47 protein-coding genes are annotated in these 45,738 nt (G+C 60.9%); 23 read left to right on the forward strand and 24 right to left on the reverse strand.

Translation table 11 applies throughout. The features are described from left to right. Nucleotides 1-131: integrase core domain-containing protein (locus tag GWQ31_RS20525; protein WP_265463189.1), on the forward strand; the 131-nt coding region annotated here is incomplete at its 5' end. 13 nt (nucleotides 132-144) lie between these two features. Here GWQ31_RS20525 and recA read toward each other — a convergent pair. Together recA and pncC are read right to left on the reverse strand one after the other, a co-directional pair. Beyond that, a complete protein-coding gene (recA, locus tag GWQ31_RS20530; protein WP_265420651.1) occupies nucleotides 145-1,206 on the reverse strand; it encodes a recombinase RecA in 1,062 nt (353 codons plus the stop codon). 80 nt (nucleotides 1,207-1,286) lie between these two features. Further along, on the reverse strand, nucleotides 1,287-1,778 hold the full coding sequence (gene pncC / locus GWQ31_RS20535; protein ID WP_058395350.1) for a nicotinamide-nucleotide amidase: 492 nt from the start codon (nucleotides 1,776-1,778) through the stop codon (nucleotides 1,287-1,289). Between the two features lie 582 nt (nucleotides 1,779-2,360). Here pncC and GWQ31_RS20540 point away from each other — a divergent pair. From GWQ31_RS20540 to ybaK, 3 genes are all read left to right on the forward strand, one after another. Next, nucleotides 2,361-3,851, forward strand: coding sequence for a SulP family inorganic anion transporter (locus tag GWQ31_RS20540; protein WP_275910159.1), 1,491 nt, complete (start codon nucleotides 2,361-2,363; stop codon nucleotides 3,849-3,851). Between the two features lie 19 nt (nucleotides 3,852-3,870). Beyond that, entirely contained in the window at nucleotides 3,871-4,722 is an 852-nt protein-coding gene (locus GWQ31_RS20545) for a universal stress protein (protein WP_275910160.1), read from the forward strand. A gap of 226 nt (nucleotides 4,723-4,948) precedes the next feature. After that, nucleotides 4,949-5,422: a Cys-tRNA(Pro) deacylase gene (ybaK, locus tag GWQ31_RS20550; protein WP_059168794.1), complete on the forward strand. Its 474-nt coding sequence runs from the start codon at nucleotides 4,949-4,951 to the stop codon at nucleotides 5,420-5,422. A gap of 40 nt (nucleotides 5,423-5,462) precedes the next feature. Here the strand turns inward: ybaK and GWQ31_RS20555 are convergent, their stop codons facing one another. The 3 genes from GWQ31_RS20555 to GWQ31_RS20565 form a co-directional block, all read right to left on the reverse strand. Further along, complete coding sequence (locus tag GWQ31_RS20555; RefSeq protein WP_265461981.1) at nucleotides 5,463-6,203, reverse strand: GNAT family protein; 741 nt, start codon at nucleotides 6,201-6,203, stop codon at nucleotides 5,463-5,465. Beyond that, nucleotides 6,193-6,630, reverse strand: a complete 438-nt coding sequence (locus GWQ31_RS20560) for a rhodanese-like domain-containing protein (protein ID WP_265461982.1) — start codon at nucleotides 6,628-6,630, stop codon at nucleotides 6,193-6,195. Before GWQ31_RS20560 ends, GWQ31_RS20555 begins: the two co-directional genes overlap by 11 nt. Before the next feature lie 85 nt (nucleotides 6,631-6,715). Continuing rightward, complete coding sequence (locus tag GWQ31_RS20565; protein WP_265420656.1) at nucleotides 6,716-7,204, reverse strand: OsmC family protein; 489 nt, start codon at nucleotides 7,202-7,204, stop codon at nucleotides 6,716-6,718. Between the two features lie 131 nt (nucleotides 7,205-7,335). Between GWQ31_RS20565 and GWQ31_RS20570 the strand changes: the two genes are divergently transcribed. Both GWQ31_RS20570 and GWQ31_RS20575 read left to right on the forward strand, forming a co-directional pair. Further along, a complete protein-coding gene (locus tag GWQ31_RS20570; protein ID WP_275910161.1) occupies nucleotides 7,336-8,763 on the forward strand; it encodes a PLP-dependent aminotransferase family protein in 1,428 nt (475 codons plus the stop codon). A gap of 109 nt (nucleotides 8,764-8,872) precedes the next feature. After that, nucleotides 8,873-9,751: a hypothetical protein gene (locus tag GWQ31_RS20575; protein ID WP_275910162.1), complete on the forward strand. Its 879-nt coding sequence runs from the start codon at nucleotides 8,873-8,875 to the stop codon at nucleotides 9,749-9,751. A gap of 8 nt (nucleotides 9,752-9,759) precedes the next feature. On the opposite strand, the gene GWQ31_RS20580 is transcribed toward GWQ31_RS20575, so the two are convergent. After that, nucleotides 9,760-10,635 (reverse strand): LysR family transcriptional regulator, encoded by an 876-nt coding sequence (locus tag GWQ31_RS20580; RefSeq protein ID WP_275910178.1) that lies wholly within the window; start codon nucleotides 10,633-10,635, stop codon nucleotides 9,760-9,762. Between the two features lie 126 nt (nucleotides 10,636-10,761). On the opposite strand from GWQ31_RS20580, the gene GWQ31_RS20585 reads away from it, so the two are divergent. From GWQ31_RS20585 to GWQ31_RS20600, 4 genes are all read left to right on the forward strand, one after another. Further along, complete coding sequence (locus tag GWQ31_RS20585) at nucleotides 10,762-11,163, forward strand: CidA/LrgA family protein (RefSeq protein WP_275910163.1); 402 nt, start codon at nucleotides 10,762-10,764, stop codon at nucleotides 11,161-11,163. Next, the gene (locus GWQ31_RS20590; protein ID WP_265431280.1) at nucleotides 11,156-11,845 is read left to right on the forward strand and encodes an LrgB family protein; all 690 of its coding nucleotides are present in this window, start codon (nucleotides 11,156-11,158) and stop codon (nucleotides 11,843-11,845) included. The genes GWQ31_RS20585 and GWQ31_RS20590 overlap by 8 nt, the downstream gene beginning before the upstream one ends. Nucleotides 11,846-11,903: 58 nt before the next feature. Beyond that, entirely contained in the window at nucleotides 11,904-12,818 is a 915-nt protein-coding gene (locus tag GWQ31_RS20595) for a hypothetical protein (RefSeq protein WP_275910164.1), read from the forward strand. A gap of 77 nt (nucleotides 12,819-12,895) precedes the next feature. Continuing rightward, a complete protein-coding gene (locus GWQ31_RS20600) occupies nucleotides 12,896-13,780 on the forward strand; it encodes a hypothetical protein (RefSeq protein WP_275910165.1) in 885 nt (294 codons plus the stop codon). 164 nt (nucleotides 13,781-13,944) lie between these two features. Here GWQ31_RS20600 and GWQ31_RS20605 read toward each other — a convergent pair whose 3' ends face one another. Beyond that, nucleotides 13,945-16,398, reverse strand: coding sequence for a bifunctional aspartate kinase/homoserine dehydrogenase II (locus GWQ31_RS20605; protein ID WP_265461987.1), 2,454 nt, complete (start codon nucleotides 16,396-16,398; stop codon nucleotides 13,945-13,947). Then, a complete protein-coding gene (metB, locus tag GWQ31_RS20610) occupies nucleotides 16,398-17,570 on the reverse strand; it encodes a cystathionine gamma-synthase (protein ID WP_265461988.1) in 1,173 nt (390 codons plus the stop codon). The genes GWQ31_RS20605 and metB overlap by 1 nt, the downstream gene beginning before the upstream one ends. A gap of 295 nt (nucleotides 17,571-17,865) precedes the next feature. On the opposite strand from metB, the gene metJ reads away from it, so the two are divergent. The 3 genes from metJ to GWQ31_RS20625 all read left to right on the forward strand — a co-directional run bounded on the left by metJ (nucleotide 17,866) and on the right by GWQ31_RS20625 (nucleotide 19,410). Then, nucleotides 17,866-18,189 (forward strand): met regulon transcriptional regulator MetJ, encoded by a 324-nt coding sequence (gene metJ, locus GWQ31_RS20615; protein WP_005315809.1) that lies wholly within the window; start codon nucleotides 17,866-17,868, stop codon nucleotides 18,187-18,189. A gap of 39 nt (nucleotides 18,190-18,228) precedes the next feature. Beyond that, nucleotides 18,229-18,987 carry an AraC family transcriptional regulator gene (locus GWQ31_RS20620; RefSeq protein ID WP_275910179.1) on the forward strand — a complete coding sequence of 253 codons (759 nt, stop codon included), beginning with the start codon at nucleotides 18,229-18,231 and terminating at the stop codon, nucleotides 18,985-18,987. Nucleotides 18,988-19,071: 84 nt separating this feature from the next. Next, entirely contained in the window at nucleotides 19,072-19,410 is a 339-nt protein-coding gene (locus tag GWQ31_RS20625) for a tRNA-binding protein (RefSeq protein ID WP_005315814.1), read from the forward strand. A gap of 72 nt (nucleotides 19,411-19,482) precedes the next feature. Here the strand turns inward: GWQ31_RS20625 and GWQ31_RS20630 are convergent, their stop codons facing one another. From GWQ31_RS20630 to nudE, 3 genes are all read right to left on the reverse strand, one after another. Then, complete coding sequence (locus GWQ31_RS20630) at nucleotides 19,483-20,754, reverse strand: aromatic amino acid transport family protein (protein ID WP_219597889.1); 1,272 nt, start codon at nucleotides 20,752-20,754, stop codon at nucleotides 19,483-19,485. Between the two features lie 412 nt (nucleotides 20,755-21,166). Next, nucleotides 21,167-21,979 (reverse strand): 3'(2'),5'-bisphosphate nucleotidase CysQ, encoded by an 813-nt coding sequence (gene cysQ, locus GWQ31_RS20635; RefSeq protein ID WP_275910166.1) that lies wholly within the window; start codon nucleotides 21,977-21,979, stop codon nucleotides 21,167-21,169. Nucleotides 21,980-22,020: 41 nt separating this feature from the next. Beyond that, nucleotides 22,021-22,629 (reverse strand): ADP compounds hydrolase NudE, encoded by a 609-nt coding sequence (gene nudE / locus GWQ31_RS20640; protein WP_058394900.1) that lies wholly within the window; start codon nucleotides 22,627-22,629, stop codon nucleotides 22,021-22,023. A 148-nt stretch (nucleotides 22,630-22,777) separates the two neighbouring features. Between nudE and yrfG the strand changes: the two genes are divergently transcribed. Then, nucleotides 22,778-23,446, forward strand: a complete 669-nt coding sequence (yrfG, locus tag GWQ31_RS20645) for a GMP/IMP nucleotidase (RefSeq protein WP_275910167.1) — start codon at nucleotides 22,778-22,780, stop codon at nucleotides 23,444-23,446. Between the two features lie 355 nt (nucleotides 23,447-23,801). Here yrfG and tyrS read toward each other — a convergent pair whose 3' ends face one another. Next, nucleotides 23,802-25,070, reverse strand: a complete 1,269-nt coding sequence (gene tyrS, locus GWQ31_RS20650; RefSeq protein WP_275910168.1) for a tyrosine--tRNA ligase — start codon at nucleotides 25,068-25,070, stop codon at nucleotides 23,802-23,804. A 146-nt stretch (nucleotides 25,071-25,216) separates the two neighbouring features. On the opposite strand from tyrS, the gene GWQ31_RS20655 reads away from it, so the two are divergent. After that, nucleotides 25,217-26,038: a LuxR family transcriptional regulator gene (locus GWQ31_RS20655; protein ID WP_275910169.1), complete on the forward strand. Its 822-nt coding sequence runs from the start codon at nucleotides 25,217-25,219 to the stop codon at nucleotides 26,036-26,038. A gap of 62 nt (nucleotides 26,039-26,100) precedes the next feature. On the opposite strand, the gene exeN is transcribed toward GWQ31_RS20655, so the two are convergent. From exeN to exeC, 12 genes are all read right to left on the reverse strand, one after another. After that, nucleotides 26,101-26,859 (reverse strand): GspN family type II secretion system protein ExeN, encoded by a 759-nt coding sequence (exeN, locus tag GWQ31_RS20660; protein WP_275910170.1) that lies wholly within the window; start codon nucleotides 26,857-26,859, stop codon nucleotides 26,101-26,103. Nucleotides 26,860-26,956: 97 nt separating this feature from the next. Beyond that, complete coding sequence (gene exeM / locus GWQ31_RS20665) at nucleotides 26,957-27,448, reverse strand: GspM family type II secretion system protein ExeM (protein ID WP_275910171.1); 492 nt, start codon at nucleotides 27,446-27,448, stop codon at nucleotides 26,957-26,959. Next, on the reverse strand, nucleotides 27,445-28,629 hold the full coding sequence (exeL, locus tag GWQ31_RS20670; protein WP_265420669.1) for a GspL family type II secretion system protein ExeL: 1,185 nt from the start codon (nucleotides 28,627-28,629) through the stop codon (nucleotides 27,445-27,447). Before exeL ends, exeM begins: the two co-directional genes overlap by 4 nt. A 120-nt stretch (nucleotides 28,630-28,749) precedes the next feature. Further along, nucleotides 28,750-29,775 (reverse strand): GspK family T2SS minor pseudopilin variant ExeK, encoded by a 1,026-nt coding sequence (gene exeK, locus GWQ31_RS20675; RefSeq protein ID WP_275910172.1) that lies wholly within the window; start codon nucleotides 29,773-29,775, stop codon nucleotides 28,750-28,752. Continuing rightward, the gene (gene exeJ / locus GWQ31_RS20680; protein WP_125608847.1) at nucleotides 29,765-30,424 is read right to left on the reverse strand and encodes a GspJ family T2SS minor pseudopilin variant ExeJ; all 660 of its coding nucleotides are present in this window, start codon (nucleotides 30,422-30,424) and stop codon (nucleotides 29,765-29,767) included. Before exeJ ends, exeK begins: the two co-directional genes overlap by 11 nt. A gap of 62 nt (nucleotides 30,425-30,486) precedes the next feature. Next, nucleotides 30,487-30,846 (reverse strand): GspI family T2SS minor pseudopilin variant ExeI, encoded by a 360-nt coding sequence (gene exeI, locus GWQ31_RS20685; RefSeq protein WP_021139454.1) that lies wholly within the window; start codon nucleotides 30,844-30,846, stop codon nucleotides 30,487-30,489. Continuing rightward, on the reverse strand, nucleotides 30,843-31,406 hold the full coding sequence (gene exeH / locus GWQ31_RS20690) for a GspH family T2SS minor pseudopilin variant ExeH (protein WP_059113750.1): 564 nt from the start codon (nucleotides 31,404-31,406) through the stop codon (nucleotides 30,843-30,845). The genes exeI and exeH overlap by 4 nt, the downstream gene beginning before the upstream one ends. Before the next feature lie 44 nt (nucleotides 31,407-31,450). Continuing rightward, nucleotides 31,451-31,882, reverse strand: coding sequence for a GspG family T2SS major pseudopilin variant ExeG (gene exeG, locus GWQ31_RS20695; RefSeq protein WP_005315859.1), 432 nt, complete (start codon nucleotides 31,880-31,882; stop codon nucleotides 31,451-31,453). Nucleotides 31,883-32,110: 228 nt separating this feature from the next. Next, nucleotides 32,111-33,331, reverse strand: a complete 1,221-nt coding sequence (gene exeF / locus GWQ31_RS20700; RefSeq protein WP_005315860.1) for a GspF family T2SS innner membrane protein variant ExeF — start codon at nucleotides 33,329-33,331, stop codon at nucleotides 32,111-32,113. Nucleotides 33,332-33,402: 71 nt separating this feature from the next. After that, nucleotides 33,403-34,908 carry a GspE family T2SS ATPase variant ExeE gene (gene exeE, locus GWQ31_RS20705; RefSeq protein WP_087757111.1) on the reverse strand — a complete coding sequence of 502 codons (1,506 nt, stop codon included), beginning with the start codon at nucleotides 34,906-34,908 and terminating at the stop codon, nucleotides 33,403-33,405. Then, complete coding sequence (gene exeD / locus GWQ31_RS20710; RefSeq protein ID WP_275910173.1) at nucleotides 34,908-36,944, reverse strand: GspD family T2SS secretin variant ExeD; 2,037 nt, start codon at nucleotides 36,942-36,944, stop codon at nucleotides 34,908-34,910. Before exeD ends, exeE begins: the two co-directional genes overlap by 1 nt. Before the next feature lie 21 nt (nucleotides 36,945-36,965). Next, nucleotides 36,966-37,814 carry a GspC family type II secretion system variant ExeC gene (gene exeC, locus GWQ31_RS20715; RefSeq protein WP_272487577.1) on the reverse strand — a complete coding sequence of 283 codons (849 nt, stop codon included), beginning with the start codon at nucleotides 37,812-37,814 and terminating at the stop codon, nucleotides 36,966-36,968. 214 nt (nucleotides 37,815-38,028) lie between these two features. Between exeC and hslR the strand changes: the two genes are divergently transcribed. The 8 genes from hslR (at nucleotide 38,029) to GWQ31_RS20755 (ending at nucleotide 45,550) form a co-directional block, all read left to right on the forward strand. Further along, entirely contained in the window at nucleotides 38,029-38,427 is a 399-nt protein-coding gene (gene hslR, locus GWQ31_RS20720) for a ribosome-associated heat shock protein Hsp15 (RefSeq protein ID WP_005315870.1), read from the forward strand. A gap of 108 nt (nucleotides 38,428-38,535) precedes the next feature. Beyond that, nucleotides 38,536-39,420 (forward strand): Hsp33 family molecular chaperone HslO, encoded by an 885-nt coding sequence (hslO, locus tag GWQ31_RS20725; protein WP_275910174.1) that lies wholly within the window; start codon nucleotides 38,536-38,538, stop codon nucleotides 39,418-39,420. A 149-nt stretch (nucleotides 39,421-39,569) separates the two neighbouring features. Next, a complete protein-coding gene (gene pckA, locus GWQ31_RS20730) occupies nucleotides 39,570-41,195 on the forward strand; it encodes a phosphoenolpyruvate carboxykinase (ATP) (protein ID WP_275910175.1) in 1,626 nt (541 codons plus the stop codon). 178 nt (nucleotides 41,196-41,373) lie between these two features. Next, complete coding sequence (locus GWQ31_RS20735) at nucleotides 41,374-42,039, forward strand: GntR family transcriptional regulator (protein WP_021139462.1); 666 nt, start codon at nucleotides 41,374-41,376, stop codon at nucleotides 42,037-42,039. Between the two features lie 33 nt (nucleotides 42,040-42,072). Continuing rightward, nucleotides 42,073-43,875: an aminopeptidase P family protein gene (locus tag GWQ31_RS20740; protein WP_275910176.1), complete on the forward strand. Its 1,803-nt coding sequence runs from the start codon at nucleotides 42,073-42,075 to the stop codon at nucleotides 43,873-43,875. An 87-nt stretch (nucleotides 43,876-43,962) separates the two neighbouring features. Then, nucleotides 43,963-44,358, forward strand: coding sequence for a nitrous oxide-stimulated promoter family protein (locus tag GWQ31_RS20745; RefSeq protein WP_021139464.1), 396 nt, complete (start codon nucleotides 43,963-43,965; stop codon nucleotides 44,356-44,358). A gap of 123 nt (nucleotides 44,359-44,481) precedes the next feature. Next, a complete protein-coding gene (locus GWQ31_RS20750) occupies nucleotides 44,482-44,934 on the forward strand; it encodes a GNAT family N-acetyltransferase (protein WP_275910177.1) in 453 nt (150 codons plus the stop codon). Nucleotides 44,935-45,073: 139 nt separating this feature from the next. Next, entirely contained in the window at nucleotides 45,074-45,550 is a 477-nt protein-coding gene (locus tag GWQ31_RS20755; protein ID WP_005315904.1) for a glycine zipper 2TM domain-containing protein, read from the forward strand. The last annotated feature ends 188 nt before the right edge of the window (nucleotides 45,551-45,738 follow it).

Here is a 45,738-nt window from a genome sequence, read left to right on the forward strand (position 1 = left end):
CGCAACGGGCAGAACACTTGCAACCGTGGCTGCATGAGTACAACTGGCATCGTCCTCATGCAAGTCTGGGCTATAAGCCCCCCATCAGTCGTCTTCAATCTGTGAACAACCTGGTGGGTTTACACAGTTAGCCCGGCCTCACTCTTATTCGAACTCTTGTTCGCTTTCGGCTTCGAGCTCGTCGGCATCCGCCACGACCGGCGTCTCGGCCGGCGCATCACCGGAGAGCAGCAACTCACGCAGTCTGGCTTCCACCTCTGCCGCCATCACCTTGTTCTCGGTGAACAGCTTCATCACGTTGGCCTTGCCCTGACCTATCTTCTCGCCGTTGTAGCTGTACCAGGCACCGGCCTTGTCGATCAGCTTGTGCTTGACGCCGAGATCCACCAGCTCACCTTCCTTGGAGATACCGACACCATAGAAAATCTGGAATTCAGCCTGCTTGAAGGGAGGCGCAACCTTGTTCTTGACCACCTTGACGCGGGTCTCGTTACCGACCACTTCGTCACCTTCCTTGATGGCGCCGATGCGACGGATGTCCAGACGTACTGAGGCGTAGAACTTGAGCGCGTTACCACCGGTAGTGGTTTCCGGGCTGCCGAACATGACACCAATCTTCATCCGGATTTGGTTGATGAAGATACAGAGGCAGTTGGCGTTCTTGATGTTGGCGGTCAGCTTGCGCAGCGCCTGGGACATCAGACGAGCCTGCAGGCCGACGTGGGAATCCCCCATCTCGCCTTCGATTTCTGCTTTCGGCGTCAGAGCGGCCACCGAGTCGACGATGATGACGTCAACGGCGTTGGAACGTACCAGCATGTCGCAGATTTCCAGCGCCTGCTCACCGGTGTCCGGCTGGGAGATCAGCAGGTCATCGACGTTGACGCCCAGTTTGGCTGCATAGATGGGGTCGAGGGCGTGCTCCGCATCGATAAAGGCACAGACCTTGCCTTTCTTCTGGGCTTCCGCAATCACCTGCAGGGTGAGGGTGGTTTTACCGGAAGATTCCGGGCCATAGATCTCGACGATACGGCCGCACGGCAGACCGCCGATACCCAGCGCCACGTCCAGGGAGAGGGAACCGGTAGAGATGGCTTCGATATCCATGGTCTTGCTGTCGCCCAGACGCATGATGGAGCCTTTGCCGAACTGCTTTTCAATCTGACCCAGCGCAGCCGCCAGTGCCTTCTGTTTGTTCTGATCCATGCCAATCTCCGCTGGAAATCGTGAGTAATAAGTGAAGTTGGGCTAAGTATACTGTCTATTCATACAGTATCAAGCCCAATTTATCTGAGCAGGGCCAAGAGTCCGGACAAGGCCTGTCTGACCGCCTGCTGGCGTACCTGACGCCGGTCACCGTCGAAACGGGCCAGCAGGGAGTGATGGCGGCCACCCTGTTCCGCCCAGGCAAACCAGACGGTACCGACAGGTTTGTCTTCGGTTGCACCACCCGGGCCTGCGATACCACTGATGGCCACGCTGATGGCGGCCGAGGAGTGTGCCAGGGCGCCACGGGCCATCTCCAGCACCACAGCCTCGCTTACGGCGCCGTGCTGCTGCAGACTCTCGTCACTCACCCCCAGCATCTGCTGCTTGGCCTGGTTGGTGTAGGTGACGAAGCCGCGATCGAACCAGCCAGAGCTGCCGGCAATGTCGGTGATGGCCGTTGCTACGCCGCCGCCGGTACAGGATTCGGCGGTAGCCGCCAACCAGCCTCGCTGGCCGAGGGCCTTACCCAGTTCGGTGGCGAGGTGCTCGATCTCTGCGTCCAGTTTCATCCCGGCTCCCTAGCTCGTTGAAGAGGCTCATTATGCGATCCTGCCGCCATCCCCCGCAACCGCAGCAGTCTCAGCACAGACATACTGGCAGCCTGATGTCATTCGTTCAGAGCTCATCATTGCGCCAATGGGCGGGAAAACGGGAGGAAAGCCTGAGTCACGGCAGGCATAGATCAGGGTGATTGAAATATCTGCCGCCATCATACGACGACGGGCCAATAAAACAGTTTTCGACTATATATCAACTGGTTGAAATCAATACAGCCAGCCAGGCTCAACGTGATCGGCACCGCTATCACAACAAACACACAGTGCTATCGTGATGCCAACCACACTTTCCTGTGGATGCAATGGCTGTTAACATGCCGCCTCCATGATTAATTTATGCTCTGGCGTGACTGTAACGCCGCCTTAACCCCCTCCTTAGCGGCTGCTGCCGCCAGACTCTGGTTATCACAACCGGAGTGCTTTTGTTTACCCGTTGAATACCAACAAAACTATCTGTTCATGCTCTCACTCCATCTGACTTCAGGTTGGTGGATGTGTGCGGCTATGGACACATAACAAGCGAGAAAATCCCGAATGCTAGAACGTGCAAGACAAGAGTGGTTCTCCAACATCCGTGGCGACCTGCTGGCCGGTACAGTGGTGGCGCTGGCGCTGATCCCGGAGGCCATTGCCTTCTCCATCATCGCCGGCGTTGATCCCAAGGTCGGGCTTTATGCCTCCTTCTGTATTGCTGTCGTCATCGCCTTCGTCGGTGGCCGCCCGGGCATGATCTCCGCCGCCACCGGTGCCATGGCGCTGCTGATGGTGACCCTGGTCAAAGATCATGGTCTGCAATATCTGCTGGCCGCCACCTTGCTGACCGGCCTCTTCCAGATAGCGGCGGGTTACCTGAAGCTGGGCAGCCTGATGCGGTTTGTCTCCCGCTCCGTGGTCACCGGCTTCGTCAATGCGCTGGCGATCCTCATCTTCATGGCCCAGTTGCCGGAGCTGACCAACGTCACCTGGCAGGTCTATGCCATGACGGCAGCCGGGCTTGGCATCATCTATCTGTTTCCACTCATTCCCGTGGTGGGCAAGCTGGTTCCCTCCCCGCTGCTCTGCATCGTCATCCTGACGGCGATTGCCATCACAATGGGTATCGATATCCGCACCGTGGGCGATATGGGCGAGCTGCCGGATACCCTGCCCATCTTCCTGTGGCCAGAAGTCCCCCTCAATTTCGAGACGCTGGCCATCATATTCCCCTATTCTGCGGCGCTGGCAGTCGTTGGTCTGCTCGAATCCATGATGACGGCGGCCATTGTCGATGAACTGACCGATACCCAGAGCGATCGCAATCGCGAGTGCAAGGGCCAGGGGATAGCCAACATAGGCGCGGGTCTGATGGGCGGCATGGCGGGGTGCGCCATGATTGGCCAGTCGATCATCAACATCAAATCCGGCGGCCGTGGCCGTCTCTCTACATTTTTCGCAGGCACCCTGCTGATCCTGATGGTGGTGTTCATGGATGAGTGGATCCGCCAGATCCCCATGGCGGCACTGGTGGCCGTGATGATCATGGTCTCTATCGGTACCTTCTCTTGGGAGTCGGTTCGCAATCTGAAAAAACACCCCCTCTCCACCAATATAGTGATGGTCGCGACAGTAGCCGTGGTCGTGGCTACCCATAACCTGGCACTCGGGGTATTTGTCGGTGTGCTGCTGGCGTCCCTGTTCTTCGCCAACAAGGTTGCTCGCTTCATGCTGGTCAAGAGCGACAGTGAGCGCAGTGGCGAGGTGCGCACCTATCAGGTGCGGGGCCAGGTTTTCTTCGCCAGTGCCGAACAATTCTTTGCCGGTTTCGATTTCAAGGAAGTGCTGGACAAGGTGGTGATAGATCTGACCCATGCCCATTTCTGGGACATCACCTCCGTCACTGCGCTGGACAAGGTGGTCATCAAGTTCCGTCGTGAAGGAACCGACGTGGAACTCATAGGCCTGAACGAAGCGAGCGCCACCATAGTCGACCGCTTCGGTGTGCACGACAAACCCGAAGAAGTTGAAAAGCTGCTGGCTGGCCACTGATAACAAGAAGGGATTTACCATGACACGAATTTTTGCCTGTATCGATGGCTCCAATGCCATGACGGCGGTGTGCGACGCAGCGGCATGGGCCAGCGCCACGACCGAATTGCCTGTCACCCTGCTGCATGTGCTGGAAAAGAACGAGTTTGAAGGGCAGGCCGATCTCTCCGGCAACATTGGCCTGGGCAGCCGTGAGCATCTGCTCAAGGAGCTCGCCGAGCTGGATCATCAACGCAGCCGCCTCGCCCATGAACAGGGACGCATGCTGCTCAAGAGCGGCCAGGCGTACCTGACTGGCTTGGGGATGACAGAGGTCGATACCCTGCAACGCCACGGGCAACTGGTGGAGGCTGCCCAGGCGCTGTCACCCGGGATGCGCATGATGATCATGGGCAAGAGAGGGACGACCCACTCCCATGATCACGACCTGATTGGCAGCAATATCGAGAACATCATCCGCACCCTGGCCAATCCCATCATGGTGGTGCAGCCGGGATTTGAGGCACCAGACCGCTTCCTGTTTGCCTATGACGCCAGCCCGACCGCCAAAAAGGTGCTGGAGTTGATCGCAAGCAGCCCCCTGCTCAAAGGACTTGAATGTGACCTGGTGATGGTCGCCGAGCCGAGTGACGAGCACGAGCGTCAGCTGGCGCAGGCCAAACAGGTATTGAAGAGTGGCGGCATCAGGGTCGAAGCCAAACTGCTTCAGGGAGAGGTTGTCTCCGGGATTTGTCAGTATGCCACCGAGATGGGGATCCACCTTATCGTCATGGGGGCTTACGGTCATTCACGGATCAGGCAATTCATCGTGGGCAGTACCACCACTGGCATAGTGAAAACCACGCAGGCATCCGTTCTGCTGCTGCGATAACGCTGTTATTGGCAACTCATGATGAGGGGAACTGCGGTTCCCCTTTTTTATGACGCTATCTTGTGCCCATTGCGCACGGGAAACCGGATCTCAGTGGGCGTCAAGCCCAACACCTTAGCCCTTCTGACGAAACCTCGGCACTCATCAGAACAGGCCAGCGGTGACTTGCATCCATCGACTCGCGAGAGCAGACTGTTTGGCCTTGTTTTGACTCAAGGCAACCACCATGACTCCTGCCATCAACCTGCTGAAAAAGCTCAAGATACCCCACAAGCTCTACCCCTATGAGTGCGATGCTCACGACGATTTCGGCAAGCACGCCGCGACCCGGCTCGGCCTGCCGGAAGCCCAGGTGTTCAAGACCCTGATTGCCCATCATGACAAGCAGGCAGTGGTGGCCATAGTGCCTTCATCCGGCATGTGCAGTCTCAAACAGTTGGCCAAGGCCACGGGTTTGAAAAAGGTGGAGATGATGAAACCGGCGGAGGCCGAGAAGCTGACCGGTTACAAGGTGGGGGGCATCAGCCCGCTGGCCCAGAAGAAGCTGCTGCCAACCGTACTCGATGACTCCGCCATGGCGTTTGACGAAATCCTGGTGAGCGGCGGCAAACGCGGCCTCTCGGTCGGGGTGGCGCCACAGGACATGCTGACGCTGATGAAATGGATTGCGGCCCCGATTGGTGAACACCAGGGGGACTAGTCAAAAAGAGAGGCCCAGACCAACCCTGAGCCTCTGCATATCACCCGGCTTTCCCATGACAGGCGGTGGTCAGATCGGATAACCGCAGCCGCTGCCTGCCAGCCTCATCGAAGTTCTCCTCTGCCAACCAGCGCGCGAAACACGCCTGCAGGGCGGGCCACTCGCTGTCGATCACCGAGAACCAGGCGGTATCCCGACTGCGTCCCTTGTCTACCCTGTTCTGGCGAAATGTCCCCTCATAACTGAAACCGAGCCGCAGCGCCGCCCGCCAGGAGGGCTTGTTGAGGGCATTGCACTTCCACTCGTAGCGCCGGTAGCCGAGGGCAAAGGCGTTGGCCATCATCAGCGCCATGGCCGCCGTCGCCAGCCGCGACTGTTGCAGGGCCGGCGAGAAGTGCAGCCAGCCCACCTCAATGCTGCCCGCCTGGGGATCGATGCGCAGGTAGCTGGCCAGCCCCAGTGCCTTGCCGCTGTCGGCGTCCGTTTTTGCGTCCACTATGGCGTAGAACTGAGGATCCGCCTTGGCGATGCACTGTTGCAGCCAAGCCTGCATGGCCGCCTCATCGGCGAAGGGGCCACTGGTGAGATAGGTCCACATGGCCCCGCTGTCGGTGCCGAACGCCTGCCAGAGAGCGGGTCCGTGGCGCTCGGGATCAAGCGGCTCCAGCCGGCAGCCCCAGCCTGACAGTGGCTGATGGGGAGGAAACTCGGCCCCGCGCCAGTCGGGCAAGGGGACGCCAACCGCTTGGTCGAACTCGTTCAGATGATGATCAGCAGCCACAGGTCATTCCCCCTTCCAGTAAAACGCCCGCATCCTCACCGAGGGCGACGGCAAAGCCGTCCTGACGCCACCAGTGCAGACCACCTATCAGCTCCTTGACCTGAAAGCCCAGCGCCGCCAGTTTGTAGGCCCCTTGAGTCGAGCCGTTGCAGCCTATGCCATCGCAGTAGCAGACATAAACCTTGTCCTGCGCAAGGGTGGCCGTTGTCGTCGGATTCATGGAGCCATGGGGGAAAGAGACGGCCCCTGGAATATGCCCCAGCCGGTAATGCTGCGCGGATCGAGTGTCGATGACGACGATGCGCTCTTCTTTTTCCAGCAGATCAGCAGCCAGGTCCGCCGAGTCGGTGCGAAATCTCAGCTGGGCCTCGAAAAAGGCGCTGGCGTCCATCGGGCTGGCAAGACCCGTACTCAATACATGACTCATGGTGAAGCTCCTTGTGGCTAAACCCGGATCCGGGTGGTGGCGATGGTGTTGACCAGGCTGATGAGGTCGGAGCCCAATACATGGCTCATAGGGAAGCCTCCCGTGGCCACAGTACGATTTGGGTGGTCACTGTGGTCCTGACCGAGTTGGCGATGAAGCACTCCTCGTGGGCCTGGTGGTGCAGTTGCTCCAGCTCGGCCAGGGTCGGCTGGCGTGCGCCGCCAAACAAAACCTGCGGGCGCAGGGTCACCCGGGTAATCGACTGACGCCCCCGTTCATCCTCCTCCATGACGCCAATCGCCTGATCCCGATAGCGGTCCACCAGATAGCCTTGCTTGGCCACCAGCCAGAGAAAGGTCAGCATGTGGCAGCTGGAGAGGGCGGCCACAAAGGCCTCCTCCGGATCGACGTGCTCGGCCACCGACCAGGGCAAGGGCACGACCTGAGGGGATGAAGAAGCGGCCACCCTGACGCCGCCGTCGAATTCCCATTGATGGGCCCGACTGTAGCGCTGATCGAGGAAGCGCTCGCTGGCACCTCGCTCCCAGCTGATGATGGCGCTGTATTCCGACATGCAGACTCCTTTCGTTGCCAATATGGTTGATCATGTTCCTTGCGCACCAATGTAACGGGATAATGGACTTGCCACGCCGACCAATTTTGCCAATATGGGCAGACCAATTATGCCAAGCGCCGGAGATAGCCATGCCCGCCCTGCCAACCCTGTTTGCCACTCAGCAAGCCAGCGAGCTGCCGCTGCACGAGCAGCTGGTGCGCACCCTGCGCGGTGCCATCCTGGCCGGCCATCTGCCCCAGCACAGCCGGCTGCCCGCCAGCCGTATGCTGGCAGGGGATCTGGGGGTCTCCCGCAGCACGGTAGAGCTGGCTTATGGTCGGCTGGAGGCGGAAGGTTATCTGGTGCGCAAGGTGGGGGCCGGCAGCTTTGTAGCCCTGGCAGCGGTATGCCCGGCGCCACGTCCGCCCCAGTCGGCGGCCGGACTCTCCCGCCGTGGTCAGGAGATGGCCGCAGGCGGCGCCTGTCATGACACACCACACGTCGGCACCTCGTTTGCGTCCAGTCAGCCTGACTCCCGCCTCTTCCCTCATGCGCTCTGGGGTCGGCTGATGCAGCAGCAGTGGCGCCAGCAGGGTGAACGCTGGATGAACTATGGCGATCCGCAAGGCTTGCCTGAGCTGCGGGCCGCCATCAGCAGTTATCTGGTGCAGTCCCGCGGCGTGGTGTGCGAACCGGATCAAATCCTGATCCTCACCAGTTCCCAGCAGGGGATACTGCTGGCGACCCAGCTGCTCATCGATGCCGGTGATACCGTCTGGGTAGAGGATCCCGGCTACCCCGGGGCCCGTACCGCCATGGAGAGCGCCGGTGCCAGGGTCCACCCCGTACCAGTGGATGGGGAGGGGCTCAACCCGCTGGGGCAACACCCGGCGCCGCGCCTCATCTACACCACACCGGCCCACCAGTACCCCCTGGGCGTGCCCATGAGCCTCGCCCGCCGAATGGCGTTGCTGAGGGAAGCCGAGCGACACGGCGCCTGGATCCTGGAGGACGATTACGATGGGGAATATCAGTACGATCAGCGCCCGCTGCCCGCCTTGCAGGGGCTGGATAACCAGGGGCGAGTCATCTATGTGGGGACCTTCAGCAAGGTGCTGTTCGGTTCGTTGCGACTCGCCTATCTGGTGCTGCCAAGGCCACTGATGAGTGCCTTCTGCCAGGCCAGGGCGGCCTTTGATGGCCACAGCAACCAGTTGCAGCAGGCGGTCACCGCAGATTTCATCCGTGCCGGTCACTTCGCTACCCACCTGCGACAGAGCCGGCTCATCTACCAGAGTCGGCGCGACCTGCTGCTGGCCGAGCTGGCCAGTCACTGCCCCCAGCTCACCCCGGTTCACAGCGGCGCCGGGCTGCAATGCGCCGTGCTGTTGCCCACTGGCGGCGAGACCCGCTGGACCAACCCCGCCAATGCCCGGGGCATAGGTCTGCGTCCACTCGGACAGTTCTACCTCGGCGAGCCAAATCTGGAGGGCTGGCTGCTCGGCTTTGGCGCCCTCGACAACCAGACACTGCGCCAGCTATGTCGCCAGTTGGGAAACTTGATGAAGTCGTCCTGACGGCGGTGTGAACGCACTCTTCGCCGAGCAGATGCGTGGCCTGCGACCGGGCAAGACCCGAAAACAGCGAACTATACTGGATGCAAGATAGTCGTTGAGCCTAGCCGAGATGTATAGACTCCTGTTTCTGACCCTCTGCCTTTTCCTCCCTTCCATTCTGATGGCAGCCACCCGTTTCACCTACATCAGCCCGGAGAGCGAACGGGATCCCCGCATGACCTATGACAGAGAGCTGCTACGGCTGGCGCTCGACAAAACCCGCGACATGTTTGGTGACTATGAGCTGGTGCCCGCCCCCATCATGACCAAGGACAGAGCGCGCCTCAGCCTGCAATTCAACAGCTTTACCAACCTGTTCGTCATGGACAGTTACAGCAGCAGGCGCAATGGGAAGGGGCTGGCCTATGTCCGCTTTCCCATTCATCTGGGCATCGTCAGTTACCGCATCTGCTTCGTCAGCCCCAAGCAGCAGGCTGCCATGGCTGGGGTAACCGATCTGGACGGGTTGCGCCGTTTCACCTTTGGCCAGGGCAAAGGCTGGCTGGATGTGGAGATACTGCGCCATGCCGGTCTCAAGGTCGTGGAGGTGGTGAGTTACGAGATGCTATTCAAAATGGTGGCTCGTGGCCGTTTCGATCTCTTGTGCCGCGGCGCGAGCGAATTGCGCAGCGAACAGCTTACCCACAAGGACGTTGCGGACCTGCTGGTAGACGACCATCTGCTGCTCTACTACCCGCTACCTCGGCTCTTTTACACCAACATGGCAAATGGTGATGCCCTGAAACGGGTAGAGGTCGGCCTGCACCGGGCATGGCAGGACGGCTCCCTGCAGGCGCTGTGGCGCCACAGCTTCGGCCCCGCCATCGCCTTTGCCGGGCTCAAGCAGCGGCGCATGCTGCGACTGGAAAACCCCTTCCTCGAGGGGATCAACTTCGACTATCTCCCCTACTTCTACAACCCCATGACGGATCGCTTCGGCAAAGACTGAGCACGGTTTCAGCCCTGCTCGCGGCAGAGCGCGAGCCAGGCTTCGGCGGTGCGGGAGAGATAGCGATCGCTCGGCCAGATCACCCCGAGCCGCCAGCTGAGTTCAGGCAAAAGTGGCCGCAGCACCAGCCCGTCCGGTGTCAGCCGCCGACAGATGGGCTCGGGCAGGAAGGCGACCCCCATGCCGCTGCGCACCATGGCGGTGAGAAAGTCCCACTGGCTGCTGCGAGCCGCCACCTGGGGCACGAAGCCCGCCTGCTGGCACGCCTGCTCCAGCCGCTCGCTCAGGGTGAAGGCCTGGGTGTAAAGCAGGAAGGGTTCATCGCGCAAATCCTCCAGCCGGATCTCGAGGCACGCGCGCCAGCGCGGCAAGTCAGGCAGCACGACCTGAATGGGATACTGATCCAGCTCCAGCGCGCTCAGGGCCCCCCCCTCCCGGGTTGGCAGCATGGTGATGGCGAGATCCAGCTCCCCCGCCAGTACAGCCTGCTCGATGCGCCGACCGCCATACTCGACGATGGAGAGCTCCACCTTGGGGTAGCGGCTGCGATAGGTACGAATGAGATCCGCATAGACGTGACCCACCATGGGCGGTATGCCGAGAGCCAACCGGCCAAATTGCAGGCTCTGCAGATCCGCAAGCTCGGCCTCCAGCTGCTGCATCTCGGCCAGTATGGTCTGGGCCCGATTGAACAGCACCTGGCCGCTGTCGGTCAGGGTGAAGCGGCGCCCCTCGCGGTTGAGCAAGGGTTGGCCCAGCTCCTCCTCGATATTGCGGATCATCTTGCTGATGGTGGGCTGGGTAACGAACAGCTTCTCGGAGGCTCGGGTGAAACTTTGCTCCCGCACCAGTTCCACAAAGTAACGCAGGGCTCGAATATCCATGGTGCTCTCTATGCTGGCTGGAATCTCGATCATGCCTCTTTGGCATGAATTTGATAATTTAAATTCATTTTTTGCAGGTTTAACCCGTCTCTATACTGTGAGCCAGTTCACAGAAAGACACCCATCATGAAAGCCCTCTGCATTCGCTGGTTCCAGACGCCCTTTCAAATCGCCCTGCTGGCCGCCATCTGGCTGCTGGCCGATGCGGCGGTACGTACCTTCCACCTGCCGTTGCCCGCCAACCTCACCGGCATGCTGGCGCTGCTGGTCCTGATCCTGCTAGGCGTGGTCAAGACCCAGTGGTTCAACGCCGGTGCCCGCTGGCTGCTGGCCGAGATGCTGCTGTTCTTCGTGCCGGCCGTGGTGGCCGTGGTCAACTATCAGGATCTGCTGTTGCAGGAGGGGTGGCGCATCATGCTGGTCTTGCTGATCAGCACCACCCTGGTGCTGGGCACCACGGCCCTGGTGGTGGACAGGGTCTATCGCCTCGAACTGAAGCTCGCCCGCCGGAGTCGCCGCCATGTCTGATACCCTGCTCGGCCTGCTCTGCTTCGCCCTCACCCTGCTGTTCTACTACGCCAGCAAATGGCTCTATGGTCGCAAGCGCATACTGCCCCTGATGCCGCTGCTGCTGGCGCCCACCCTGCTGGTGGCCGTGGTGCTGCTGTTTCACATCCCCTATCAGGACTACATGGCTCAATCCCACTGGCTGCTCTGGTTGCTGGGACCGGCCACCGTCGCCTTCGCCGTGCCCGTCTATGAGAACCGCAAGCTGATCCACCGGCACTGGCTCTCCCTCTCGGTCGGGGTCGTCGCCTCCGTCATCATGGCCGTGGGCAGCACAGTGCTGCTGGCGCGCTGGTTGCACCTCTCCGACATGTTGCAGCGCAGCCTGGCGATGCGCTCCATCACCACACCGTTCGCGGTGGAAGCGACCCGCGCCATCGGCGGCCAGACAGATCTCACCGCCCTGTTTGTGGTGCTGACCGGGGTGATCGGCATGGCGGTGGGGGAGAGCGTGCTCACCCTGCTCGCCATTCGCAGCCGCCTCGGCAAGGGGGCCGGTTTCGGCGCCTCGGCCCATGGCGCCGGCACCGCCAAGGCGTACCAGATGGGTAACGAGGAGGGCGTCGTCTCCAGCATGGTGATGATGATAGCGGGCATGGTGACGGTGCTGCTCGCCCCCCTGCTCGGCCGGATGTTCTGGTAGCACGGGCAAACAGGCTGGGCACACTACACTCAAACAAGTGTGTGTCTGGAAACATCGCATGATCCGTTATGGCCTGTTCCCGTTCTGGTTGCTGCTTGGCAACCTGCTGCTGACCCAGCCCCTGCTGGCGGTCGAGATTTTTACGCATGCCAGCCCGGAGAGCGAACAGGACAAGCGGGCATCTTATTACCGTGACCTGCTGCAGCTGACGCTGGATAAAACCCGTGACAGCTACGGCGAGTATGAACTGCAGGCCGCGCCGCCCATGAATCGGGTACGGCTGCGGCTAGCCATACAGCAGGGAAGCTATCCCAACTTTTTTGCGGTGGATAGCCAGCGTCCGGCCAGTGAAGCCGAGTCTCTCGACTATGTTCCCTTCCCGGTAGACCTCGGCATACTGAGTTATCGGATCTGTTTTGTCAGTCCCCAGCGTCAACAGGCACTAGCCAGACTGACCCGCCTTGATGAGTTGAAAAGCTTCCTCCATGGCCAGGGGCGAGGCTGGCAGGATGTCACCATTTTGCGTCATGCAGGCATGCGAGTGCAGGAGGTCGACAACTACGAGCGCCTGTTCAAGCTGGTAGAGCGGGGCCGGATCGACCTGTTCTGCCGGGGGGCCAACGAGCTGCTTACCGAGCTGGAAACCCACAGGGATCTCACCCGCCTCACTGTCGATCAACACATAGCCCTCCACTATCCCTTCATCCACCTCTTCTATACCCACAAGGGGAACAAGCACGCCCTCAAACGCATCCAGACAGGACTGTTACTGGCCTGGCAAGATGGCTCCTTGCAGACCCTCTGGCTCAAGACCTTCAAGCCAGCCCTCGACTTTGCCAGACTGGATAAACGACGGCTGTTCCGGTTGGAAAATCCGCAACTCCGGGAGCTGGAGATTGACTACCGCGACTACACCTACGATCCGCTCAGGGGCACCTTTGGCTCAGGAGGCACGAGAAACGGCGAGCCCTGACACCAGGTGACACAGACGCAGTAACACGGCCGCAGCCACTATATTCAGAAGAGTCTATTTTTCGACAGGAGGTCGTGATGATCTGGTTCTCTCTGCTTCTCCTCTTGCTGACCCTGTCAGCGCAGGCTGCCACACCGACTCTGTTCACCCACATGAGCCCGGAGAGTGAACGGGATCCCAGAGTCACCTATGACCGTGAACTGCTGCGACTGGCGCTGGAGAAGACTCGCGCCAGCCATGGTGACTTTCAATTGCGAGCCGCCCCCCCCATGACATTGGCCAGGATGTGGATCAGCCTGCGCTTCAACCACTATCCCAACCTGTTTGCCATGGACAGCTACCGCTCAGACCGTGACATGACGGGGGTCGACTATGTTCGTTTCCCCATCCATCTCGGGATCGTCAGCTACCGCATCTGCTTCGTCAGCCCCCAACAGCAGGCAGCCGTCGCCAGCGTCACCACCCTGGATCAGCTGAAGAAGTTGACTCTCGGCCAAGGCAAGGGCTGGCTCGATGTACACATCCTGAGGCAGGCAGGGTTCAAGGTGCAGGAAGTAGAAGGCTATGAGCTGCTGTTCAAGATGGTGGCGCGCGGTCGCTTCGATCTCTTCTGTCGCGGGATCAGCGAGTTGCCGCAGGAAAAACTGAACCACAAGGAGATCACGGACCTGGTCATGGATGAGAGCATAGCCCTCTACTATCCCCTGCCCCGGGTCTTCTTCGCCCACAATGCCAATCGGGAGGCCATACAGAGAGTAGAGGCCGGGCTGAAAGCCGCCTGGCAAGACGGTTCGTTGCAAACCCTCTGGCTCAACACATTCAAACCTTCCCTCACCTTCGCCCACCTCGATACACGTCGCCTGTTTCGGCTTGAGAACCCCTTCATCAAGGGGATAGGCTTCAACTACCAGGCTTACTTCTACGATCCGGTCCACAGTCGGTTCGGGCCGGGCGAGCCATAGCAAGAGGGCGCCAACCGGGCGCCCCCTGTTTATTTGCGGTGACAGCACCAGATCCGAGCGCCACTTTCCCCGCCGCAGAGATCTTCCCAGAGACGGACGCAGACCTGCCACAGAACGTGCTGTGTATGGCTGCGGCCGTCACTCTTCCCGCCTCAGCGATCTTCTCAGAGGCTGGCGCAGATCTGCCACAGGTCATACTGGATAGCGGCGGCCGTTACTTCACGCCCTGCCCCCGGCCCCTGTATCACCAGCGGGTTGGTACGATAGCTGTCACTCTCGATGGCGAACACGTTGTCACAAGGCAGCAAATTGGCAAACGGGTGGTGAGGCTCCAGCGCCTCCAGCCCGACCCTGGCCTTGCCATCGTGCTCGAAGCGGGCGACGTAGCGCAGCACCTTGCCAACCCGACGCGCGCCCTCAAATGCGGTCTGGATCGGGTCATCCAGATCCTTGAGCCTGTCCATGAACTGATCCGTGCTCACCTTGCGCAGTGTCACCGGCACCAGGTTTTCCAGTTCGATATCCGCGGAATCCAGCTCGAAGCCCGCCTCCCGCGCCAGGATCAGCAGCTTGCGGCGCACATCCTGGCCGGAGAGATCCTCACGGGGGTCCGGCTCGGTCAGACCGTGCTGCCACGCCTCGTCCACCAGCTCGGAGAAGGGGCGCGTGCCGTCATACTGCTGGAACAGCCAGGAGAGGGTGCCGGAGAAAATACCCGAGACCCCCTGAATGCGGTCGCCGCTCTGGCGCAGCATCTGGATGCTGGACTGGATCGGCAGCCCGGCGCCCACTGTGGCGTTGTAGCGCCACTGCACCTGATGATCGCGGCAGGTCTGCTTGATGCGCTGGTAGAACTCGCTCTCGGCGGCACCGGCAAACTTGTTGGCGGCGATGATGTGAATACCGAGCTGGGCGAAGTCTGGGTAGTAACGACTCACCGTCTCGCTGGCGGTCAAGTCCAGGGCAATCAGCGTATCGAAACTGTGCTGCTCCAGCTGGGTCAGCAGTTCGGGCCAGATCAGCGGTTTGGGGTTGAATTTGTCCTGCACCTTGAGGGGATCCAGCCCCTCTTCGTCCAGCAGCCCCCCTTCGGAGCTGAACACCCCGTACAGGGTCAACGCCAGATTGAGCTCGTGTTCGAGCCGCGCCTTCTCGCGGGCATAGAGGGTGAGCCAGTGGCCGCCTATGTTGCCCTTGCCAAATACCACCAGCCCGACCCGGGTAGGACGGCTGAACAGGGCGCTGTGCAAGGCGATGAGCAGGGGCTCCAGCACCACCTGACGCACTACGGCCACCAGGCTCAGGCCATCTCTGGCCACCTGCACGAACTCCAGCGGCTGATCCGCCAGCAACTGATAGAAGCGGTGACACTGCTCTGCGTTGTCGGTGACACCGGCGCCCACCAGGGCCACCAGACTGAACCCCTCTTTCTGGATGAGACCGGTGAAGCTGCCCTGCAGCTGGAAGTCACGCAGTATCTCGAAGGCCCCTTCCGCCACTTCCAGGGTATAGGCCAGACGCAGCACCCGCCGATCAGGCTGTCGCTGCAGGGTGAGCGGATTGAGGCGATGACGGGCCAGATGGGATTCGATGGCCGCTACCGTCTGCTCATAGTGGGTCTGCGGCAACACTTTCAGCTCGATGAGAGCGATCTGATCCACCGAAGAAACGATGCGGGCACCACCGGAGCGCGGCGCCCGGCGCAGTATGTGGGTGCAGCCCTCATCCGGGTTGTAGCTGCAGCGCAGGGTGAGGCGCTGGCGACTGTCCGCCACCGGTTGCAGAGTGCGCGAATGCAGCACGGACGAACCGAGGCGAGCCAGCTCGTTTGCTTCTGCCAGACTGAGACGCTCCAGCAGGCGCGCCTCCTTCACCCGGCGCGGATCGGCGCTGTAGACACCGGCCACGTCGCTCCAGATGGTGGTGGATTCGCCATCAGCCAGGGCTGCCAAGAGGCTGGCGCTGTAGTCGGAGCCGTTGCGCCCGAGCAGCAGGGAGCGCCCCTCCATGTCGGCGGCGATGAAACCGGTCACCACGATGCGACCGGCATGTTCGGCCAGACGGGCCTTGAGCAGTTCACTGGAAAGGGCTGTATCCACCTTGACCAGGGCACCATCCTCGGCACGCAGGAAGCTGCGGGCATCAAGCCAGATGGCCTTCTCACCCCGGCTGGTGAGCAGGGCGGCCAGCAGGCGCGCCGACCACACTTCGCCAAAGGCGAGCAGGCCGTTGCGGGCGAAGCGGTCAAACTGCCCCTCCAGGGTCTTGGCGATCAGCTGCATGTCGTCGGCCAGCTGCTGGCTGAGATCGAGCTGCAGCTCTCCCTCCAGCAGGCCATCGATCAGGCTCTGCTGATAGGCTTGCAGCGCAGAGATGGCTTCACCGGCCGCCTCATCCCCCGCATCGGCCAGCTCCACCAGCTGGATCAAGCGGTTGGTGGTCTTGCCGGCGGCGGAGACCACGACGAGCTCATCCCCGCCAACCTGCTGTTCGACGATAGCGGCGACCCGGCGATAGCAGACCGGATCCGCCAGACTGCTGCCACCGAATTTGTGTACCTGCCGCCGCTTCAACCCTGCTTGTGTTGCCACCGCTATATCTCCTTGCTGCTGTTCCATTACTTCGCCACCTGTTCTGCCAGCTGCGCCTGTTCAAAAGCCTGAGCCAGATCGGCCACCAGATCTTCACCGTGTTCAATACCCACCGACAGACGCAGCAGCTGGGCGCTGATGCCCGCCGCCTGCTGCGCCGCCGGTGTCATGGCCCTGTGGGTCATGCTGGCCGGATGGGCCACCAGACTCTCCACCCCGCCGAGAGACTCGGCTACCGAGAAGAGGGTGAGGGCCGCGAGGAAGGTGCGTAATCCCGCCTCGCTGCAATCGAGTTCAAAACTTAGCATGGCGCCGAAGCCGGACTGTTGACGGCGCGCAATATCATGGCCTGGATGGCTCTGCAGGCTGGGATGATAGATTTTTTTGACCAGCGGCTGTTGCTGCAGGAAGGCGAGAATGCGGTCCGTGTTCTCCTGATGGGCGCGCAATCTGGGAGCCAGGGTGCGCAGGCCGCGCAGGGTAAGGTAGGAGTCGAACGCACCGGAGGTGAGTCCCAGACAGTTGGCCCACCACACCAGTGATTCAGCCTGCGCGGGATCCTTGGCAATGGCCACGCCCCCCACCACGTCGGAGTGGCCATTGATGTACTTGGTGGTGGAGTGCACCACAACATCGGCACCCAGCGACAACGGCTGTTGCAGCAGCGGAGAGAGGAAGGTGTTGTCCACCACCACCTGGGCACCCACTTCATGGGAGGCGGCGGCGATGGCGGTGATGTCCACTACCCGCAGCAAGGGGTTGGAAGGGGTCTCCACCCACACCAGCGCCGGCTTCTGTGTCAGCGCCTCTGCCAGTGCGGCCTCGTCACCCTGATCGACAAACTGCACCCGGTAGTGGCCCTTGGCAGCCAGATACTCGAACAGGCGCCAGGTACCGCCGTAACAGTCGTGAGGGGCGATCAGCAGATCCCCCGCCTTGAGCAGGGCGGTGGTGACCAGATGGACGGCCCCCATGCCGGTGCCGGTGACCACGGCGCCCGCGCCCCCTTCCAGCGCCGCCAGGGCGTCCGCCAGATTGGTGCGGGTCGGATTGCCGGAGCGGGCATAATCGTATTGACGGGGCTCGCCAAAGTCGGCAAAGGTGTAGTTGCTGGAGAGGTAGATGGGCGGCACCACGGCACCGTGCTGCGTGTCTGTTTCAATCCCGGTGCGTACCGCCAGGGTGGCCTTATGACTCATGCTGCTCTCCTTGGCTTTGTGACTGGGCGATTGATCCGGCTCGATTTCCGATGCAACGTACCGGCAGGGTAGCCTTGTGGGTCATTTCCGCTCTCCTTGATGTGTCTCGGGACTGTGTCTGCGGTTTCTCTGCCACACTCATCCCCGCCATTGCTGGCTCATGGTGAACCACACTACGCCACTGCAAAAAAGCCGTCAACACTTCTGGACGTCTAAATGGCTTTGCTGTTGGATTGCCATTAATTTCCTTAAGGGTTAAAATCCGCGCTCACGGCCAAATGAGAACAGGTGAATCATGGGTACAGAGTGGAACGGCGACTACGTCAGCCCCTACGCAGAACACGGCAAGAAGAGCGAACAGGTCAAGAAGATTACTGTCTCGATCCCGCTCAAGGTGTTGAAGGTGTTGACCGATGAGCGCACCCGTCGCCAGGTGAACAACCTGCGTCATGCGACCAACAGTGAGCTGCTCTGTGAAGCCTTCCTGCACGCTTTCACCGGTCAGCCGCTGCCCTGCGACGACGATCTGCGCAAGGATCATCCGGACAGCGTCCCCGCCGAGGTGCGCGCCATCATGGAAGCGCTGGGCAAAGAGATCGAAGATTTCGACGCAGAGTAATACCTGCGACCTATGCCAAACAGCAATCCCTCTTTGAAGATGACGCGGCCCCAGGCCGCGTCATTGCTATCTGCCGCCTCCCCCTTCAGCCTGCGCCACTACCAGAGCGACATCAGCAGCCACAGCCACGACTTCGCCCAGCTGGTGATCCCCCTGGACGGCCCCCTCGAGATCGAGGTGCAGGGCCAGGGACGTCGCCTTGCCCCCGGTTTTGTCTGCGTGATAGCCCCCGGCGAGCGGCACGACTACGCCGCCGATCCGGCCCTCTCGTTTCTGGTGCAAGAGAGCGACTGGCTCCCCGGCGATCTGGCGGCCCGCCCCTTTATCGCGCTGGACGAGCCCCAGCGCCACTACCTCGCCTTCCTGCACCGCATGGTGGCCGAGGGGAGACTGGTCGCCGGGATGGAGCAGGTGTGGCTCTCCCTGCTGGCACAAGGACAAGAAATGCACTCCTCTGTTCCTCCTCGCCTTGCCGCCCGTATCCTCAAGGTGCAGCGCCATATCGAGGCCCACCTCGCCGAGCCCCTTGGCAATGAGCAGCTCGCCGCCATCGCCTGCCTCGGTCAGAGTCAGTTCAAGCACACCTTTCGCCAGCAGCTGGGGATGAGCGTCTCCCACTACATACGGGCACGGCGCATGACGCTGGCACGCACCCTGCTTTCCCACACCCAACTGCCCATAGGCGAGATCGCCAGTCGCTGCGGCTACCAGAATCAGGGAGCCTTCGCCGAGCGCTTCCTGACCGAGAGCGGGCTGACCCCTTCCCTCTGGCGCCAGCAAAACGGCCTTTTGCCGTAACAGGGCGGCCAGTCACCGAAGACAGCCAGCGCCGTTTCGAGGCATGCTGAGGCCAATGCAAGGTGGATGAAACGAGGAGCCAAGATGCAGACCATAAGCTGGCAGCAGTTCGAGATGATAGAGCTGAGAGTGGGCACCCTGGTGCGGGTCGAGCCCTTCCCCGAGGCACGCCGGCCCGCCTACAAGGTGTGGGCGGATTTCGGCCCCGAGCTCGGGGTACGCAAGAGCAGCGCCCAGATAACGGATCTCTATCAGCCGGAGGATCTGGTGGGCCGCCAGATAGTCGCCGTGGTGAACTTTCCCCCCAAACAGATAGGCCCCATACAGTCGGAGTTTCTGCTGACCGGTTTCTACCGGGCTGACGGTGCGGTTGTGATGGCCATCCCTGAGCAGGCGGTGGAGAACGGCGCCAAGCTGGGCTGATGCCCTTGGCCCCATGAAAAAAGAGAGGCGACCCCGGGGTCGCCTCTCTCATTTTGTTGCCGCAGCTCGCTGTTACTTCAACAGGCTGAAGATCAGCGCCGAGACCGCCAGCGACCCGGTCAGCAGGATGAAGCCGTTGGTCCAGCCCTGGCGGAAGCGGGCCAGCGCCTCCACCTTGTAGACCGCTATCACCGGCATGATGAAGAGGATCATGGCGATGACGGGGCCGGAGAGGGTCTCCATCAGACCCAGGATACCCGGGTTGATGACGGCTGCACCCCAGATGGCAAAGAACATCAGGGCGATGCCGAGTCTGTCCGCCTTCGCGAGCGACAGGCCGGTGGGCTTGGCGATCAGGCTCTTGAGGCTCTCGCGGGCACCGAGGAAGTGGCCGAGGAAGGAGGAGCTGATGGCGATAAAGGCGATGAGCGGCCCCAGCGTCACTATCACAGGGTTGTCGGTGATGTTGGCAAGATAGGAGAGCACTGAGACGTTCTGGGCCTTGGCTTCGGCAAGCTGGGCCGGAGTGAGGCTCAGCACGCAGGAGAAGACGAAGAAGAGCACGAAGCCCACCAGCATTATGGTGGTGTTGCGCAGGATCAGGCCGCTCTTGGCCTCGGCCTGCTCACCATATTCCCGGCGCTGCACGTTGGCAAAGCCGGAGATGGCGGCGGCATGGCTGAAGGCAAACACTGTCACCGGCAGTGCCAGCCAGACGGTATTAAGGAAGCTGCCGCCATCAAAGGCGGTGACTTCCGGCCACTGCCACTGGGGAATGAGATAGCAGGAAAGCGCCGCCAGAATGGCTGCCAGCGGATAGACCATGAAGGCAAAGGCGCGCAGCATCGCCTTCTCCCCGGCCATCATCACGGCGATCATGGCAAACACCAGCATGCCGGAGAGCATCACCCGGTTCGGGGTCGCCATACCGAGCTGGTTGACCATGAAGCTCTCGACCGTGTTGGTCAACCCGACGCCGTAAATAAGCAGTATCGGGAAGATGGAGAGGAAATAGAGCGCCGAGATGAGCCGACCGGCCATCTTGCCGAAGTGCTCCTCGGCCACCTCGGTGAAGTCGGCGTGGGGGCGGGAGGAGGAGAGCACGAAGCGGGCCAGCCCGCGGTGAGCCAGGAAGGTCATGGGGCCAGCCAGTACGGCGACTATGACCAGGGGCCAGATACCGCCCAGACCCAGGTTGATGGGCAGAAAGAGTATGCCGGCGCCAACGGCGGTGCCAAACAGGCTGATCACCCAGTGGGTATCATGACTGCGCCAACGGGCAGTGCTGGTAGCGGCTGGCTGGGAAGCAGACAGCTCCTTGACGACATCTACAGATAAACTCATTACTAATCCACTTTTTGTCAGTGTTTTAATCTGAGCATATTGTGGTTTATCAGGATTTAATTCTCAAAATAAGGGACTGAAACATATCACTACCATAACGCGCTCAAGCCAGTGAGATAGGGAATTCAATCGGGATTGGATAATCGCGTAAAACTACAAATAAGAAAAAATGCGATATATAAATCCAAATTTACATTCATACTCACTTTTTTATTTTGACCAAATGATCGTTCGCAGGATTACCTGAAAATCCATGCCAAATCTTCCCGCTCGATGATGACGTTCCACTGTCATTCACGTTCTTTGCCAGTGGATACTCCTATGCATGCCGGATAAAAGCAGCGGATCACACCAGACAATCAGGCGACCATGAGGTCGCCTGATTGAGTCTTGCAGTGAAATGTCAGCCAACTCAGTGAGCGAGGATAGTGCCCCAGGCGAGATCCGGATCTCCCATCACTATGAAGTCCGGGTTCTCCAGCGACTCGGTTTCGTTGTAGCTGAGCGGTTGCAACGCCAGGCTGAGGATACGACCACCGGCCGCCTCGACGATGCACTGGGCAGCGGCGGTATCCCACTCGCCGGTGGGGCCGAGTCGCACATAGCAATCGGCAGCCCCTTCCGCTACCAGGCAGGACTTGAGGGAGCTGGAACCGAGCGGTATCAGCTCGTAGTTGATGGCCGGATTGAGGCGACGGGTCAGGTTCTCCAGCTTCTGGCGACGGCTGATGGCCACCACCAGAGAGTCTGGCTGGTCATGTTCGTGATGCATGGCGCTGATGGGCAAGGTCTCGCCGTTCACCTCCTTGAAGGCGCCGTGACCACGCACCGCCCAGTAGAGCACGTCAGACTCGGGGGCGTAGATGACACCAAGCACGGGCACATTGTCCCGTACCAAGGCGATCAGGGTGGCGAAATCACCGCTGCCGGCAATGAACTCACCGGTGCCGTCGAGGGGATCCACCAGCCAGTACTGCCGCCAATTGGATCGCTGACTGAAGGGCACATCGGCCGCCTCTTCGGTCAGCACGGGTACATGGGGGATGAGCGCCGACAGCGCCTGTTTGAGGTAGGCATCGGCAGCAAGATCGGCACTGGTGACCGGGGTCGCATCCTCCTTCAGCTGACGCTCGAACTGACCGCCGTGATAGATTTCGTGAAGGATACGTCCCGCTTCGCGGGCGATCTCCTTGACCCCTGGAACCCAGGCCAACAACTCCTGCATCTTGTTATCCTCTGTTTTTATTGCCTTTGCCCACGTTCGGGCTAGTTTTCCTGCTCCGCCAGCCACTTCTGGGCCAGCAGCAGGGCACTGATGCTGCGCGACTCGGTAAAGTCGGAACGCGCCAGCAATTCATCAATCCGGTTGAGCGGCCAGGGGATCACCTCCAGAGGCTCGGGTTCATCGCCGACTCGCTGCTCGGGGAAGAGATCCCTCGCCAGCAGTATGTCCATCCGGCTGGAGAAGTAACCCGGCGCCAGTGACACCTGCTTGAGGGGGATCAGGCTGTTGGCGCCAAAACCGGCCTCCTCCATCAGCTCCCGGTTGCCCGCCTCGAAGGCGTTCTCACCCGGGTCTATCAGCCCCTTGGGAAAGCCCAGCTCATAGCTGTGAGTACCAGCCGCATACTCGCGCACCAGCAGCAGGGTGTGGGCGTCATACAGGGGCACCACCATGACGGCGCCCCGGTTGCCACCGCGCATCCGCTCATAGACTCGCTCCTCGCCATTGGAGAATTTGAGGTGCAGGGATTCCACCTTGAACAGCCGGCTCTCGGCCACTATCTCGGCCTTGAGGATCTCCGGCTTGTTCTTGTCGAGATCCAGGGTCTCGACACAGATATGCTCGGGCTTGCTCTTGTGGTGGTCACTCATCGGGCGTTGGCTGCTCGTTAAAAAATAGTGCTTCAAGAGTAAACGACTCCCACACCGAACACCACGGGGCAAGGGTGGGAAAACGGACGGAAAAATCCGTTATAATGCAGCCCCGTTTTCCTCCCGAACATTGACACCAAGAGGCCCCATGCCGACCCAGCTGCCCTGGCACCAGATAGACACAGTCCTGCTCGATATGGATGGCACCCTGATCGATCTCCATTTTGACAACCACCTCTGGCAACAACTGGTGCCGACACGCTACGCAGAGCGACTCGACCTGCCGCTGGACCAAGCCAGAGCACAGATCGATGCCCACTATCACGCCGTCAACGGCACCCTCGACTGGTACTGTGTGGATTACTGGAGCCAGACCCTGGGGCTGGATATTCGCGCCCTCAAGCAGGAGATCCTGGAGAAGATCCAGTGGCGGCCCAACGTCATCCCCTTCCTTGCCGAGCTGCGGGCGGCTGGCAAGCAGCTGGTGCTGTTTACCAACGCCCACCCCGCCAGCCTGTTGGTCAAGGATGCGCGACTCGGGCTCGCCGGGCATCTGGACCTGATGGTGAGCACCCACGAGCTGGGTTGGTCGAAGGAGAGCCAGCACTGCTGGCAGGCGCTGGCTGCTCGACTGGCATTCGATCCGGCCCGCACCCTGTTCGTGGATGACAGCGAGCGGATCCTGCGCGCCGCCGCTGACTACGGCATCGGCTATCAGCTTGCCATCCAGAATCCGGACCGTTGCCAGCCCGAGCAGCACATCACCGCCTTCCCGGCGATCCGTGACTATGCCGAACTGCTGCCGCTGACTATTTGATACCAGCACGGAGACAGGATTCACCGCCTTCCCCGATGCATTCCGTGACTATGCAGAATGACTGCCGCTGATTACTTGATACCTATACGGGGGCAGAATTCACCGCCCTCCCCGATGTATTCCGTGACTACGCCGAACTGCTGCGGCTGACTATTTGATACCTATACGGGGACAGGATTCACCGCCCTCCCCGATGTATTCCGTGACTACGCCGAATTGCTGCCGCTGACTATTTGATACCAGCACGATGACAGAATTCACCGCCTTCCCCAGCATACCAAGCGGCTGACAGACGGGGACGCACAATGGAAAGGGCTGCCCGGGCAGCCCTTTCTCGTTGATGTCGGGAAGCTGGCTAGCCCAACCACGCCACCAGCTGGTACTGCTTCTTGCCCCTGCGCAGCAGCAGGTAGCGACCAAACAGCCGATCCTCGGCACTGAGCTGATCATCCTGCCTGATGGTGCCATTAAGGCTGATGGCTCCCGCTGCCAGCAGTTCGCGGGCGATACGTTTGGAGTTCGCCAGACCGCAGCTGACCAGCAGGCTGACCAGATCGGTTTCGCCACTGACTGTGCTGCTCGGCATGCCATCCTGTGCCAGCTGGGCGAGATCGCTCTCGCCGAGGCGGGCCACGTCGCCGCGAAACAGCAGCTCACTGATGCGCTGCACCGCCGCCAGCGCCGCCTTGCCATGCACCAGTTCGGTCAGCTCGTTTGCCAACACCTGCTGGGCCTGCTTGCGCCCCTGCCGCTTGGCATCTTCCGCCTCCAGCGCGGCAATCTCGGTCAGCGACATAAAGCTGTAATAGCGCAGGAAGCGGTAGACATCCTCATCCGCGGTGCCGAGCCAGAACTGGTAGAAGGCGTAGGGCGAGGTGAGCGCAGGATCCAGCCAGACGGCGCCACCCTCTGTCTTGCCGAACTTGGTGCCGTCCGCCTTGGTGATAAGGGGCAGGGTCATGCCGTGCACCTGCGCCTGATGGAGGCGACGGGTGAGATCCATGCCGCTGGTGATATTGCCCCACTGGTCGTTGCCGCCAATTTGCAGGGTGCAGCCGAGCCGCTGGTGCAGCACTGCAAAGTCGTAGGATTGCAGCAGGGCGTAGGAGAACTCGGTGAACGAGATGCCCTGATCCGGACGGGCCAGTCGCTGGCGTACCGACTCCCGCGCCAGCATGGCGTTGACCGAGAAGTGCTTGCCGATATCCCGCAGAAAATCGAGGGCGGACATCTGCCCCATCCAGTCGCCATTGTTGACCAGTTGCGGGGCTGACAGGCCGTCATCGGCGGGCAGCAGTGCCTTGATCTGGGCCGACAGGCTGGCGACCCAACCCTGCACTGTGTCGGCACTGTTGAGGCTGCGCTCGGTCGCCTTGAAGCTGGGATCGCCGATAAGGCCGGTCGCACCACCCACCAGTGCCACCGGGGTGTGGCCCGCCAGCTGGAAGCGGCGCAGCATCAAGAGCGGCACCAGATGACCGATATGCAGGCTGCCGGCGGTGGGATCGAACCCGCAATAGACTGTGCGCGGGGTGGCGAGGTGGGAGGCCAGGGCCGCCGGGTCGGAATTCTGGGCCACAAGGCCGCGTTCTGTCAGCTCATCGAGCAGGTGGGGGTTGATCATGGGTTCTCCAACAGCAGGGGGAAAAGCCGTCATCCTCGCCGTTCTGGTCGATGGCGGATATGTCCCCTGAGGGACAGTTTTGCCACTCTCGTGCTAGCATCCAGCCATAGCGCGGAATAGCTCCCCGCCACCGGAAACGTGCCACCATGACCCAGCCATTCACCACAGATGCCTTGACCCGCAGCATGACCGAGGTGGTCGATGCCCTGCACAGCAGCGCCTTTGCGGCGGCGCTGGTGCGGCTGATCCAGCAGCAGGTGACGTTTGATTGCACCCTGCTGCTCGGGGTGGGGCAGCGCCCCGTCTACCTCTACGACAACCTCAATCATCAGCGGGCCCTGCTGTTTGATCGCTACCTCACCAGCCACTTCAGTCAGGATCCCTTTATGCAGGCGCTGGAGCAGGGCTTGCCTGCCGGCGTCTGGACCCTGGCGCAAGTCTCCCAAGGGCGGCTCGATCCTGAATATCGCCACCACTTCTATCAGGCCACTGGCTGGCAGGAGGAGGTGGGGCTGATCCTGCCGGTGCGGGACGGACTGACGCTGATGCTGTTTCTCGGCCGCCTCGACAAGCGCAGCACCCTGAGCCAGAACGAGCTAGCGAGACTGGAACAGTTGTTTCCGCTGGTACATTCGCTGTGTCGTCAGCAGTGGCAGCAGAGCCAGCCGCTGCTGGCCCAGAGCACTGCGCAGCCGGACAGCGCCAGCCTCAAGAGTGCTGTGGAGCAGGCGATGGCAAGCGTAGGGGGCGATAGGCTCACCCGCCGGGAGCGGCAGGTGGCGGGGTTGCTGCTGCAGGGGCTGGATACCGAGGCGATTGCCGCGGCGCTCGGGATTGGCTGCGGCACTGTGAAGAATCACCGCAAGCACCTCTATGGCAAGCTGCGGCTCGGCTCGCGGGCCGAGTTGTTCAATCTCTTTCTGAACCACCTGATCACGGCGCCGGTTGGTGACATACAAACCCCATAACGACATAACCCCGCCGAAGCGGGGTTATTTTCATCATGCGTCCACAACACCAGACAGTATCGTCAGATACGCCCCTGGTAGCGCAGCGGGAAACGGCCCTGACCGTCGGGTTGACCGAGGAAGGGCAGTCCCTGCTTCATCTCTTCCGGCAGCTCAGGGCCAGGTTTGAGAGAGCCCTGGAACAGGTACTGGCGATTAGCCTGCAGTTCCAGTTTGCCCATCACCTGCACCGCCTCCGAGCTTTGCTTGAGTTCGGCCACCAGACGGGAGTCGATGCAGGTCAGCTTGATCTCGGGATCCCCCAGCGGCAGCTTGCCGGCCGAGGTATCGGCATCGGCGCCATACCAATAGAGATTGCCGTAAAGGTTGTCACACCAGGGGTTGCCCTGGGCAAACTGATCGACCTTGAGCTGCAACTGACCCACCACCGTCAGCGGGAACGGCAGCCGCATGGGCACCCGATCCAGCACCCAGGGCGCGGGCACATTGAGGGTAATGTCGCGCCCAAAGGCGGCGCCATTCCAGCCGACCACACCCTGGCCATTGAGGCCGCTGCGATCGCCGAAACGCAGAGAGACCTCGGGGGCGAAACGCAGCAGTGACCAGCCGTTGAGCTCCCAGCGCAGCTGGGTCAGCGACTCGCTGGCATATTGCAGCCGGGCGACCTGGCCGCTCCAGAGGGTACCGCTCACCCCTTCCAGCTGCACCAGGTTGGGCGGCAACGGCAGATGGCGCACCACCAGAGTAGCGGGCAGCTTCACCAACAGAAAACCGAGATAGGCCACCAGAAACAGGGCGGCGATCAGTACTTTTTTCTTCATAGAAAATGACTCAACTGAAAATGTCTGGCCTTGACCAAGCCCGGAGCCCCACAGGGACGAAATACCGGGCACTCGGCGGCACTCAGCCCGCTGGATGTCATTGGGGACGACTCAACTGCAAGCGTCTGACCTTGACCAGGCCCGGAGCCAGATTCTCACGGGCCACCTCGATGACCTGCACCTGGACACCGTGCTGATCGGCTAGGCTCGCCAGCCAGATCAGCAGATCATCGAACGGCACTGTGTCGATCCACACCTGCAGCTCCTGACCCTGGGGTTGCAGACGGGCAATCTTGATTTTCTGGTTGAAGGCAGTGCGGTTAACCACCCCTTCCAGGGTGCCGCTGGTGTCAAGCTGACGGCCCTGACCGCCCTGCATCGCCAGCACCTCTTCCCCCTTCTCTTTCAGCCAAGCGAGCGTCTGTTGCTGACTCAGCACCTGCCGCTCGCGCTCGGCGATGCGGTTGGCGATGGGCTGCCAGACGACCCAGTAGAAGATCCCGATCAGCAGGCAGCTGCCACCCACTGCCACCAGCCGCTGCTCGCGGGCGCTGATGCTGCGCCACCAGCCTTGTAGTTTGTCCATCATGATGATTTACCTTTCAGCACCAGCGCCCCCTCAACCTTGCCCTCTGTGCTGCGCACCTCACCCTGCTGCACCTCGAAACGCTTGCCCGCCAGCTCGCGAAAACGCTCTATCTCGGTGAAACCGGGTGCCGTCACCTGCAATCTCAGCTCGCCCCGGGCGGCGTCGAAGCGCAACACCTGCGGCTTGAGACCCGGCACCTCGGCGAAGGTAGGTGCCAGTTCGGTCAGCAACAAGAGCACACCATCCTGCGGGGTCTGCCCCAGCAACTTGAGGTGCTGAGCCATCTGGCTGCGCACGTTCACGATGCGGGTCTCCCCCGGGAAGATGCGGGTGTAGACCTGCCGGATCTCGGCCTTGAGGGCCTTGTCCTGCTCCGCCAACTGATAGAGATGCACACCGCGCTGGGTCAGCGCCACCAACAGCAGCAAGCCGGCGACCACGGCAACCTTGCGCCACTGCAACCAGTAACGGGAGTATTCGGTTTGCGGCCGGTAGGGGCCCTGCAACAGGTTGGCCTGACAGTTCAACGCCCCTTTGGCCAGCAGCAGCATGGGCAGTTCGGGCTCTGCCGCCTGCCAATTGGCATTCGGGATCGGCGGTACCGGGGTATGGCTGTGGATGGTGACCGGCTCGGCTTCGACCGCCAGCAACATGGCCAGCAGCGGCTCGTCGGCCACTATGCCCTGACAGGGGCCCTGGCGCAGCAGCCACTCCTTGCCCAGTTGCAGGGCTGACCAGCCGTTTGCGGCCTGAGGCAGCGCCAGCACGTCCGGCAGCAGTTGCTGGCTCTTGAGGCCCGCCGCCTCCAGCCAGCCCAGCCAGGTCTGCATCTTCTCCTTGTCGACCGCCATCAGGTCCACATCGTGGCCCTCGTGGCCCAGCACCACCAGATGCAGCTCATCCACATCGGAGGCGATTTGCTCCTCCAGCAGATAGGGCAAGGCGGCCGCGGCCTGGCGACTGTATTTGCCCGGCAGGCTCACCCGCCGGAAGATAAGGTCGCTGCCCGGCACCAGGGTCACCACGGGGCGGCCACCGGCACGCTCCCGCAGCTCGCCGAGGGCATGGGCCGAGGCCAAGGTACCGGAGGCAATGATCTCCTCCTCCTTCGCCGACCACACCAGCCACTCGACCGGTTGCTGCGCATTGGTCCCCAGACGGATGACCAGACTCTCGCTCACAAATATCTCTCCTGCCATTCCCGTCCGCATCCAGAGGATGGGCGGGAGCGCAGCCTTTGGCTGCTGTCCAATACGGATTCAGAGCGGGTTCGGCCATCAGCCGTCACCCACACCTGTTTGTTATTCGGCGCCACCGCTGAGGCGGCGCAGCATCACCAGCTTGTTGTCCTTGCCACGCACGAAGACACTCTCCAGCCTGGCCCGGGTATCACCGACTTCGGCGATCAATTTGGCTTCGAAATAGCTGCTCTTGACGTCCAGCGCCGCATCCAGCCCCTGGATGTTGCTCACCTGCACCGGCATCTGATCCGTCATCGCTTTCTTATCCTTCCACCCCTTCTGGGGGCGGCTGCTCAGCACCCGTTTGGCGTCATCGAGACCAATCTTGTCCTGATAAAGCGCCACCAGCAGCGCGGCCTGCTCCGGCTTGATGGTGTTGATGTTCACTACCAGCTTGTCGGTCGGCAAGGCGCACACATAGGGCGCCAGCCGGGCATACAGTTTGGCACTCACGCCGCGCACTGCCCTCAGCTCATCCGTGCTCAACATCCACTGGTTCGCTGTCAGATAAGGGGGCGTCAGCCCTTCGTAATAGGCATCTTCGGCACCGTAGCTGGAGACCAGCGCCGTATCCTTGTCGGTCCAGTCGCGAATGGCATCGGTCAGCTGCACCGCCTCGTAATCCTCGACTTCAAGCTGCTTGAGCAGGGCGCGAAATGCCTTGACCTGATAGGGCTGCTTCTCGAGGTCATCGCCGCTCACCCCATCTTTCAGGGGCACGCTCAGGCTGTTGAGGTTGAAGCAAGATTGCAGATCCCGCACCCGACCGGTCAGCTTGCCGTCATCCACCGGGAAGACCGCATCCTGCCTGGCCCAGTTCTGACCCAGGTTCACCACATTGGGGTCATCCTTGAAATCCTGAGCCAGCACCTTGCTCACCAGCGCCTCCGCCGACATGGCATACCACCAGGCCTGCTTGCCGGCGGTGAGGTTGCCGGTACGGCGCAGCTCCAGCTGCAGGCGACCGCTCATGTTGCTGGCGATGATCACCATTACCGACAAGATGAGCAGCACCACCAACAGGGCCATGCCCCCCTGGCGGCGGCAAGATGGCATGCTGCCAGCCGCTGTCCGCTTAGTTCGCATTTTCTGCTCGCTGGCCACCGGCCCCTATCAGGAACTGGCGGCGAAGGGTGCCGTAATCTTCCAGATCCAGCTCCACCGCCAGGCCGTAAGGCAGCACGTTGCGCTGGGTCCACTCTTCCTTCCAGGCACCCTTGTCGTAGAAATAGAGCCGCAGCGCCGTCACCCGATCCAGCATGGGCTGAATACGCGGCTCTGTGCCTATCACCGGATCCGGATAGAGGTAGCTCAGCCGCTCCAACTTGTGATCCTTGAGCCGCCAGCCAACCCGCTGCAAACCGGAGCGTGGCAGCATACCATCCGGATTGAGCCAGCCACCGCGAATGAAGGCCATGCCCCAGTCATCGCTCTGCTGGCCAAAACGGGACGCCGCCAGCAGCACCTTGTTGTTCTCGCCGTCGATACGGCCGCTGCGGGGCACCATCTGGGTGATGTCCCGCTCCATCAGGGTGAAGGCCAGCTGCAACTCGGAGAGACGGGCCTCTTTCTTCTTGGCCACCTCGTCGCTGGTGAGCACCCCCTGCAGCACCTGATAGGCGCCCATGCTGAGGCTGGCGAAGATGGCGATGGCCACCAGCATCTCAAGCAGAGTGAAACCGCCCTGACGGCCATGATGCCGAGCTCGCGGCCTGGGTACTGGCGATGGCCTCATCGGCTTCTCCAGCAGAGTGAAATCGTCCTGACTGGACGTCATTTGGGTGTCGTTGACCAGGCTCATCGGCTGATATAGGTCCGGATCATGGCCACAGGGCTCTCGGCCTTGGGGGCAGTACGCACTTCCATATCCAGCGCCTTGAAGTTGTTGTCGGCGGTGGCGACGCCGCGATAGCGCCAATACCAGGTCTGCCCAGCCATCTTCTCGTCCCCTTCCACCCAGCTGTCGCCGGGCCACTTGGCTTCGAGTTTCTGCTGCACCAGCTGGTTTTCCACCACCCAGGTCGCCAGCGTCTTCTCTTCCAGATAACTGAGTGCAGAGAGGTGTTCGCTGGCGGTTTTCATCACGGCGAGACCCGCGATGGCAAACACTGCCAATGCGACCATGACCTCGAGCAATGTCATGCCACGGGCGTTCACTCCTCTTCCTCCTCGTCCTGCAGCAGTCGCAAGCGGCCGAATTCATCCGCTTTGACAGTCCGCAGGTAGCGCACGTCCTCATTCTGCTGGGTCAGGGTCAATACGAAAGGGCTGAGCTCGCCACCGGGGAAGATCAGTACCTGGGGCGTGCGCTCCTTCTCGTCCCGACCCTGCTCGGTTTTCTCGTCGGACTCGGTCCGCCAGCTGAACCCTTCGAGCTCGATGGCCAGCGTCATCTCATCCGGCAGTGTGACCTGCCCCAGGATCTTGTCGTCGGTCAACGCCTGCCATTTGCGATCCTTGGCCCCGCGCTGCATGAACTGCCAGCCGTTCGCCTCGATACGCAGCCCCACCAGCCGGCCATCCATCACCGAATACTCCTGCGCCTGTTGCAGGGTCGCCATGAAGCGGCGCGCCTGCTTGTCGAGCTCGCGATCGCCTCTGGCCCCTCCCATGCTGAGGGTGACGGCAGTGGCCACCAGCCCCATCAGCATGGCCACCAGCAATACTTCCAGCAGGGTGAAACCGGCTTGGCGATGACGAGACGAGGAGCCCCTCACGGCAGCCTCGCCCACAGCAGCTTGATGGCAGCGCAATCAATCACTTATTGGAAATCCTTCAAATTCCAGTTGCCGATGTCGTCATCGGTACCGGCTTCGCCATCCAGCCCCATGGAGAAGATGTCGATCTTGCCGAACTGGCCCGGGCTCAGCAGCTGGTAGGGATTGCCCCAGGGATCCTGCGGCAGGCGTTTGATGTATCCGCCGTCACGGTAGCTGCGCGGCTCGGGGGCGGCGGTCGGCTTGTTGACCAGCGCATCCAGGCCCTGCTCCGTGGTCGGGTAACGGTTGTTGTCCAGCTTGTACATGTCGAGGGCATTTTCCAGCGCCACTATATCGGAGACGGCTTTCTGCTGGTCAGCCTTCTCCTTGTTGCCCATCAGGTTGGGCACCACCAGGCTGGCCAGGATCCCGAGGATCACGATGACCACCATGACTTCCAGCAGGGTAAAACCGGATTGACGACGCTTTTGCATGACTGACTCCCTAACGAAATGAGATGGCATGAACCATCAACGATTAACTGTTAAACCGCGATCGTTCGATTACGCCTGCCGGCTAATCGAACCTACGGGTTCGATTGGATTTGTAGGTTCGAATAGCGAAGCCTATTCGGACACCCGAACCTTATAAATTCACCATGTTGTTGAGTTCCAGCGAGTTGACTGCAGGATCGACCGGATAAGGGCGGCTGCGGACCAACATCATAAATTCACCATGTTGTTGAGCTCGAGGATCGGCTGCAGGATCGACATCACGATAAACAGCACAACCCCGGCCATGGAGACCACCAGCAGGGGCTCGAACACGCCGAGGGCTATGTTCACCTGGGTTTCAAATTCCCTGTCCTGGTTGTCCGCCGCCCGCTCCAGCATGTTGTCGAGCTCGCCACTCTGCTCGCCGGAGGCGATCATGTGCAGCATCATGGGCGGAAAAATCCTGGTTTCATCCAGCGCCTTGCGCAGGCTGGTCCCCTCGCGTACCCGTTCGGTGGCCTCACCAATGCGCGTACGGGCAAAGTCGTTGGAGAGCACTTCGCCGGCGATCTTCATTCCCTCCAGCAAGGGCACGGCACTGGCATTGAGGATGCTCAAGGTGCGGGCGAAGCGGGCTGTGTTGAGACCACGGCTGACCCGGCCTATGACCGGCAAGCGCAGTATCACCTGATGCCAGTGACGGCGACGCTTCTCGTCGGTCAGCCACCAGCGCCAGACAAAGCCACCCAAGAACAGCAGCAGAAGGAACCAGAGGCCGTAATGCTGCATCAGCTCGCTGGTGCCGATGAGGAAACGGGTCGTCGCAGGCAACTGCTGGCCCATGTGTTCAAACTGGGCCACCACCTTGGGTACCACGGCAGTGAGCAGGATCGAAATGACCCCGACCGCCACCAGAGTGAGGACTATGGGGTAGATCATCGCCTGCAGCAGCTTGGTGCGCATGTGCTGGCGCTGCTCCGTGTAGTCGGCGAGCCGGTTCAGCACCTTCTCCAGATGACCGGACTTCTCCCCTGCCGCCACCATGGAGCGGAACAGCTGATCGAACACGTGGGGGAAGGCCCCCAGCGAATCGGCCAGCGAGTAGCCTTCTACTACCTTGCTGCGCACGGTTGCCACCAGACTGCGCAGGTGGGCCTTTTCGCACTGCTCGGCCACTGCCCGCAGCGCCTCTTCGATAGTCAGGCCTGCGCCAACCAGGGTCGCCAACTGGCGAGTAATGAGGGCCAGCTCGGAAGTGGAGGCACCACGGCGAAACAACACGAAGCGATTCGCTTCACGCTTTGCCTTCTCTGTGGTCTCGTTCACCTCGAGCGGGGTCAGCCCCTGCTCGCGCAGTTGCTGGCGTACCTGACGGGCCGAATCGCCCTCGGTCACCCCCTGCTTCTGGCGCCCCTTGCTGTCGAGGGCTTTGTATTCAAATGCTGACAATACTCTTGCTCCTCTGCCCTAGCACTGTGACGTCTTGCTATCCCGATTCAAATCGCTTGCCTGACAGAACATCAATCTTCCCGGGTCACGCGCAGCACTTCTTCAAGGCTGGTCTGGCCCTTGAGTACCTTGTCGATACCATCCCGGCGGATGCTGGGGGTATGGCCGCGGATCAGCCGCTCTATGGCCAGTTCACCGCTGGCGCTGTGGATCGCCTCGCGCACCGCCTCGTCGATCACCACCAGCTCGTGAATGCCGGTCCGGCCGCGATAGCCGGTGTGGTTGCACTGCTCGCAGCCAACCGGGCGCCACACCTGCTGATCCGGTGCCAGCTCCATGCCCATGGCCTCCCGCTCCTGCTCAGTGATGGGGCGTGGAGTGCGGCAATCCGGACAGAGGGTACGCACCAGCCGCTGGGCCAGTACCGCCAGCAAGGATGAGGAGAGCAGGAAAGGCTCTATCCCCATGTCCCGCATTCGGGTGATGGCACCGATGGCGGTGTTGGTGTGCAGGGTCGACATCACCAGGTGACCGGTCAGCGACGCCTGCACCGCTATCTGGGCGGTCTCAAGGTCGCGGATTTCCCCCACCATCACCACGTCCGGATCCTGACGCAAGATGGCGCGCAGGCCGCGGGCGAAGGTCATGTCCACCTTGGTGTTGACCTGGGTCTGACCTACCCCTTCGAGGTCATATTCGATGGGATCTTCCACCGTCAGAATGTTGCGGTCCCGCGAGTTGATCTCGGAGAGCGCCGCATACAGGGTGGTGGACTTGCCCGAACCGGTCGGGCCCGTCACCAATATGATGCCGTGGGGCTTGCGAATGAGTTCGCTGATGATGTTGCGGTTGGCCAGCGTCATGCCGAGCTGCTTGAGCTCGAGGCGCACGTTGTTCTTGTCGAGCAGACGCAATACCACCCGCTCGCCGTAGCTGGACGGCATGGTCGAAACCCGCACGTCCACCGCCCGGCCACCGATACGCAATGAGATGCGGCCATCCTGCGGGACCCGCTTCTCGGCGATGTCCATTCGCGACATCACCTTGATGCGCGACACCAGCAGGGAGGCCAGCTTGCGATGGGGCCGCAGTATCTCCCGCAGCACGCCATCGATGCGGAAGCGAATGACCAGCACCCGTTCGAAGGTCTCGATATGGATGTCGGACGCCTCCTCTTTTATCGCCTCGCTCAACATGGCGTTGATGAGGCGAATGATGGGGGCGTCGTCATCGGCGTCCAGCAGATCCTCGCTCTGGGGCAGCTCTTCGGCCAGGGCAAAGAAGTCCATCTCGTTGCCGAGATCTTCCATCAGCTGGCGCGCCTCGGAAGAGTCGCGCTGGTAGTGAGCCATCAGCAACTCTTCAAAAGCATCGTTCTCGAGCTGCTCCACCTCGAAGGCGCAGCCCGCTACCCGCCGAACTTCCAGCAGGGTTTGCGGCGCGACCCCCTGACGACAGAGCAGCAGGGGAGTCCCCTGCCGTTCGGTCAGAATGACACCGAAGTTGCGGGCAAAGGCAAACGGCAGCTCGGGCAGGGCTGCTGGCAGATCCGTTCCATCGAGCTGGTACGCCGCCATTACTTGTTACCCTGTACGAACGGCTGTGCTCCATCGGCCGTCGCCTGCTGGCGCGCCTTCATCAGCTCGATCTGCTTCTGTATCTCGGGTGACTGGACCACATCCTGCCCGTATTCGGGCAGCACCTGCCGATCCGGCGAGGTGGCATATCCCTTTTGAGCCGCCGCCTCCAGCTGTTGAGCGCGGAACAGGGTGTACTTGTTGCTGGATATCCCCGAGTAGACGTTGGCATCGCGCAATATGGTGGGCCGGATAAAGACCATCAGGTTGCGCTTGGAGGTGGTGTTGGAAGTAGAGCGGAACAGGTAGCCCAGCACAGGGATGTCGCCCAGCAAAGGCACCTTGGAGACCTTCTCCTGAGTCTGCTCATCCATCAGACCGCCAAGCACCACGGTTTCGCCACTTTTGACCAGCACGGCATTCTTGATGGTGCGGGTATCGAAGGTGGGACCCAAGGTAGCCGTACCTGTAGCCTGTTTCTGCGCGACACTGGAGACCTCCTGCTCGATATTGAGCAGCACAGAGTCCCCTTCGTTTATTTGCGGCGTCACCGTCAACTTGGTGCCCACCGTCTTGCGCTCTATGGTATTGAACACCTGATCGCTGGTGGTGGAACTCTGGGAGCCGCTCTGCACCGGCACTTCCTGACCCACGTTGAAGGAGGCTTCCTTGTTGTCCATGGTGACGATACTCGGGGTGGAGAGAATATCGCTCTTGGTGTTGGTGGAGAGCGCCGTCACCAGTGCAGCCCAGTTGCCATGGTAGAAACCGGCGGCCATGCCGTTGAAGTCTTTTGCCAAGGCAGCCAGACCCGTGGTGGTGCCATTATCCTTGTAGTCTTTGGCGGCGATGGCCACCGAGCCAATGGGCAGAGTAGTGTCGGTAAACTGGGTGCCGCCACCGTTGGTATTGGCCCACTGAACCCCCAGGTTGAGGCCGTCACCGTCGGCAATTTCGACGATGATCGCCTCCACCAGCACCTGAGCACGGCGGATATCCAGCTTGGCAACCACCTGCTCCAGCTCGGCCATCACATCCGGCTGGGCCGTGATGACCAGCGCATTGGTGGTCTCGTCGGCCGAGATGGCCAGCTTGCCACCGCCTATGCTGGCGTTGCCGCCACCGGCCGTGGTGCCGCCCCCCTTCTTGTCCGCTTCTATGCTGGTGCTGACGCCCTTGAGCACCTCCACCATGTCCTTGGCCTTGCCATATTTGAGATAAAAGACCCGGGTATTGCCCTGGCTCTGCAGATCGCGGTCAAGCTGGCGCACCATCTGTATGATGCGAGCCCGCGCCTTGGGTTCACCACTGACCACCACGGAATTGGTGCGCTCATCGGCCACCACCTTGGGCGCCAGCAGCAGGGAAGTGTTGCCGCCCTGAGTGTTGCCATCCTTGTTGAGGTTGGTCACCAGTCGCACCATCTCGCCGGCGGAGGCATATTTCAACTTGATGATGTCCACTTCCTGATCGCCCGCCTTGTCGACCCGGCGCACCACTTCCACCAGACGGTTGACCACGGCGGCACGGCCGGTGATGAGCAGCACGTTGGAGGGATCGTAATGCACCACGTTGCCGCCACCGGCGTTGTCGTTGAGCTGACGCAGCAAGGGGGCCAGTTCACGCACCGAGACATTGCGCACCGGCACCACCCGGGTCACCATCTCGTCGCCAATGCCCGGGTTGGTCTCATCCACCACGGGGATGGCCGAGGTCTTGGCATCCTTGGAGCGCACCACCTTGAGCACGCCGTTATCCATGGGCACAACGGCAAAGCCATAGACGTCGAGCACGCTCAGGAAGAACTGGTAATACTGCTCTTCGTTGAGCAGGTCGTAGCTGCGGACGTTGATCTTGCCGCGTACCGAAGGCTCTATGATGATTGTCTTGCTCAGGTTCTTGCCGACCGTGTTGATGAACTCTTCGATGTCGGCATTCTTGAAGCTGGCAGAATACTCGGTGGCCCAGGCAGAGCCTGCCATCATCAGCGCCGCCGCGACCGTGGCCAGACGCCAGCTCTTCCCTTTATTTATCATTCTTGGTGCTACTCCAAATCATTATTCTGACAAGCCGACATAAACGTCGTAGAGCTGTCCCTGCCGTTCGACGGTGACGGTCATTTCCGTGGCGCCTGCCACCTGCTGCATCGCCTGCATGGCCTGAGCGTTATCCCGCAGATCCAGACCATTGATGCTGACCGCCATGTCATTGGCGACCAGACCGAGTTGATTGAACAGTTCTGGATTGCTGCCCGGATTGAGGCGATAGCCGACCATGCGGCCATCCACTCGTACCGGTGAAATATTGAGGTAATCGGTGATCTTGCCGGGGTTGCCCAGCAATTCGCTGCGCACCGAGGAGAGCTTCTCATCCGGGTTGCCCTGCCTGGGCAGGGGTTTGCCGTACTCTTCCCCGTCCAGCATCAGGGTCTCGTCACGCGCGTCACGTTCTATGATGACGCGGTCGGCAAACACCTGGCGAACCTTGGCCTGGGTGCCATCGATGAAGTCACCTATGCCATAGGAATTTTGCACACCGCTGTGGGCTATGATGGCAATGGACTTGGCGGGATCGGAACTGGCCAGCACACCATTGAGCTGCGCATTGAGCTGGGTCTTGGGTGCGTCGGCTGCGACAGCATCGGCCGCCCGGGCCTGCTGCTTCGCCTTGCCAAACAGTGCCAACCGGCTGACGCCGCCGAGATCGAGCCGGGCCTTGCCCTGACCCTGACTGCCTGCCACGGCCGGTTGCCAGGGCTGACTGCTCTGCTGGCTACCGAGATCCAGCAGACGCCAGGTAAGACCGGCGCACTGGTGGGCCAGCAACAGCAGCAAGAGCCAGAACAGGGGCTGGCTGAAACGGGAGAGCGGCACGGTTTTGCAACGGGCCAGAAGGGAGCTCAACAAGTCATCCCTGAACGGTAGCGTCATGTTTATCAATATATTCTGGCTTCCAAATCGGTTGGCTATTGTGTACGGCAATGGACCCAGAGACAACCGACCGGATGGTATCAAGCTGTGAAAATTGACATTCCGTCACACCATCAGCCCCCCTGTTTCTATCCCGAGGCCTGCCTCTGGTATAATCAGGCTCCCCTTTCAGCCATCCCGGAGTCGATTCATGCCGAATCCCGCAGAAACCACAACCCAGGTCCGCCTCGACAAATGGTTGTGGGCCGCGCGTTTTTACAAGACCCGCAGCCTGGCCCGCGATCAGATTGAAGGGGGCAAGGTGCACTATAACGGCCAGCGCAGCAAACCTGGCAAGGCCGTTGAAGCCGGCGCCCTCATCCGTGTCTGGCAGGGCCAGGACGAGCGGGAGGTGCGGGTACTGCAAGTGAGCGAACAGCGCAAGTCCGCCCCGCTGGCCCAGCTGCTCTATGAAGAGACAGAAGCCAGCCTGAAAAAACGGGCCGAGAACAGCGAGGCGCGCCGCTTCAACAGCCAGTTTGCCCCGAGCCCCGAGCGTCGCCCCGACAAGCAGGAGCGGCGCCAGCTGATCAAGGTCAAGCAATACTGACTCGCCAACGTGGCCCTTTTATGACGACAGGGGGCGAGATAAGTTCCTAACCACCTGTTTATTATTGTTTTTATCTATTTACCTCACCTAAGAACCCAGGAATGCATGATGAGTAACCAAGATCTCCTGTATCGCTATCTGTTTGAAGAGTACGAAGTCCGGGGTGAGCTGGTCCAGCTGGATCACACCTACCGCCACGTGGTGGAAGCCCAGAGTTATCCGGTGCAGGTGCAAAAATTGTTGGGTGAACTGCTGGTCGCCACCAGCCTGCTGACCGCCACCCTCAAGTTCGAAGGCTCCATCACTGTGCAATTGCAGGGTGATGGCCCTGTCCGTCTGGCGGTGATCAACGGTGACAACAACCAGCAGTTGCGCGGCGTGGCCCGCTATGAAGGGGAGCTGCCGAGCGATGGCAAGCTGCAGAGCCTGATTGGCAACGGCCAGCTGATCATCACCATCACTCCGGAGCAGGGCGAGCGCTATCAGGGCATCATTGCCCTGGACGCCGATACCCTGGCGGGTTGCCTGGAGCACTACTTCGCCCAATCCGAACAGCTGGCCACCAAGCTGTGGATCCGTACCGGCTACCACCAGGGTGAACCGCGCGCCGCCGGCATATTGCTGCAGGCACTGCCCGCCCAGAGCGAGGATCATAGCGCAGATTTCGATCACCTGACCCAGCTCACCGCCACCATCAAGGATGAAGAGCTGTTCGGGCTGGAAGCGGAAGAGATCCTCTACCGCCTCTATCACCAGGACAAGGTGCGTGTGTTCGATCCCCAGGCAGTCGAGTTCCGTTGCACCTGCTCCCGCGCACGCTGTGAAGGGGCCCTGCTGCAGATAGAAAAGGAAGAGGTCATGGAGATGGTGCAGGAGCTCGGCAAGATCGACATGCACTGTGATTATTGCGGCGCCCAGTACCAATTTGATGGGATCGACGTCGAAACCCTGTTCAGCAGGGCTCCCGATAATGATGCAAACAAGTTACACTAATTGAAGGCGGGCAAAACCCGCCTTTAACTTAAATAACAAAAAAATACCCTATTTTATAAAGTTTGATGGCGATCGCTAAACTCTACCACCTAAGTGATAGGATGAATGCCAGATAGAACCCTACCAACCTCTGAACCCAGGAGAATACAATGACAATCGTGGCAGAACCCACCCTGGCCCAACAATTAGAACTGGACCAGTACGGCATCAGAAACAGCCAAGAAATCGTTCGCAACCCCTCTTACGACCAGCTTTTCGCGGAAGAGACACGTTCTGACCTGGAAGGGTTCGAGCGCGGTGTAGTGACCGAACTGGGCGCCGTTAATGTCAACACCGGTATCTTTACAGGCCGCTCCCCGAAAGATAAATATATCGTCAAAGACGCCACCACCCAGAATACTGTGTGGTGGTCTGATCAGGGTAAAAACGATAACAAAGCCATTACCCCGGAAGTGTGGTCACATCTGAAATCCCTGGTGACCAAACAGCTCTCAGGCAAGCGCCTGTTTGTGGTCGATGGCTTCTGCGGTGCCAACCCGGATACCCGTCTGGCCGTGCGCGTCATCACAGAGGTGGCCTGGCAGGCTCACTTCGTCAAGAACATGTTCATTCGCCCGAGCGATGAAGAGCTGAAAGTCTTCAAACCTGACTTCGTGGTGATGAACGGTGCCAAATGCACCAACCCGAACTGGAAGGAACAGGGTCTCAACTCCGAGAACTTCGTTGCCTTCAACCTCACCGAGAAGATCCAGCTCATCGGCGGCACCTGGTACGGTGGCGAGATGAAGAAAGGGATGTTCTCCATGATGAACTACTTCCTGCCCCTGCGCGGTATTGCCTCCATGCACTGCTCCGCCAACGTGGGTCAGGACGGCGACGTTGCCATCTTCTTCGGCCTCTCCGGCACCGGCAAGACCACCCTCTCCACCGATCCCAAGCGTCAGCTGATCGGCGATGACGAGCACGGCTGGGACGATGACGGCGTGTTCAACTTCGAAGGGGGCTGCTACGCCAAGACCATCAAGCTCTCCAAAGAAGCCGAGCCGGACATCTTCAACGCCATCCGTCGCGATGCGCTGCTGGAAAACGTGACCGTTGCCGCCGATGGCACCATCGACTTCGATGATGGCTCCAAGACCGAGAACACCCGTGTCTCCTACCCCATCTATCACATCGAGAACATCGTCAAGCCGGTCTCCAAGGCGGGTCATGCCAACAAGGTGATCTTCCTGACTGCCGACGCTTTCGGCGTGCTGCCCCCGGTTTCCAAGCTGACCAAAGAGCAGACCAAGTACCACTTCCTGTCTGGCTTCACCGCCAAACTGGCCGGTACCGAGCGCGGCATCACAGAGCCGACTCCGACCTTCTCCTCCTGCTTCGGTGCGGCCTTCCTCAGCCTGCATCCGACCAAGTACGGTCAGGAGCTGGTGAAGCGGATGGAAGCGGCCGGCGCGGAAGCCTATCTGGTCAACACCGGCTGGAACGGCACCGGCAAGCGCATCTCCATCAAGGATACCCGCGCCATCATTGACGCCATCCTGGACGGTTCCATCGAGAAAGCCGAGACCAAGATACTGCCGGTCTTCAATCTGGAAGTGCCGACCGCACTGCACGACGTGAACCCGGCGATCCTCGACCCGCGTGACACTTATGCCGACAAGGCCGAGTGGGATACCAAGGCAGAGGATCTGGCCCAGCGCTTCATCAAGAACTTCGAACGCTTCACCGACAACGAAGAGGGCAAGCGCCTGGTCGCGGCAGGTCCGCAGCTGTAACGCCAGCCCCCATCTTCTTGCAAACTCCAATACCGGTCAGCCCTGCTGACCGGTATTTTTTTAACCAGATGGCGGCGTTTGATCCCCGCCAAACCTTGCCTTGTGGGCGGTTGCGCGTTAGATTCAGCCCAACTTTATACAATATACAATTTTGTAACGATTCCCCTGTGACCCGACCATGACCCCACCCTACAAGACCCGAACCCAGATGGTGATGGAGAACCTCCGCGGCCGGATCCTGCGTGGGGAGTTTGCCGCCGGTGCCCCTCTTCGTCAGGATGCCATCGCCAAGGAGCTGGCGGTGAGCCGCATTCCGGTGCGGGAAGCCCTGATGCAACTGGAGGCCCAGGGACTGGTGAAATTCGAGGCCCACCGCGGCGCCGTGGTCACCATGCTGGACGCCTCGGCCATCGAGGAGCTCTTTTATTTGCGAGCCCTGCTGGAAGCCGATACCCTGTTTCACGCCGTCGACCTGATGACGGAGGAGACCTTTGCCAAGGCAGAGGCCATCCTGGCCCAGTTTGATCAGGCGCTCGAGTCAGGCACCCAGATCGAACACTGGGCAGAGTTGAACCACAGTTTTCACGCCACCCTCTATCAGGCTGCCGGTCGCCCCCAGGCGCTGGAGCTGATTGCCCAGATCAATCTGAGCTGTGACCGCTATGTACGCTTCGAGCTGCTGTTTGCCAGCGACGGAGTGGACAAGGCCGAACGTGAGCACGCCCAGTTGCTGGCGCTGTGTCGCGCCCGCCGCAAACACGAGGCTGTGGTGCTGCTCAAACAACATATCGAGGCGGCTGGCCAGTCGATCAAACGGATCCTGGACAGCGGCCACAACCACTGAACACTCACATCACTACAATCTGGCATTAACGACATGAATCATTTCGAGATTATTGAAACCCGCGTCGCCCAGGTCAGGGCCGCTCTGGCCATTCAAGAGCTGGACGCCTTCATAGTCCCCCACGATGACGAGCACCTGGGCGAATACATTCCCGCCTACGCAGAGCGTCTGGACTGGATCACGGGTTTCAACGGCTCCGCCGGGCTCGCCATCATAATGGCGCAGCGGGCGGCCCTGTTCATCGACGGTCGTTACACGGTGCAGGCCCGCATGCAGGCACCGGCCGAGCTATTCGAGTTTCTTCATCTGAACGAAGATCCCCATGTGCAGTGGCTGGCTGAACAACTGCCGTCCGGTTCCCGGGTCGGCTTTGACGCCCGCCTGCACAGCCTGGCCTGGTATCAACACGCCAAGGCCCTGCTGACCGAACGTGGCATCGAGCTGGTACGGGTCGATGAGAACCCCATCGACCTGCACTGGAGCGATCGCCCCGCGCCGACCAAAACCCCGGTCATTCTCTACAGCGAAGAGCTGGCAGGCCAGTCGAGCCAGGCCAAGCGCGAACTGCTGGCCACAGACCTGCGCAAGCGCGGGCTTGATGCCGTACTGCTGACCCAGGCCGAGCCCATCAACTGGCTGCTCAACCTGCGTGGCCGTGACGTGGAGCGTCTGCCGGTAGTGCTGGGTTTTGCGGTGCTCTACGCCAACACCAGCATGGATTTCTTCGTCGACACCGACAAGATTGACTGCATCGCCTTCTCCAGACATGTGGGACAGGATGTCTCCGTCTACCCCATCGACAAGCTGGGTGACGTGCTGCAACGCATTGGTGAAAACCAGCAAAGAGTACTGGCCGACCCCAACACGGCCAACGCCTGGACCCAGCTCATCATGGAAGAGGCAGGCGCCATCCTGGTGGAAGGTCAGGATCCGACCATGCTGCCGAAAGCGTGCAAGAACCCGGTGGAGCTAGCCGGCATGCAGCGCGCCCACCTGCGTGACGGCGTCGCCGTTACCCGTTTCCTCGCCTGGCTGGATCGGCTGATCGCCTCCGGTGAATTCGAGGGGGTGGATGAAGGCACGCTGGCCGATCAGCTGGAAGCCTTCCGTCATGAGCAGGAACACTACGTCGAGCCGAGCTTTGACACCATTTCGGCGCTGGGGCCCAACGCCGCCATGTGTCATTACCGTCACACCAACGGCACACCGCGCCCCTTCGGTCAGGACAGCATCTATCTGGTGGATTCCGGTGCCCAGTATCTGGACGGCACCACTGACATCACCCGCACTGTCAAGGTGGGTGAGGTGACTGACGAGCACAAGGCCATGTTTACCCGGGTGCTGCAGGGCCATATCGCGCTGGATCAGGCCCGCTTCCCGCGCGGTACCGCCGGCATCCAGCTCGACGTGCTGGCCCGCATGCCGCTGTGGCAGGCGGGTTACAACTATGACCACGGCACAGGCCACGGTGTCGGTCACTTCCTGAGCGTGCACGAAGGCCCCCAGCGCATCGCGCCCAAGGGGAGCCTGGTGGCGCTGCAACCGGGCATGGTGCTCTCCAACGAACCGGGTTACTACCGGGAAGATGCGTTCGGCATCCGCTGCGAAAACCTGGTGGTCGTGACCGAACAGGAACAGATGGGCGAACTGGCGATGCTGGGCTTCGAGCGCCTGACTTATGTGCCGTTCGATACCCGCCTCATCGATCGCAGCCTGCTGAGCCCGGCCGAGTTCCGCTGGATCAACGAATACCATGTCGAGGTGTTCCGCCGCCTGAGCCCCCTACTGGAGGGCGAGGATCTCCTCTGGCTGGAACAAACAACCAGCCTCATCTGATGACACAGGGCCTGCGGGCCCTGTTTTTTGCCTCCCGTCTTGACCTGTATCAACACCCAGTCCCCTCAGGTCAGGACAATGACCGCCATGAAACCCCATGATCCCGACTCAATGCACAGCACTCGTGCCAGCAAGGCATCCGAGCACCCCAGGCTCAAGCGGGAGCAGCAAACGGTCAGCGCCATGATCCGCCTCTACTGCCACCACCACCATCAGGATCCCGCCTGTCGGCACTGCCAGCAGTTGCAAGCCTTCGCCCACCAGCGACTGCGGCGCTGCCGTTATGGTCACGGCCACAAACCGACCTGCGCCAACTGCCACATCCACTGCTATGCCCCCGCCATGCGCAAGCAGATCCAGCAGATCATGAAATGGAGCGGCCCGCGCATGCTGTGGCGTCATCCCTGGCTTGCCCTGTGCCATCTGCTGGACAGCCGCCGCAAGGCCCCCAGATTGCCCAACAGCCGGCCCCTGCCGCCCTGACACAGACCTGCGACCACGCGCGCCCGACATCATCGGGTACGCTTGCATCAACCAGGATGGCCCACTAACCTGTGACTCCTTTGACTGCCGCACGGCAGCACGCACGCAATGACAGGAGCCCAGATGCATCAGCCCCCCGTTTTGAGAGTGGCCACCCACGCCGACATGCACGCCATCTGGCAGATAGACGTCAACGTCTTCGGGGAGGATGTCTATCCAGGCTTCTTCTTTCGCCAGGCCATGGACCTGTGGCCCGAGCTGCTGCTGGTGGCCGAACTGGATGGCAAGCTGCTTGGCTATGCCCTGGGTGGAGTGGGACAGGATAGGTCGCAAGGCTGGCTGCTCTCCCTGGCTGTGTTGCCCGAGGCACGAGGTTTCGGTCTCGCCGAGCGCATGATGCTGCAGCTGGAGCAGGCACTGACCCAGGTGCTGGTCGAACGGGTCAGACTGACGGTGGATCCGGCCAATCCGGCCAAACGCCTCTACTTTCGACTCGGTTATCAGCAAGTTGCCGAGGAGCGCGACTATTTCGGCCCGGGTGAAGATCGCCTGCTGCTTGAAAAAAGCCTCGGCTAAACCCGCTGCAGGCGTCGCCTTCCGCCAGTAAGCCTCATAATTGGTTACACTTTGCTGGTTTCATGCTCAATCCGGTTGGCGTAAAGTTGCACTCACTGACCGAATTAACCAGATTAGATGCTTGCCCAGGAGGCCCATCATGTTGAAACGTATGACCCTTATCGCCTTGTTGGCCGCCACCACTGCCACCACCCTCAGCGGCTGTGCCAACAGCGATGTCTACTCCGGCGATGTCTACACCAAGGATCGTGCCAAGCAGGTCCAGACCGTCAGCTACGGCACCATACTCTCCACCCGCCCGGTCAAGATCCAGGCCGATGAGAACTCTCTGGTCGGCACCATAGGCGGCGCCGTGGTCGGTGGCCTGCTCGGCAGCACCATAGGGGGTGGCCGGGGTAGCGACATCGCCGCCGCAGGGGGTGCCATCGCAGGTGCCGCCGCCGGTAAAGCTGCCGGCGACAAGCTCAATCAGGTTGACGGCGTCGAGCTCGAGATCAAGAAAGAGAACGGCGAATCCATCGTAGTGGTGCAAAAAGCCAGCCCCACCTTCGTACCTGGCGCCCGGGTACGCATGACCCAAGGCAACGGCAGCATCAACGTGGCCGTGGTGAACTAAGTACCAACCACCAAACGCCCACGAAAAAGCCCTCGCACTGCGAGGGCTTTTTTTATCGTGTTGTCCCGTCCTGAATATGGTTTACACCTTTCCTCCCAATAAATGGAGAACCCGATGGGACAAGGTGTGAAACGGACACAGCGCGATTACTCGCTGACTTTTAAACTGGCACTGGTCGAGCAGATTGA

The organism is Aeromonas sp. 2MA4, from assembly GCF_029237305.1.
Classification (GTDB): domain Bacteria; phylum Pseudomonadota; class Gammaproteobacteria; order Enterobacterales; family Aeromonadaceae; genus Aeromonas; species Aeromonas salmonicida.

What these genes read in the sequence shown, in the direction of transcription:
- GWQ31_RS20605 (WP_265461987.1), bottom strand. Translation starts at nt 16,398, where the DNA reads ATGGAACAGCAGCAAGGAGATATAGCGGTGGCAACACAAGCAGGGTTG.
- pncC (WP_058395350.1), bottom strand. Translation starts at nt 1,778, where the DNA reads ATGAAACTGGACGCAGAGATCGAGCACCTCGCCACCGAACTGGGTAAG.
- hslO (WP_275910174.1), top strand. Translation starts at nt 38,536, where the DNA reads ATGAGTAACCAAGATCTCCTGTATCGCTATCTGTTTGAAGAGTACGAA.
- exeJ (WP_125608847.1), bottom strand. Translation starts at nt 30,424, where the DNA reads ATGAGGCCATCGCCAGTACCCAGGCCGCGAGCTCGGCATCATGGCCGT.
- ybaK (WP_059168794.1), top strand. Translation starts at nt 4,949, where the DNA reads ATGACTCCTGCCATCAACCTGCTGAAAAAGCTCAAGATACCCCACAAG.
- GWQ31_RS20740 (WP_275910176.1), top strand. Translation starts at nt 42,073, where the DNA reads ATGAATCATTTCGAGATTATTGAAACCCGCGTCGCCCAGGTCAGGGCC.
- GWQ31_RS20570 (WP_275910161.1), top strand. Translation starts at nt 7,336, where the DNA reads ATGCCCGCCCTGCCAACCCTGTTTGCCACTCAGCAAGCCAGCGAGCTG.
- GWQ31_RS20540 (WP_275910159.1), top strand. Translation starts at nt 2,361, where the DNA reads ATGCTAGAACGTGCAAGACAAGAGTGGTTCTCCAACATCCGTGGCGAC.
- GWQ31_RS20630 (WP_219597889.1), bottom strand. Translation starts at nt 20,754, where the DNA reads ATGAGTTTATCTGTAGATGTCGTCAAGGAGCTGTCTGCTTCCCAGCCA.
- GWQ31_RS20545 (WP_275910160.1), top strand. Translation starts at nt 3,871, where the DNA reads ATGACACGAATTTTTGCCTGTATCGATGGCTCCAATGCCATGACGGCG.
- GWQ31_RS20565 (WP_265420656.1), bottom strand. Translation starts at nt 7,204, where the DNA reads ATGTCGGAATACAGCGCCATCATCAGCTGGGAGCGAGGTGCCAGCGAG.
- exeN (WP_275910170.1), bottom strand. Translation starts at nt 26,859, where the DNA reads ATGAAGAAAAAAGTACTGATCGCCGCCCTGTTTCTGGTGGCCTATCTC.
- metJ (WP_005315809.1), top strand. Translation starts at nt 17,866, where the DNA reads ATGGGTACAGAGTGGAACGGCGACTACGTCAGCCCCTACGCAGAACAC.
- GWQ31_RS20600 (WP_275910165.1), top strand. Translation starts at nt 12,896, where the DNA reads ATGATCTGGTTCTCTCTGCTTCTCCTCTTGCTGACCCTGTCAGCGCAG.
- metB (WP_265461988.1), bottom strand. Translation starts at nt 17,570, where the DNA reads ATGAGTCATAAGGCCACCCTGGCGGTACGCACCGGGATTGAAACAGAC.
- GWQ31_RS20575 (WP_275910162.1), top strand. Translation starts at nt 8,873, where the DNA reads ATGTATAGACTCCTGTTTCTGACCCTCTGCCTTTTCCTCCCTTCCATT.
- hslR (WP_005315870.1), top strand. Translation starts at nt 38,029, where the DNA reads ATGCCGAATCCCGCAGAAACCACAACCCAGGTCCGCCTCGACAAATGG.
- GWQ31_RS20735 (WP_021139462.1), top strand. Translation starts at nt 41,374, where the DNA reads ATGACCCCACCCTACAAGACCCGAACCCAGATGGTGATGGAGAACCTC.
- GWQ31_RS20560 (WP_265461982.1), bottom strand. Translation starts at nt 6,630, where the DNA reads ATGAGTCATGTATTGAGTACGGGTCTTGCCAGCCCGATGGACGCCAGC.
- GWQ31_RS20595 (WP_275910164.1), top strand. Translation starts at nt 11,904, where the DNA reads ATGATCCGTTATGGCCTGTTCCCGTTCTGGTTGCTGCTTGGCAACCTG.
- GWQ31_RS20580 (WP_275910178.1), bottom strand. Translation starts at nt 10,635, where the DNA reads ATGGATATTCGAGCCCTGCGTTACTTTGTGGAACTGGTGCGGGAGCAA.
- nudE (WP_058394900.1), bottom strand. Translation starts at nt 22,629, where the DNA reads ATGAGTGACCACCACAAGAGCAAGCCCGAGCATATCTGTGTCGAGACC.
- GWQ31_RS20750 (WP_275910177.1), top strand. Translation starts at nt 44,482, where the DNA reads ATGCATCAGCCCCCCGTTTTGAGAGTGGCCACCCACGCCGACATGCAC.
- GWQ31_RS20590 (WP_265431280.1), top strand. Translation starts at nt 11,156, where the DNA reads ATGTCTGATACCCTGCTCGGCCTGCTCTGCTTCGCCCTCACCCTGCTG.
- exeM (WP_275910171.1), bottom strand. Translation starts at nt 27,448, where the DNA reads ATGATGGACAAACTACAAGGCTGGTGGCGCAGCATCAGCGCCCGCGAG.
- exeD (WP_275910173.1), bottom strand. Translation starts at nt 36,944, where the DNA reads ATGATAAATAAAGGGAAGAGCTGGCGTCTGGCCACGGTCGCGGCGGCG.
- cysQ (WP_275910166.1), bottom strand. Translation starts at nt 21,979, where the DNA reads ATGCAGGAGTTGTTGGCCTGGGTTCCAGGGGTCAAGGAGATCGCCCGC.
- yrfG (WP_275910167.1), top strand. Translation starts at nt 22,778, where the DNA reads ATGCCGACCCAGCTGCCCTGGCACCAGATAGACACAGTCCTGCTCGAT.
- GWQ31_RS20745 (WP_021139464.1), top strand. Translation starts at nt 43,963, where the DNA reads ATGAAACCCCATGATCCCGACTCAATGCACAGCACTCGTGCCAGCAAG.
- pckA (WP_275910175.1), top strand. Translation starts at nt 39,570, where the DNA reads ATGACAATCGTGGCAGAACCCACCCTGGCCCAACAATTAGAACTGGAC.
- exeE (WP_087757111.1), bottom strand. Translation starts at nt 34,908, where the DNA reads ATGGCGGCGTACCAGCTCGATGGAACGGATCTGCCAGCAGCCCTGCCC.
- GWQ31_RS20585 (WP_275910163.1), top strand. Translation starts at nt 10,762, where the DNA reads ATGAAAGCCCTCTGCATTCGCTGGTTCCAGACGCCCTTTCAAATCGCC.
- exeK (WP_275910172.1), bottom strand. Translation starts at nt 29,775, where the DNA reads ATGCGAACTAAGCGGACAGCGGCTGGCAGCATGCCATCTTGCCGCCGC.
- tyrS (WP_275910168.1), bottom strand. Translation starts at nt 25,070, where the DNA reads ATGATCAACCCCCACCTGCTCGATGAGCTGACAGAACGCGGCCTTGTG.
- GWQ31_RS20620 (WP_275910179.1), top strand. Translation starts at nt 18,229, where the DNA reads ATGACGCGGCCCCAGGCCGCGTCATTGCTATCTGCCGCCTCCCCCTTC.
- recA (WP_265420651.1), bottom strand. Translation starts at nt 1,206, where the DNA reads ATGGATCAGAACAAACAGAAGGCACTGGCGGCTGCGCTGGGTCAGATT.
- GWQ31_RS20625 (WP_005315814.1), top strand. Translation starts at nt 19,072, where the DNA reads ATGCAGACCATAAGCTGGCAGCAGTTCGAGATGATAGAGCTGAGAGTG.
- exeG (WP_005315859.1), bottom strand. Translation starts at nt 31,882, where the DNA reads ATGCAAAAGCGTCGTCAATCCGGTTTTACCCTGCTGGAAGTCATGGTG.
- GWQ31_RS20655 (WP_275910169.1), top strand. Translation starts at nt 25,217, where the DNA reads ATGACCCAGCCATTCACCACAGATGCCTTGACCCGCAGCATGACCGAG.
- GWQ31_RS20755 (WP_005315904.1), top strand. Translation starts at nt 45,074, where the DNA reads ATGTTGAAACGTATGACCCTTATCGCCTTGTTGGCCGCCACCACTGCC.